This is a genomic window from Amycolatopsis sp. NPDC021455, from assembly GCF_040640995.1.
Lineage (GTDB): Bacteria > Actinomycetota > Actinomycetes > Mycobacteriales > Pseudonocardiaceae > Amycolatopsis.
The window spans coordinates 1-57,671 of the sequence record NZ_JBFACT010000053.1; the positions used below are offsets into that span (position 1 = coordinate 1).

Below are 57,671 nucleotides of genomic sequence, written 5' to 3' on the forward strand. Positions count from 1 at the left end.
ATACACACTCGCCCTACCACTCTTCCCCCACCCCCCTCTCTTCCTATCTCGCGCGCGCGCCCCCGCGGGGCCGTGCCCCCCCCCCCCGCCCCCCACGACCGCGTCGAACGGTTCTTCCAGGCCCCGCAACAGGTCCAGCACCGCCGCCGCCGACAGGAAGCTGTCCAGCCAGCCCTCGGCCGACTCCGGTCCCCAGCGCGGCGTGCGGGCGAGGATCTCCGTGCCGGGGCTCGCGGCCGCGCGGGCCCCGGCTTCGATCTCCTTCGTCATCGCCTCGGTGGTGTTGCAGTTGGTGACGACGATCCTCATCGGTGCTTCCTCGACACCGCGTAGTACAGGGCCGCCGACGACGCCGTGCCGATGAACCACGAGTACGGCGCGGCGGGCGCGAAGTACGGCACCAGCGCGATGACGGCGGAGAGCGCGGCGGTCGGGAAGAACGTCACCAGCGCACGCGGGTTCACCCGCGGGTAGATCCCGCCGTCGACGAACAGCTGCGCGACGTCGACCTTGCCGCGCCGGATCAGGTAGTAGTCGACGATCATGATGCCGAACAGCGGGCCGAGGAACGCGCCGAGGCCGCCGAGGAAGTAGTTGACCACCGCCGGCGAGGAGTACAGCTTCCACGGCAGCACGCACAGCGCCGCGACCGCGCTGATCATCCCGCCGATGGTGAAGGTGATCCGCTTCGGCCAGATGTTCGCCAGGTCGTATGCGGGGGAGACGAAGTTGGCGACGATGTTGACGCCCATGGTGGCGATGGCGAAGGTGAGCGCGCCGACGATGAGCACCGGCGTGTTGTGCACCTTGGCCAGCAGTTCGGCCGGGTCGGTGATCGCCTCGCCGAACACCTGCATGCTGCCCGCGGTGACGATCACCGACAGCAGCGCGAACGCCGTCGAGTTGATCGGCAGGCCCCAGAAGTTGCCGCGCTTCACCGTCTTCTGGTCGGGGGCGAACCGCGAGAAGTCGCAGAAGTTGAGCATGAGCGTGCCGTAGGTGGCCAGGATGAGCCCGGCCGCGCCGAACCACTGCCGGATCTGCTCGCCGGTGGAGAGTTGCTTGGGGCTGCTGGTGAAGGAGATGTTCCAGTGCCCGGCGGCGAGGATCCAGACGGCGAGGGCGATCATCACGACCCAGATCGCCGGGCCGCACCAGTCCTGGAACTTGCGCACCGACTCCATGCCGCGGGTCAGGATCAGCGCCTGGACCGCCCACAGCGCGACGAAGCAGATCCAGCCGAGCGCGTGCAGGCCGAGGAAACCGTGTTCCGTCCACGGTTTCAGGCCCGGGTCGATGGCGAGGACGAGCAGCGTGATGGCCACGCTCGCGAGGTAGGTCTGGATGCCGTACCAGAAGATCGCGATGATCGCGCGGATCAGCGCGGGCAGGTTGGCGCCGAACGTGCCGAAGCTGATCCGCGCCACCACCGGGAACGGCACGCCGGTGCGCTGGCCGATCCGGCCCATCAGGTTCATCCCGGCGTAGATGATGATGAACCCGAACAGCAGCGCGGTGAACACCTGCCAGGCGGACAGGCCGAGCACGAACAGCCCGGCCGCGAAGGTGTAGTTGCCGAGGTTGTGCACGTCGGACATCCACAGCGCGAAGATGTCGTAGACCTTCCAGCGGCGTTCCTTCGCCGGCGCGAGGTCTTCGTTCCACAACCGGGGATCGGGCGAGGTGGTCGTCTCTTGGGAAGGTTCCGTGAGCGGGGCGGCGGTCATGCGGGCCTCCGGTCGACGTGCTGCTACGGCGATTTGGGATACCAAATTTTGGAATCCCAAATATTGCCCCGGCGCCGACCCGAGTCAACCCTCCGGCCGATAAACTCGTGTTACGGCCGGTTACGGCGGTGTTGAAGGAGGGGCGCGGTGAACGAGCGGCAACCCCTCGCGGCCACCCGGCAGCGGGTGCGCGAGGAGCTGCGCGAACGGATCCTGACCGGCCGGCTCCGCCCGGGCGACCGGCTGGTCGAGCGCGAGCTGGCCGAAGACCTCGGCGTCTCCAGGGTGCCGGTCCGCGAGGCCATCCGCAGCCTGGAGGCCGAAGGGTTCGTCGTCGTCCAGTCGCCGCGCCGGGTCGTCGTCCGGCAGCTGGCGCGGGTCGACGTCGAGGAGCTGTTCGACGTCCGGGAGGCCCTCGAAGGACTCGCCGCGGGGCTCGCCGCCGAGCGCGCGGGCGCGGCGGAGCTGAAACGGCTCGAGCGGGTGCTCGCCGACGCCGGCCGCGCGACGGCCCGGGGCGACGCGGCCCGGATCACCGTGCTCAACTCGCGCTTCCACGACGAGATCGTCGCCATCGCGGGCAACGCGCTGCTCACCACGATGCTGCAGCCCCTCGAGGGCAGGCTGCGCTGGCTCACGAGCCAGAACGAGCACTGGGCGGACCTGCTCGACGAGCACCGGCGGCTGTGCGACGCGATCGCGTCGGGGAACGCCGAGCGCGCGAAGGCCTACGCGGCGGAGCATGTCCGGGTGAACCGCGAGGTGACTCTGCGGTCCCTCTTCGGCGACGACGAGCCGGGCGAGCGACCGGCGGGCTGACCGCGCTACGCAGAGTAGAAGCGAAGAGAAATCCGGTTTGGCGGGAAATGCCGTCCGCTGCCCGGATTTTCCGCCATTGAGACCAACCGAAGCCCGACTTTGGTCTGTGTCACACGGCCGAACGGCTGCTTAGGGTCTTCGCTCACCGGTCCCGCCGACCGGGGTCCCCACCTCCCGGAGGTTCACTGTGCGTAGAGCGACAGTTTTCGCCGCAGCCTTCACCCTCACCCTGTCCGCCGCCGGGGTCGCCGAGGCGGCACCCGCCCACGGGCACCTCCAGCGCGTCTGCTCGGCCGCCCCGGCCGGCTACGCGGCCTGCAACGCCTGGATCGACACCGACCACGTCACCGCCGCCGCGGCCGCCGCGACGCCGTCCGGGCTCGGCCCGGCCGATCTGCTCTCCGCGTACAACCTCGGCTCGCTCGCCGGCAGCGCCGGCGCCGGCCGGACGATCGCGATCGTCGACGCCAACGACGACCCGACCGCGTTCGCCGACGTGAACGTCTACCGCGCCCAGTACGGCATCCCCGCGCTCGCCTCGTGCACGCCTTCGTCGGTCGACGCCAGTGCCACGCCGTGCTTCGCCAAGGCCGACCAGAACGGCGGGACGTCCTATCCGCGCAAGGACGGCGGCTGGGCCCAGGAGATCTCCCTCGACCTCGACATGGCGTCGGCGATCTGCCCGAAGTGCAACGTCCTGCTCGTCGAGGCGAGCACCGCGAGCATGGCCAACCTCGGCACGGCCGTGAACACCGCCGTCCGGCTCGGCGCCGAGGTGGTCAGCAACTCCTACGGCGGCGGCGAGTACTCGGGCGAGACCACGGACGAGGGCAAGTACTTCAACCACCCGGGTGTCGCGGTCACGGTCAGTTCCGGTGACTCCGGGTACGGCGTCGAGTTCCCGGCCGCGTCGCGGTACGTCACCGCGGTCGGCGGCACCAGCCTGAAGAAGGCGTCGAACACCCGCGGCTGGAGCGAGACGGCGTGGAGCGGCGCGGGCAGCGGCTGCTCGGCGTACGTCGCCAAGCCGTCGTGGCAGACCGACAGCGGCTGCGGCAAGCGCGCGGTCGCCGACGTCAGCGCCGTCGCCGACCCGGCCACCGGCGTCGCCGTCTACGACAGCACGGCCTACCAGGGCCGCTCCGGCTGGATGGTGTTCGGCGGCACGAGCGTCGCCGCCCCGGTCGTCGGTGCCGTGTACGCGCTGGGCGGTGTCACCGGCGTCACGGGCGCGAACACTGTGTATTCGCACACGTCTTCGCTCTACGACGTGAGCGGCGGGAGCAACGGCTCGTGCGGCGGCAGTTACCTCTGCACCGCCGTGACCGGCTACGACGGCCCGACCGGGCTCGGTACGCCGAACGGCGCAGCCGCCTTCTGAGTCCTTCGCCGTGAGGGCCGCCACGCGGACGTCGTCCGCCCGCGTGGTGGCCCTTCACGCTGAGCACTAACATGATCACGGTAATCGCGCAGCCCCAGGAAAAGTGGCATATCCGACACGCCCCAGGAGCCCCGCCAACAGGCGCTTCCCAGCGGCTTCATGGGAAATTCACAGAATGGGTGGCAAGTCTGACAACGTGAACCACGCCGACGACGGTGCCGGATCGGCGGCACGATGACGACTGCCCAGGCCACCCTCGAGACCCCCGCCCGCGTCACCAGACCGGGTGGGAAAGCGCCCTACCTGCACCAGATCGACCTGTTCCGGTTGGTCACGTTCGCCTGCGTCATCCTCATCCACGTGGTGGGCGCGACGAACTTCGCGCAGGACGTCGGGGCCAACGCCGTCGAGACGCCGCTGCACTTCACGCGTGAGGCGTTCTTCGCGCTGACCGGGTTCGTGCTGGTGTTCCAGAACCGCGGCCGCGAGTTCACCGCCGGGGACTTCTGGCGCCGCCGGCTGCCGCTGGTCGCGACGCCCTACCTGGCGTGGTCGATGTTCTTCTGGGCCTACGGCCTGGTGACCGGCGAGCAGCAGCCGGGCTCGCTCGAGGCGTCGATGCGCCTGCTGCTGACCGACCTGGTCACCGGCGGCGCCTGGTACCACCTGTACTTCCTGCTGGTGACCATGCAGGTGTACCTGCTGTTCCCGGTACTGATGAAGCTGCTGCGGGCGACCGAGGGCAAGCACAAGTGGCTGCTGCTCGGCAGCGGGCTACTGCAGGTCGGCGTCACGCTGTTCATGACCTACCAGCCGTTCGGCGTGAGCTACGGGACGATCACCCACCTCTACGGCACGATCCTGCCTTACCAGTTCTACACGCTGTTCGGCGCCGTCGTGGCCATGCACTTCGAGGCCGTGCACGCCTGGGTGGGCCGGCACCGGCTGCCGCTCGGCGGCGCGCTCGTGGCGGTGCTCGCGGGCACCGAGTGGTGCTATTTCCGGACCGTCCACAATGGAACGTTCCCGCAGGTGGCGAGCGACCCGTTCCAGCCGTACCTGATCCCGTGGTTCCTCACCGTCATCGCGGCGATCTACGCGCTCGCCACACGGTGGGCCGCGCGCCGCCGCGAAGGCAGCCGCGGGGCCCGGGTGGTGTCGTGGGCGGCGAACCGGTCGTTCGGCATCTTCCTGGTGCACCCGCTCGCCCTGGCCCTGCTCGGGCCGGCGATCCCGCACGTCGCGGAGCGGTTCGGCGCGCCGTGGCTGAGCGTGATCATCTACGTGGCGACGATCGTCCTGACGGTCCTGATCGTGGAGGTGCTGCGGCGGCTGCCGGGCAGCCGCGCGCTCACCGGGCGGCCCCGGCTGTCACCCGTGAAGGCCGCGGCCTGATCTCACCCGCGTGGGTGGTGACGGCCGGATCCGGAGGATCGGGCATGTCACAACGCGCGGATCCGCAGCGGTGGGATATGCTGGCGGCCCGTGGGACTTCAGTCACGGGCAACCAAGTACGTCTTTGTCACCGGAGGCGTCGCCTCCTCTCTGGGTAAGGGACTCACGGCTTCCAGCCTGGGTCAGCTCCTTACCGCGCGCGGGCTTCGCGTCACGATGCAGAAGCTCGACCCCTATCTCAACGTCGACCCCGGGACGATGAACCCGTTCCAGCACGGTGAGGTGTTCGTCACCGACGACGGTGCCGAGACCGACCTCGACATCGGCCACTACGAGCGGTTCCTCGACCGCGACCTCGACGGCAAGGCCAACGTCACCACCGGCCAGGTCTACTCCGAGGTGATCGCCAAGGAGCGCCGCGGCGAGTACCTCGGCGACACCGTGCAGGTCATCCCGCACATCACCGACGAGATCAAGGCCCGGATCACCGCCGCGGCCGGGCCGGACGAGAACGGCCAGGCGCCGGACGTCGTCATCACCGAGGTCGGCGGCACGGTCGGCGACATCGAGTCCCTGCCGTTCCTGGAGGCCTGCCGCCAGGTCCGCCACGACGTCGGCCGCGACCACTGCTTCTTCCTGCACGTCTCGCTGGTGCCGTACCTGGCGCCGTCGGGCGAGCTGAAGACGAAGCCGACCCAGCACTCGGTCGCCGCGCTGCGCAACATCGGTATCCAGCCCGACGCGCTGGTCTGCCGGGCCGACCGCGAGATCCCCGAGGACCTCAAGCGCAAGATCGGCCTGATGTGCGACGTCGACACCGAGGCCGTCATCGCCTGCCCGGACGCGCGGTCGATCTACGACATCCCGAAGGTGCTGCACGGCGAGGCCCTCGACGCCTACGTCGTCCGCCGCCTCGGCCTGCCGTTCCGCGACGTCGACTGGACGGTGTGGGGCGACCTGCTCGACCGCGTGCACAACCCCAGCGAGGTCGTGCGGATCGCGGTCGTCGGCAAGTACATCGACCTGCCGGACGCCTACCTGTCGGTCACCGAGGCCCTGCGGGCGGGCGGGTTCGCCCACCGCGCCAAGGTCGAGATCGTCTGGGTCGCCTCGGACGACGCGCAGACCGCGTCCGGCGCCGCGTCCGTGCTGTCCGATGTGGACGGTGTGCTGATCCCGGGCGGGTTCGGCATCCGCGGCATCGAGGGCAAGGTCGGCGCGATCGAGTACGCCCGCACCCGGGGCGTCCCGCTGCTCGGCCTGTGCCTCGGCCTGCAGTGCATGGTCATCGAGGCCGCCCGCCACCTGGCCGGCATCAAGGACGCCGGGTCGTCGGAGTTCGACGAGAACACCAAGCACCCGGTCATCTCGACCATGGCCGACCAGCGCGACGTCGTCGCGGGGGAGCGGGACATGGGCGGCACCATGCGGCTCGGCGCCTACCCCGCGAAGCTCAAGCCGGGCTCGCAGGTCGCGAAGGCGTACGGCAGCACCGAGGTGTCCGAGCGGCACCGGCACCGCTACGAGGTCAACAACGCCTACCGCAAGCAGCTCTCGGACGCGGGTCTCGTGTTCTCCGGCACCTCGCCGGACGACCACCTGGTCGAGTTCGTCGAGCTGCCCGCCGACAAGCACCCGTTCTTCGTCGGCACGCAGGCGCACCCCGAGCTGAAGAGCCGCCCGACCCGGCCGCACCCGCTGTTCAGCGCGTTCGTCAAGGCCGTCGTCGACCGCAAGGTCGCCGAGCGGCTGCCGGTCGAGCTGCCCGAAGCCTCCGTGGCGGCCCGGTGACCGCGCCGGGCGAGCACGAGTTCAGCGTCGCGGCCAGCCGCGACGTCCACATCGGACACGTCGTCGGCCTGCGGATCGACGAGGTCGTGATGCCGGGCGGGAACACCGCGACCCGCGAGGTGATCGAGCACCTGGGCGCGGTGGCGATCGTCGCGCTCGACGAAGAGCAGCAGGTCACGCTCATCCACCAGTACCGGCACCCGATCGGGCACCGGCTGTGGGAGCTGCCCGCGGGCCTGATCGACCACCTCGGCGAGGACCCGGTGGGCACGGCCCGCCGGGAGCTCGTCGAGGAGGTCGGGCTGGCCGCGTCGGACTGGGTGACCCTGGTCGACGTCGCGGCGTCGCCCGGCTTCACCGACGAGGTGGTGCGCGTCTTCCTGGCCCGCGGACTGTCCGATGTGGACCGTGAGGTGCTCGGGGACGAGGAGGCCGACCTGGTCATCCGCAAGTTCCCGCTCGCCGAGGCGGTCCGGATGGCCCTGGCGGGCGAGCTGCTGAACGGCGCCACGGTGTCCGGCGTGCTGGCCACGCACGCGGTGCTCACGGGCGCGGCTTCCCCGCGTCCTGCGGACGCCCCGTGGGACGACCGCCCGACGGCCTTCGCCAAGCGCCGCGAGTCCTGATCTCAAGCGCCCCAATGTGGCGTTGGTTGCGTCCAACGCACCGAACGCCACATTGGGTGCGCTGGACGCACCGAACGCCACATTGGGGCGCTCGGGTCAGGGGCGCAGCGGGCGGCCCTGGGCGTCCAGGCCGCCATCCTTCAGCAGCATGACGCCGTCGATCATCGGCCACAGGAAGCCGATCCCGGTCACCAGCACCACGAAGAGCTGGAGCAGGCCCAGTCCGACCTGGCCGGTGTAGAACCGGCCGACGCCGAACGGCAGCACGATCTGGAGCACCCCGGCCACGGTCTTGGACCGGTAGGAGTAGGGGACCGGCGCGTAGGGCATCGGCGGCGCGTACGGCGTCGGCGGCGGCGCGTACGGGTTGGCCACCGGCGGGGCGTACATCGGCAGCTGCATCGTCGGCTGCGCGTACGGCGGCGCCGGCCCGAAGAACCCCGGATGCGGCGGTGGCAGGTCGCGGAACAGCGGCCGCAGGCCACCCAAGGTCGTCGCCGCGTAGGCGTCCGTCACCCGCGTCTCGTACTCGTCCGGGGTGATCCGGCCCATGCCGAAGTGGTCGGCGAGCAGCCTCGCCGCTTCCTCGCGCTCCGCCGTGCCGATGCGGAGTTCGTCCGCCTCCATGAATCCAAGGTAACCGCGGCGAGCCGGGAACGGGGTTTCTGCCGGGTCACGAGCCCCGGGCGGCCTAAGGTGACCGGCGTGGCCTCCAGCCCGCACAGCACGGCCGACGTGATCGCCGCGTACCTCGACCACCTGGTCGTCGAACGCGGGACCGCACGCAACACCCTGGACAGCTACGCCCGCGACCTGCGCCGGTACCGCGCGTACCTGGACGGCGTGGGCGTCGCGAAGATCGCCGACGTCACGTCCGCGCACGTCACGGCCTTCGGTGCCGCCCTGCGCGAGGGGGACGGCGAACACCGGCCGCTGGCCGCGTCGTCGGCCGCGCGAGCCCTGGTCGCCGTGCGCGGGCTGCACAAGTTCGCCCACGCCGAGGGGCTCACCGAGCACAACCCGGCCCGCGAGGTCCGGCCGCCGGCGCCGGCGAAGCGGCTGCCCAAGGCCTTGCCGGTCGACGACGTGCTGAGGCTGCTCGAGACGCCGCCGGACGGCGAGCGCGCGCTGCGCGACCGGGCGCTGCTCGAGCTGCTCTACTCCACCGGCGCGCGGATCTCCGAGGCGGTCGGCCTGGACATCGACGACGTCGACGAGGCCGAGCGCACGGTGCTGCTCGACGGCAAGGGCGGCAAGCAGCGGCTGGTCCCGATCGGCCGTCCGGCGCTCGCGGCGTTGCACGCCTACACCGTCCGCGCGCGGCCGGCGCTCGCCGCGCACGGACGCGGCACCGCGGCGCTGTTCCTCAACGCCCGCGGCAGCCGGCTTTCGCGGCAGAGCGCGTGGCAGGTGCTCAAGGACACGGCCGAACGGGCAGGGATCAAGGCCGCGGTGTCGCCGCACACCCTCCGCCACTCCTTCGCCACGCATCTGCTCGAAGGCGGCGCCGACGTCCGCGTCGTCCAAGAACTCCTCGGCCACGCCTCGGTGACGACGACCCAGGTGTACACGCTGGTCACGGTCAACACCTTGCGTGAGGTGTACGCGACAGCGCACCCGCGAGCACTGGGCTAGACGGCCCTATAAACGGCGAACAGCCTTGCCGGCCTGCACCGACGGTCGAGTGACATTGCCCCGTCGGGTCCGGCGCGTTGCTTTGCCGGGGCTCCGACTCCGGACATAGGCTGCGGCGGACGCTGACGAACAAGGAGCTTTCGCGCCATGTCGACACCGAACCAGCCGGCCCTCCCGGCCGAGTCCGCCGGGTCGGCGGCGGCGAACCTCAGCCAGGTCACCATCGCGACGCCTGCCGACCACGACGGCGACGAATCACCCGAGCGCAACGGCAAGAAGGTGAAGCTCGAGGGCATCGGGCCGACCGGCCGCCCGATCCGCGAGATCCCCGAACCGCCGCCGCTGGACAAGCACGGCCCGGCCAAGATCATGGCGATGTGCAACCAGAAGGGCGGCGTCGGCAAGACGACGTCGACCATCAACCTGGGGGCCGCGCTCGCCGAGTGCGGGCGCAAGGTGCTGCTCGTCGACTTCGACCCGCAGGGCGCGCTCGCCGTCGGCCTCGGCATCCAGCCGCACGAGCTGGACCAAACGGTCTACAACGCCATCATGGAGCGCTCGGTCAGCGCCACCGACGTGCTGATGAAGACCCGCGTCGACGGCGTTGACCTGCTGCCGAGCAACATCGACCTGTCCGCCGCGGAGGTCCAGCTCGTCGCCGAGGTAGGGCGCGAACACACGTTGTTACGGGTCCTGCGTCCGGTCATGAACGACTACGACTATGTTCTTGTCGACTGCCAGCCCTCGCTCGGCCTGCTCACGGTGAACGCGCTGACCGCCGCGGACGGCGTGATCATCCCGCTGGAGTGCGAGTTCTTCAGTCTGCGAGGCGTCGCCCTCCTGATCGACACCATCGAGAAGGTCCAGGAACGCCTCAACCCCAAACTGGACATAGTCGGGATTCTCGCCACCATGTACGACCCGAGAACCCTGCATTCGAAGGAGGTCATGGCTCGCGTGGTGGAGGCATTCGGCGAGACCGTGTTCGACACGGTCATCAACCGCACCGTGCGGTTCCCCGAGACGACGGTCGCGGGTGAGCCGATCACGACCTGGGCGCCCAAGTCGGCCGGCGCGGCGGCGTACCGCCAGCTGGCCCGCGAGGTGATCGCTCGGTGAGCAGGCGCGCCTCCCTGCCCGGAGCGTCGGAACTCTTCAGGATCACCTCCAGTCCCGCCCTCGATCTCCCTCCCCAGGCACCCTCCGAGCCCGCCGAGAAGCCCAAGCCTTCGGGCAACGGCCGGGCGGACCAGCTCGCCCGCAGCGCGGCCCCGCACGGGTCCGGCCGGACCAAGCACGACGCGAAGATCACCGTGTACGTCTCCGGCGACGAGCTGGTCGCCATGGAGCAGGCCCGGCTGACGCTGCGCGCGAAGCACGACCTGGTCGTCGACCGCGGCCGGCTGGTCCGCGAGGCGGTCGCGGTGCTGCTGGCCGACTTCGACCAGAACGGCGACGAATCGGTGCTGGTCCAGCGGCTGCGGGTGGTCGGCTCAGACGGCGGCGAAACCGAGGGCTGATGGACGAGCCGGAACCGGCTCCGGAGGAACAGGTTCCCGAAGAGCACCAGACAGTGCACGGCGGGATGATCCCCGAAGGCGTCAACACCGAAGAGCTGAGCACGTCGAAGTTCAAGGTGCGGCTGGCCAACTTCGAGGGACCGTTCGACCTGCTGCTGCAGCTGATCTCGCAGCACCAGCTCGACGTCACCGAGGTGGCGTTGCACCAGGTCACCGACGACTTCATCGCGTACACGCGGGCGCTGGGCACGGACTGGAACCTCGACGAGACGACGGAGTTCCTGGTCATCGCGGCCACGCTCCTGGACCTGAAGGCGGCGCGGCTGCTGCCGTCGGCCGAGGTGGAGAGCGAAGACGACCTCGCGCTGCTCGAAGCGCGTGACCTGCTGTTCGCGCGGATCCTGCAGTACCGCGCGTACAAGCAGGTGGCGGCGCTGTTCGGCGAGCTGGAACAGAACGCGCTGCGGCGCTACCCGCGGTCGGTGGCGCTGGAGGAGCGGTTCGTCGGGCTGCTGCCCGAGGTGATGCTGGGCGTCACGCCGCAGAAGTTCGCCGACATCGCGGTGGCGGTGTTCCGGCCGAAGCCGCCGCCGACGGTGTCGATCGCCCACATCCACATGGGCCGCATTTCGGTGCGCGAGCACGCGGCGATCCTGCGGGTGATGCTGGCCGAACGCGGCCAGGCGACGTTCGGCGAGCTGGTCGACGACTGCGAGCACACGGTGGAGATCGTGGCGCGCTTCCTGGCGCTGCTGGAGCTCTACCGCGAGGCGACGGTCCAGTTCGAGCAGAGCGAGGCACTGGCCGAGCTGCACGTCCGCTGGACGGGCGGCACGAAGGAGGAAGCCTCCGCGGCGGCCGAGCTGGACCGCGCGTTCGGAGACGAAGAGGAGTACGGGTGAGCCCGGAGAACAACGAGCAGGCCGAGGCGCCGGAGGTCCCGGTCGACGCGCCTGCCGAGGAGACGCCGGCCGCCGAGGTCGGGGCCCCGGAACCGCCGGTCGACGAGCCGGCCGAAACCGAGGCCCCGCAACCGCCGGCGAGCGAGGCACCGGAGGAAGCCGCGGCCGAGCTGGCCCTGGACGAGGCCCTGTCCGGCGAGCCGGTCACCGAGGACGGCGACCCGGTGGAGCCCCTGGTCGAGGCCGCGCCGCCCGAGCCCGAGGCGGAGCTTTCACGTGAAAGCTCCGCGCTTGCGGAGCCCGAAGCGCCCGCCGAGCCGGCGGCCGAAGCTTCTGCCGAGCCCGGTCCCGAGGATCCCGAGTCCGACCTGGTCGCCGCCGGGGACGCCGACTCCATGCCGGACGTCACCTCCGACGAGGCCCTCGAAGCCGCCCTCGAAGCGCTCCTCCTCATCGTCGACTCCCCGGCCGGCGAAGAACTCCTGGCCGACACCCTCGACCAGCCCAAGTCGCGGATCGTCGTCGCCCTGCGGACCATGGCGCAGAAGTTCACCGACCGGAACTCCGGGATCGACCTGCGGCGCGTCGGCGAAGGGTGGCGGTTCTACACTAGGGACGTCTATGCCCCGTTCGTGGAGAAGCTCCTGCTGGACGGCCAGCGGTCGAAGCTGACCCGGGCCGCGCTGGAGAGCCTCGCCGTGATCGCGTACCGGCAGCCGGTGACCCGTGCGCGGGTCGCCGCGGTGCGCGGCGTGAACGTGGACGGCGTGATCCGGACGCTGCTCGCGCGCGGCCTCATCGAAGAGATGGGGACCGATCCCGAGACGACCGGCACGCTGTACGTGACGACCGAGCTGTTCCTGGAGCGACTGGGGCTGTCGTCACTGAACGACCTGCCGCCGATCGCTCCGTTGCTACCCGAAGTGGACACCATCGATGACATCCAGTGAACACCCCGACGGCGTCCGGCTGCAGAAGGTGCTGTCGCAGGCCGGGGTCGCCTCCCGGCGCGCGGCGGAGGACCTGATCGTCGCCGGCCGGGTCGAGGTGGACGGCGAGGTCGTCACCGAGCTGGGCCGCCGCGTCGACCCGGACAACGCGATCATCCACGTCGACGGCACCCGGGTGAACCTGCGCGACGACCTCATCTACCTCGCCCTGAACAAGCCCAAGGGCGTGCACTCGACGATGTCGGACGACCGCGGCCGCCCCTGTGTCGGCGACTACCTGCGCGGCCGGTACGAGGAGACGCCCGGGGTCGTGCACGTCGGACGGCTCGACGAGAACACCGAGGGCCTGCTGCTGCTGACCAACGACGGCGACCTCGGGCACCGGCTGATGCACCCGTCCTACCGGGTGCTCAAGACCTACCTCGCCGAGGTCGACGGCCTGGTGCCGCGCGGGCTCGGCAAGGAGCTGCGCCGCGGCTGGGAGCTGCCGGACGGCATCGTCAAGGTCGACCAGTTCCGCGTCAAGGACATGCACTCCGGCAAGTCGCTGGTCGAGCTGGTGATCCACGAGGGCAAGAAGCACATCGTGCGCCGCCTGCTCAAGGACACCGGGCACCCGGTGCTCAAGCTGGTCCGCACCGCGGTCGGCGACGTCCAGCTCGGCAACCAGCGCGTCGGCTCGATCCGGCGGCTGACGAAGACCGAGGTCGGGGCGCTCTACCGCAACGTCGAACTCTGACGCACGGCGGTGACGAACCCGTCGGTGGTCGCGTTGTCGTCCGAGGGGCGGCCGAACGCGGCGGCGGCCTCGGCGCGCGTAACCGTCGACGGCTGCCAGCCGTGGGCGGCCAGCCACTCCGGTGCGGAGGTGCCGAGGCCGCCGCGCCACAGTCTGGTGACGGACTCGCCGTCCTCGGTCGCGCGGGCACGGGAGACCAGGCTGTCCGGCACGCCGCCCGTCCCGTGCTCGAAGGACACCCGGCTGCCCGGCGCCGACAGCTCGCCGACGGTGGTCAGCAGCCGCTCGGCGTCTTCGTACGACAGGTAGATCAGCAGCCCTTCGATCAGCCAGGCCGTCGGCACCGCCGGGTCGAACCCGCTCGCGCGCAACGCTGTCGCCCAGTCTTCGCGTAGGTCCGCAGGGACGACGACGCGTTCGCACGAGGGTGACGCGTCCTGGATGGCCAGGACGTCGTCCTTGAACGCCAGCACCTCGGGCAGGTCGATCTCGAACAGCCGCGTGCCGGGCGGCCAGGCCAGCCGGAACGCCCGGGCGTCGAGCCCGGCGGCGAGCAGCACCACCTGCGCGCAGCCGGCTTCGAGGAGGTAGTCGTCGAAGAACCGGGTCCGGACCACGATCTGCGGGTACATCAGCTCGCCCAGCCCGGCCTGGGGCGCGTCCCGGCCGATCTCCGGCAGCACCGATCGCCCGGCTTCGAAGAACGCGGCCGCGTACGGGTCCTCGAACAGCCGGTCCGGCCGGTTGCTTTCGTAGGCGCGCAGGGCGGCGACACCGACGGCGGTCCGGCTCACGGCCGGGAGGGATTCGGTCACGGTGGTCAAGCTACTCCGAACGTGGGGCGGGCGAGGATCCCCGACTTTCCGCAGTAGCAGGGTCGTTTTCGCGGCTCTAGCGTGAGCGCCATGCGAACCGGTGTGGTGTGCGGGATCCTCGCGGTGCTCCTGTCCGGCGCGGTGGCTCCAGCCGCCGCGGCGGCGCCCTCTGCGAGCGAACCGGTCTACGACTACGCGAAGGCGATCCGCGAGACCGTCTGGGTCGACATCGGCCGCGACGGCGACGGCGACGGCCGCTCCGACCGCGTTGCCGCCGACATCGTGCGGCCCGGCGAAACGACCTCGCGCGTCCCGGTGATCATGGATGCCAGTCCGTACTACTCGTGCTGCGGGCGCGGCAACGAAAGCGAGCTGAAGTCGTACGACAGCGCCGGGAAACCGGTGAAGTTCCCGCTCTTCTACGACAACTACTTCGTGCCGCGCGGGTACGCCGTGGTGCTGGTCGACCTGGCCGGGACGAACCGTTCGGCCGGGTGCGCGGACATCGGCGGCGCCTCGGACGTCGACTCGGCCCGCAAGGTGGTCGACTGGCTGAACGGCCGCGCGGCCGGCTACACCGCGAAGACCGGCGGCAGCGCGGTGACCGCCGGCTGGAGCACCGGGAACGTCGGGATGATCGGCAAGTCCTACGACGGCACGATCGCCAACGGCGTCGCCGCGACCGGGGTCGCGGGCCTCAAGACGATCGTCCCGATCTCGGCGATCAGCTCCTGGTACGACTACTACCGCTCGGACGGCGCGACGTTCGGCTTCAACCCGGCCGGCCTCGCGCAGACGGTCGAGGCGCGCAACAGCGGGCAGAACTGCTCGGCGCAGAACCAGGTCCTGACGACCGGGGCCACCGCGAACGGCGACTACGGGCCGCTGTGGGCGGACCGGGACTACGTCGCCCGCGCGGGCAACGTGCGGGCCAGCGTGCTGCTGTCCCACGGTGTCAACGACCTCAACGTCAAGACCATCCACTTCGGACAGTGGTGGAGCGCGCTGAACGTCGAGAAGAAGATCTGGCTGTCGCAGACCGGGCACGTCGACCCGTTCGACTACCGGCGGGCCGACTGGGTCGACCTGCTGCACCGGTGGTTCGACCACTACCTGCTCGGCGTCGACAACGGCGTCCAGAACGGGCCGCAGGCCAGCGTCGAGCGGCAACCGGACCAGTGGGTGGACCAGAGCGCGTACCCGGCGGCCGGTGTGGTGGCGACGACGTTGCGGCCGCACTCTTCCGGGACCCTCGGCACGTCGGCGTCCTCGGGCACGGCGTCGTTCACCGACAACCCGAGTGCCGGCGAGGACACCTGGGTGACGAACCCGGGCAGTGCCGCCTTGACGTACTCCACCGGGACCTTGGCCGCGGACCTGCAGGTCTCCGGCACGACTTCGGTGACCGTGACGGCCACGCCGAGCACGTCGTCGGCGCGGCTTTCGGCCCTGCTCGTCGACCTCGGCCCGGCGACGATCCGCAACTTCGCCGGGAGCGGTGAGGGGATCAAGACGGGGACTGCCGAGAACTGCTGGGGTTCCTCGGCGACGGGCGACGACGCCTGCTACCGGATCACCTCGGCGGACGTGAAGAAGGTGAACTACACGATCCTCAGCCGCGGCTGGGCCGACCTGGCGAACTACGCGTCCCTTTCGCAGGAACGACCCCTGACGCCGGGGACGGCGTACACGATGACGTTCCGGCTGGCTTCCACGGACCACATCGTGCCCCGCGGGCACGCGCTGGCGCTGATCATCGGCGGCACGGACGGCAGCTTCATCCGTGGTCCGGCCCAGCCGGCCCGGGTGACGCTGGACCTGGCCCGGACGTCGGCGTCGGTACCGGTGGCCGGCGTGGTGCCCGCCGCGACGACCCACCCGGCCTTCGGCACGAGCGCGTTCGTGCCGTCGGCGGGCCCGGCTGACCTGCGCTGAGGAGGCTGGGCACTGCGCCCGGCAGCGCAGCCGGCCCCGGCCGGAAGGCTGCTTGCGGTCACGGAACCCGGCAGTAGGGTCGAAAGATCCGCACTTCCACGGAGGGGGTTCGCCGTGCCGAACCGGAAACTGGGCGCGACGCCGGCCGCGCTGGCGGGAATCTGCACTGCCGCGGTGGTCGCCGCACCGGCCGCGCAGGCCACCACCACGACCGCCTGTACGTACGGCTACTCGGTCCGGCTGACCTCGATCCCGTACCCGTCGCCCACGGTCAACCTGGGCACGTGGTGCACCGGGTTCGCCGATGCGGGCGCGCCCTACGTCTTCCACATCGACCGGCTGAACGCCCTCTACTCCCAGTTCCCGATGAACGTGTACTACAGCAACGTCACCGCGACCTGCACGGCCTACTCCTCCAGCGAGACGTCCCTGGTCGCCACGGGCTGCACGTACGTGTTCTGACCCTCACCGCGCCTCGGCCGGAGCGGTCTTCGTCGCCGTTTTCCGTTGCAGGGCGCGGGCGATCGGCTCGACGACCCGGGCGGCCGTCGGACCGAGGATCGCCATCAGCAGGACGTACGCCGTCGCCAGCGCCGCCAGCTCCCCGGTGACCGCGCCCGCCGTCACCGCCAGGCCGGCGATGACGATCGAGAACTCGCCGCGCGCGACCAGCGCCGCCCCGGCGCGGGCCCGGCCCATCTTCCCGATGCCTTGCCGCCGGGCCGCCCACCAGCCCGTGCCGACCTTCGTCAGCGTCGTGACCACCGCGAGGACCACGGCCCAGCCGAGCACCGGCGGGATCGACGCCGGGTTCGTGTTGAGCCCGAAGACCACGAAGAACACCGCCGCGAACAGGTCGCGCAACGGCTCGAGCAGCCGCGTCGCGTTCTCCGCCGTCGAGCCCGAGATCGCGATGCCGAGCAGGAACGCGCCGACCGCGGCCGACACCTGCATGGCCGAGGCGAACCCGGCCACCAGCAAAGCCGCGCCGAGCACCTTGAGCAAGAACACCTCGCGGTCCGGGCTGTCGACCGCCGCCGAGACGTACCGGCCGAACTTCAGCGCGACCACCAGCACCACGGTGATCACCAGCAGCGAGATCCCGACGGCCTCCAAGCCGCCGAGCAGGGTGACGCCGCCGAGGATCGCGGTGAGGATCGGCAGGTAGAGCGCCATCGCGAGGTCCTCGAACACGAGGATCGACAGCACCACCGGTGTCTCGCGGTTGCCGAGCCGGCCCAGGTCGCCGAGGACCTTCGCGACGATCCCGGACGACGAGATGTACGTGACGCCCGCCATCACCATCGCGCCGACCGGGCCCCAGCCCAGCAGCAGCGCGACGCCCGCGCCGGGGGCCGCGTTGAGGACGATGTCGAGCAGGCCCGCCGTCCAGGAGCGGCGCAGCCCGGTGAACAGCTCGGCCGCGGAGTACTCGAGGCCGAGCAGCAGGAGCAGCAGCACGACGCCGATTTCGCCGGCCAGGTGCGTGAAGCCGCCGATGTCGGTCAGCGGGATCAGCCCGCCTTCGCCGAAACACAGGCCGCCGAGCAGGTAGAGCGGGATGGGGGAGAGGCCGACCTTGCCGGCCAGGCGCCCGAGCACGCCCAGCACGAAGAAGACCGCCCCCAGTTCGATCAGGGACAGCGCGGTGTGGTCCATCGGCCGCTCAGCCGTACTTGAGGATCTTGGCGGCGGCTTCGAGGCCCTCGCCCGTGCCGACCGCGACGAGCAGGTCGCCCCCGGTGAACGTGAAGTCCGGCGCCGGCGACGGGTGCACCTGCCCCGCCCGCGCCACCGCGACCACCGAGACGCCGGTGCGGGTGCGCATCGCGGTGTCGCCGAGCGTCCGGCCGTCGAACGGGCCGGACGGCAGGATCGGCAGCTGCCGCGTGCTGATCCCCGGCAGGTCCCGATGCTCCTCCGTCAGCTGTGCGACCAGCTGCGGCGCGCCGAGCAGGTTGGCCAGTGCGCCCGCCTCGTCCGCGGTGAGCGGGATCGAGGCGGCGCAGGCATCGGGATCGTCCGATTTGGACACGATGAGCTCGATGTGACCGTCCCGCTGGGTGACGACGCCGATGCGGCGGCCGGTACGGGTGGCGAAGTCCTTGCGGACCCCGATGCCGGGCAGGGGAGTTACTTCGACGTTCACCCGACCACCGTAACCCAGGTGTCCGATTCGCGGCGTTCAGCCGAGCAGCAGGAGCAGGGCCCCGACGACCATCACCGCGCTCGTGAGGCCGTGGACGCCGAAGGCCATGGCCTTCTTGCCGCGGTGGCGCAGGATGATCAGCATGTCGAAGAGGGGCCAGGCGGCAGCGGCGAGGAAGGCCCAGCCCAGCGCGTGGGTGTCGCCGTAGATCATCAGGGCCAGCGGGACCAGGCCGGCGCCGACGTCGCGGCCGCCCTTGACGTTCAAGAAGGTTTCGGCGTTTTCGGGAACCTCGTTGAAGCCGAAGCCCGCGGCGGTCTTCGCCGGCGCGAAGAGGTAGCTGAGGCCGATGAAGATGATCCCGAGCGAGACGAGTGCGACGAGGATGTAGCCGGTGACGATCATGGTGTTCCCTCCAGTTTTCTAGCACCGCTAGGATTTCTAGCAACGCTAACCTAGCGACGCTATTTTGTCTAGCGGTGCTAGCATGTGACGTATGACCCAGCGACAACGGCGTGTGCGCGACCGGACCGAGCGAGCGCAGCGGATCGTCACCGCGGCCCGGGAGCTCGCCGAGGCGGAGGGCTGGGACGCGGTCACCACCCGGCGGCTCGCCGCGCTGATCGAGTACAGCCAGCCGGTGCTCTACAGCCACTTCCCGGGCGGCAAGGACGCGATCATGGCGGCGGCCGCGCTGGAGGGCTTCGCCGAGCTGGCCACGGCGCTGGCGGCGGCCCGGGACGGCGGTCTCGGCGGGATCGCGGGGGCGTACGTGGCTTTCGCCGAGGCGAAACCGGCCCTCTACGACGCGATGTTCACCCTCGCCTCGGAGCTGCGGTTCGCCGAGGACGACACTCCGGAAGTGATGAAGGCGTGCTTCGCGGAGCTCTTCGCCGTCATCGAACCGGTGGCGGGGAAGCAGGACGCGGGCCCGCTGACCGAGGTGTTCTGGAGCACGCTGCACGGGCTGATCACGCTGGACCGCGGCCACCGGCTGGCGCCGAGCTTCCGCGACGAGCGCCTCGCGCTGGTGGTCGCCCGCTTCGGCGCGCGGGCCGACTGATCTCCTCGTTACCCCGACCGGCAGAATGGACGCCGAGCCGACCGAGACGAGAACGCGAGGAGAGTGCCGGTGACGGGAGCCCTACGTGGTGTGGTCGCGCTGGACGGCCCGTCGGGGACCGGGAAGACCACCGTCGCCCGCAAGCTCGCCCAGGCCCTCGGCGCCGGCTACCTCGACACCGGCGCCATGTACCGGATGGTCACCCTCGCCGTGCTGCGGGCCGGGGCCGACCCGGTCGACGCGGCCGCCGTCGCGGAGATCGCCGACCACGCCGACTTCAGCATCGGCACCAGCCCCGACCGGCCCGAGATCCACCTGGCCGGGGCGGACGTCGCCGCCGACATCCGCGGCCCCGAGGTCACCAAGGCCGTCTCGCCGGTTTCGGCCGTGCCGCACGTGCGTGAGCTGCTCGTCGCGCGGCAGCGGCGGATCATCGGCGAGGTGCTCGGCAGCGTCGGCGGGATCGTCGTCGAAGGCCGGGACATCGGCACGGTCGTCGCGCCGGACTCGCCGCTCAAGGTCTACCTGACCGCGTCGGCCGACGTCCGCGCGTCGCGCCGCAGCACCCAGGACACCGCGGCCGGGCGGAAGTCGTCGGTCGCCGACGCGCTGGCTTCGGTCGAGCGCCGCGACCACCTCGACTCGACCCGCGCGACCTCGCCCCTGCGCGCCGCCGACGACGCCGTGCACGTCGACACGTCGGAGCTGTCGATCGACCAGGTGATCGTCGCGCTGAGCGAGCTGGCCAGCCACCGCGGCCTGCTGGCCGGGTGCAACGCCGAGGTGGCTCGATGACTGATGGCTCTGGGGCCAAGCCCCAGGCCCCGGCCGGGGGGCAAGCCCCCCTGGACCCCCCAAAAGCGAGGTGTGACGGGTTGCCGGAAGGCTCCGTCGGCGCACTCCACGACGCCGGGCGGGTCTTCGCCCGGTACTATCTGCGGTCGGCCTTCCGCATCCGCGTGCACGGCCGCGAGCGCATGCCCGCCACCGGGCCGGTGCTGGTGATCGCCAACCACAGTTCGATGATCGAGCCGCAGCTGATCTTCGGAATGCTGCCGCGGCGTTCGGCGTTCCTGGTCAAGGCCGAGATGTTCGGCGGGATCGTCGGCAAGTTCATGCTGGCGATCGGGCAGATCCCGCTCAAGCGCGGCGAGATCGACCGCAAACCGCTGATGACCGCGGTCGGCGTCCTCAAAGACGGCGGAGTCGTCGGGATCTTCCCCGAGGGCACCCGCGGTGCCGGGGACGTCGGCGCTGCCGAACGCGGCGCGGCCTGGCTGGTCCGGGCCTCCGGCGCGACCGTGCTCCCGGTCGCGACGCGGGGCACGCGCAAGCCTGCCGACGGCAGGCGACGGTTCCGGCCACGGGTGGACATCCTCGTGGGCGAGCCGTTCACGCCGAAGGTCGGCCCCGGGAAGACCGGGCTCGACCAGGGCACCGAGGAGTTGCGCGGCGAGCTCGCGGCGCTCGTGAAGACTTTGGACGACTGGCGTGCCGAACACGGATTCGGCGCGGTATAAGGGAAATTAGGTAGTCATGGAAGAGCTGGACAGCGTCGGCGAAGTCGACGGCACCTGGTCCGACGAGACCGAATTCGCCGCGCTCGACGCGCAGATCGAGGCGGCGGAAGCGGCCGAGGAGGCCGCCCTCGGGCAGCCGGTGCTCGCCGTCGTCGGCCGGCCCAACGTGGGCAAGTCGACGCTGGTCAACCGCATCCTCGGCCGGCGCGAAGCCGTCGTGCAGGATGTCCCCGGCGTGACCCGCGACCGCGTCGCCTACGACGCGTATTGGGGCGGGCGGAAGTTCACCCTGGTCGACACCGGCGGCTGGGAGCCGGACGCGACCGGGCTGCAGGCCTCCGTCGCCGCCCAGGCCGAGCTGGCCATGCAGACCGCGGACGCGGTGCTGCTGGTCATCGACGCCACGGTCGGCGCCACGGCCACCGACGAAGCCGTCTCCAAGGTGCTGCGCCGGTCCAAGAAGCCGGTGCTGCTCGCGGCGAACAAGGTCGACGACGACCGGCTGCTCGCGGACACCGCGTCGCTGTGGTCGCTCGGCCTCGGCGAGCCGTACCCGGTCAGCGCGCTGCACGGCCGCAGCTCCGGTGACCTGCTCGACGCCATCCTCAAGGCCCTGCCCGAGTCGCCGCGCGAAGGCGGCCCGGTGACGTCGGGCCCGCGGCGCGTCGCGCTGGTCGGCAAGCCGAACGTGGGCAAGTCGAGCCTGCTGAACAAGCTGTCGGGGGAGCAGCGTTCGGTCGTCGACTCGGTGGCCGGCACCACCGTCGACCCGGTCGACTCGCTGGTCGAGCTGGACGGCGAAACGTGGCGGTTCGTCGACACGGCGGGCCTGCGCAAACGCGTCAACTTCGCCGCGGGCGCCGAGTACTACGCGTCGCTGCGCACCAAGACCGCGATCGACGCGGCCGAGGTCGCGATCGTGCTGCTGGACGCGGCCGAGCCGCTGTCGGAGCAGGACCTGCGGGTGCTGACCATGGTCGTCGAGGCCGGCCGCGCCTGCGTGCTGGCGTTCAACAAGTGGGACCTGGTCGACGAGGACCGCCGGCACGCGATGGTCCGCGAACTCGACCGCGGCCTGGTCCGCGTGCCGTGGGCGGAGAAGGTCAACATCTCGGCGCTGACCGGCCGTTCGGTGCGCAAGCTCGCGCCGGCCCTGCGGACCGCGTTGAAGTCGTGGGACCAGCGGGTGCCGACCGGCCAGCTCAACGCGTGGCTGTCCGACCTGATCGCGGCCACCCCGCCGCCGGTCCGCTCGGGCAAGCAGCCGAAGGTCCTGTTCGCGACCCAGGCCGGCATCCGCCCGCCGACGCTGGTCCTGTTCACGACGGGCTTCCTCGAGGCGGGCTACCGCCGCTTCATCGAACGCAAGTTCCGTGAGCAGTTCGGCTTCACCGGCAGCCCCGTTCGGGTGAATGTCCGCGTTCGCGAAAAGAAGGCGAAGCCGAAGGTCGGCGGAAAAGCCGCCCGAACCCGGTGATTTCCTGACCCGTTTCGGTCGACACGCGTGATGGGGGAGTCGGCACGCGTGATCAGAGGGTCGACACGGCGGATGTCCGGCCGGACGTCGTGTCGACCTTCCAATCACGCGTCTCGACCCTTCCGTCACGGCGGTTCGTCCGGCGGGGGGTGAGGTCCGACACGCTAGCGTGATCCGGGAGATATCTTTCGTTCATCTTGCGTTAGAGTTGACGGTCGTTGCGGGCGCCTCATTCAGGAGTGCAAGCCCGGTGAGGCTCGCGAAAGGTGAGTGGTGGGCTTGCGCGCCCATGGTTCGTCCCTGCACGTCTGCGTCACGGCCGAGGTGAATGGCCGATGACCGTCACCATCGAACCCACTGGGCCCGCCGCCGAGGTGACCCTCGCGCCGGTCGCCGACCGCGCCCTCTTCTGGTCCGGTCCGGGCGCCGGTGAACGCACCCTCCTCGACGTCCTCGCCGCCACCGCCGAGCGGCACCCCACCGCCGCCGCGATCGACGACGGCACCACCACCCTGACCTACCGGCGGCTGCTGGACGAGATCGACGTCTACGGACGCCGGCTCAAGAGCTACGGCGTCGGTCTCGGCGACCGCGTCGGCATCCGGATCTCCTCCGGTACCGCCGAGCTGTACATCGCCATCCTCGCCACCCTCTCCGTCGGCGCCGCCTACGTGCCGGTCGACGCGGACGACCCGGACGAACGCGCCGAGCTGGTCTTCGAAGAAGCGCAGGTCGCGGCGGTCGCGACCGACGGCAAGATCAACGTCCACAGCACCCCGGGTGGCCGCGAAGGCCGTCCCGGCCCGGCCGACGACGCGTGGATCATCTTCACCTCCGGCTCCACCGGCAAGCCCAAGGGCGTCGCGGTCACCCACGCGAGTGCCGCCGCCTTCGTCGACGCCGAGGCCGAGCTCTTCCTCACCGACGAGCCCATCGGCCCGGGCGACCGCGTCCTGGCCGGGCTGAGCGTCGCCTTCGACGCCTCCTGCGAAGAGATGTGGCTGGCCTGGCGGCACGGCGCCTGCCTGGTCCCGGCGCCGCGCGCGCTGGTCCGCACCGGCGTCGACCTCGGCCCGTGGCTGGTCGCGCAGCGCATCACCGTCGTCTCCACCGTGCCGACGCTGGCCGCGCTGTGGCCCGCCGACGCGCTCGAAGACGTCCGCCTCCTCATCTTCGGCGGCGAGGCCTGCCCGCCGGAGCTGGCCGAGCGCGTCGCCGTCGAAGGCCGCGAAGTCTGGAACACCTACGGCCCGACCGAGGCCACCGTCGTGGCCTGCGCCGCGCAGCTGACCGGCGAGGGCCCGGTGCGGATCGGCCTGCCGCTGGCCGGCTGGCAGCTCGCCGTGGTCAACGACGAGGGTGAGCCGGTCGCCATGGGCGAGACCGGCGAGCTCGTCATCGGCGGCGTCGGCCTGGCCCGCTACCTGGACGCGCAGAAGGACGCCGAGAAGTTCGCGCCGCTGCCGTCCCTGGGCTGGGAGCGCGCCTACCGCTCGGGCGACATGGTCCGCGCGGAAGAAGAAGGCCTGCTGTTCCTCGGCCGCCTCGACGAGCAGGTCAAGCTCGGCGGCCGCCGCATCGAGCTGGGCGAGGTCGACGCCGCGCTGCAGGCCCTGCCGGGCGTGCAAGGCGCGGCCGCCGCGATCCGCCGTACCAAGGCGGGCAACCAGGTCCTCGTCGGGTACGTCGTCCCCGCGGACGAGAACTTCGACCACGACCAGGCCGCGACGCGCCTGCGCGAGCACCTGCCCGCCGCGCTGGTCCCGCTGCTCGCCGTCGTCGACGACCTGCCGACCCGCACCTCCGGCAAGGTCGACCGCGCCGCCCTCCCGTGGCCACTGTCCACGGTGGAGGCTTCCGGGCTGACCCCGACCGAGACGTGGCTCGCCGAAGGCTGGGCCGAAATCCTCGGCGTGTCGGTCGACAGCCCGAAGGCGGACTTCTTCACCCACGGTGGCGGCAGCCTGACCGCCGCCCAGGTGGTCGCGCGCATCCGCACCCGGCACCCGCAGGTGTCGGTCGCCGACATCTACGCCCACCCCAAGCTGGGCGCACTGGCCGCGATGCTGGACGCGCTGAGCGGCCAGGCCACCGAACGCCGGGACATCAAGCCGACGAAACGCCGTGCCGGCGTCATCCAGACGCTGCTGATGGTCCCGCTGATGGGCCTGGTCGGGCTGCGCTGGGCGACCGTGGCCGCCGCGCTGTCGAACGTCCTGGCGTTGCTCGGGTTCGCCTGGGCGCCGACGCTGAGCTGGGCCTGGATCGGCTTGGCCTGGGTGGTGCTGTTCAGCCCGTTCGGCCGGATCGCGATCGCCGCCGGCGGTGCGCGCGTGCTGCTGTCGGGCGTCCGCCCGGGCACGTACCCGCGTGGCGGGAGTGTCCACTTGCGACTGTGGACGGCCGAGAAGCTCGCCGAGTTCAGCGGCGCGGACAGCGTCGCCGCGGCGTCCTGGATGACGACGTACGCGAAGGCGCTCGGCGCGCGGATCGGCAAGGGCGTCGACCTGCACTCGCCGCCGCCGGTCACCGGCTTCCTCAAGCTGGGCCGCGGCGCGGCGATCGAGCCCGAGGTCGACCTGTCCGGCCACTGGGTCGACGGCGACGTCGTGCACATCGGCAAGGTCCGCGTGGGCGCCGAAGCCCGCGTCGGTGCCCGCAGCACGCTGTTCCCGGGTGCCCGCATCGGGAAGGGCGCGGAGATCGCGGCCGGCTCGACCGTCCGCGGTGCCGTCCCGGCCGGGCAGCGCTGGGCCGGTTCGCCCGCCACCCGCGTCGGCAAGGACGAGCGCGACGCGCTGAAGTGGCCGTCGAGCCGTCCGCCGCGCTCGCACTTCTGGGCCGCCGTCTACGGCGCCTCCTCCCTGGCGCTGGGCTTCCTCCCCGGCGTGGCCGCGCTCGCGGGTGTCGCGGTGCTCGGCTACGGGATCGCCGGTGCCCCGACGCTGTTTGATGCCTTCCTGCAAGCGCTGGTCTTCGTGCCGGCTGCCACCGTCGCGTACTTCCTGGCGTACATGCTGCTCGTGCTCGTCGGCGTCCGGGCGCTGAGCATCGGCATGGTCGAGGGCTACCACCCGGTGCACGGCCGCGTCGCGTGGCAGGTCTGGGCCACCGAACGCCTGATGAGCATGGCCCGCGAAGGCCTGTTCCCGCTGTACGCCAGCCTGTTCACGCCGGTGTGGCTGCGGCTGCTCGGCGCGAAGGTCGGCCGCAACGTCGAGGCGTCGACCGTGCTGGCGCTGCCGAAGATGACCAAGGTCGACAGCGGCGCGTTCCTCGCCGACGACACCATGGTCGCCACCTACGAGCTGGGCCACGGCTGGCTGCACGTCGCCCCGGCCCGGATCGGCAAGCAGGCCTTCCTCGGCAACTCCGGCATGACCGCGCCGGGCCGTTCGGTGCCGAAGCGCGGCCTCGTCGGCGTCCTGTCGTCGACGCCGCTGAAGGCGAAGAAGGGCTCGTCGTACCTGGGCATGCCGCCGCTGCCGGTCCGCCGTGCGATCGGCGAAGCCGATACGAGCCGCACCTACACCCCAGCGCTGCACCTCAAGGCGGCGCGGGCGCTGGTCGAGCTGTGCCGGATCATCCCGGTGATGTGCGGTGTCGCGCTGACCGTCGTGGTCGCGTTCGGGCTGCTCTGGATGGCGTCGGCGTTCGGCTTCGGCGTCGCCCTGCTGCTGGCCGGGCCCGCCCTGCTGGCCGCCGGGATCGTCGCGGCGCTGACCGCGACCGTGATGAAGTGGCTGCTGGTCGGGAAGTTCCGCGAGGTCGACCACCCGCTGTGGAGCTCCTTCGTCTGGCGCAACGAGCTGGCCGACACCTTCGTCGAGGCCCTCGCGGTGCCGTGGCTGATCGGCTCGGTCGGCGGCACCCCGCTGCTCACCGCGTGGCTGCGCACGATGGGCGTCAAGATCGGCCGCGGCGTCTGGCTGGAGACGTACTGGCTGCCCGAGGCCGACCTCGTCGAGCTGGGCGACGGCGCGACGATCAACCGCGGCTGCGTCGTGCAGACCCACCTGTTCCACGACCGGATCATGAGCATGTCGAGCGTGACCCTCGGCGAGGGCGCGACGCTCGGCCCGCACGGCATCGTGCTGCCGGGCGCGGGCATCGGCGCGCGCACCACGGTGGGCCCGGGCTCGCTGGTGACCCGCGGCGACGAGGTGCCCGCCGACACCCGATGGCTCGGCAACCCGATCTCCGCGTGGACCGGTAAGTAACGAAAGCAGGGCCAGGCGCGCCGGACTCACCCGTCCGTGCGAGCCTGGTTCCAGCACGCACGACGAAAGGTTCGCCACGGGTGATTTCGAAGGCTCCCGCTCCCGGCGCGGACACCTCCGGCGACCCCTACCTGCCCGCGCACGGCAACGGCGGCTACCGCGTCCGCCACTACGACCTGACCCTCGACTACAAGGTCGCGCCGAACCGGCTGTCGGCCTCGGCGGTGATCACCGCCGAGGCGACGCAGGCGCTTTCCCGCGTCAGCCTCGACTTCGGCGAGTTCCGGATCAACCGCGTGCTGGTCGACGGCAAGCCCGCGAAGTACCTCAAGCGCGGCGCGAAGCTGCACGTCAAGCCGGCGAAGTCGATCCCGCCGGGTGCGGCGTTCACCGTCGAGGTCCACTACGTCGGCAACCCGCGCCCGGTGGGGAGCCGCTGGGGTGACGTCGGCTGGGACGAGCTGACCGACGGCGCGCTGGTGGCGAGCCAGCCGGTCGGGGCGCCGTCGTGGTTCCCGTGCAACGACCACCCGTCGGACAAGGCCGCGTACCGGGTGAGCGTGACGACGGCGTCGCCGTACCTGGTCGCGGTCACCGGCACCCTGGTCGAGCGGTCCACCGCGGCCAGCACCACGAGGTGGATCTTCGAGCGGCCCGAGCCGACGGCGACGTACCTGATGAGCGTGCAGATCGGCCGCTACGACGACGTCGAGCTGACCGGCCGCGGCTGGGGGTCGCCCACCGGCTTGGGCGCGCGCCTGCTGAGCCTCGGCTTCGGGAGTGGCCGCGTCGAATCGGTCGCCCCCACCGTGCCGCAGCACGCGGCCGTGCCGCCGCGGCTGCGCGGCGCGTTCGACCGCGACTTCGGGCGCCAGGGCCGCATGATGGAGTTCCTGCAGCGGCTGTTCGGCCCGTACCCGTTCGCCGAGTACGTCATCGTCGTCACCGACGACGACCTCGACGACCCGATCGAGGCGCAGGGCATGGCGATCTTCGGCGCCAACCACGTCGACGGCCGCCGCACCCACGAGCGGCTCGTCCTGCACGAGCTGGCCCACCAGTGGTTCGGCAACAGCCTCACGGTGGCCGACTGGCGGCACATCTGGCTCAACGAGGGCTTCGCGACCTATGCCGAGTGGCTGTGGTCGGAGGAGACCGGGAGCCAGTCCGCCGCGGCGCTGGCTCGCAGCTGGTACACGCGCGTCAAGGCCAAGCCGGCGGACGTCCGCATCGCCGACCCGGGCGTGGCCCGGATGTTCGACGAGCGCGTCTACAAGCGCGGCGGCCTGACCCTGCACGCGCTGCGTGCGGAGATCGGCGACCCGGCGTTCTTCGCGCTGCTGAAGTCTTGGGTCGAGGAGCACCGGCACGGGCTGGTCACGACGGAAGCGTTCGTGGCCGCGGCGGAGGCACAGGCAGGCCGCTCTCTGAGCGCGTTCTTCACCCGCTGGCTGCACACGCCGGCGTTGCCTCCGCTGCCCTGATTCACCACTGCCCTGATTCACCACTGCCCTGATTCATCGGATGTCTCTGCCGCTTTCCGGGTGAACATCTCTGGCGTTTTGGGCATCCCTCTGTAAGTATGACCGGACGCCGCCGCGTGATCTCGCCGAAAAGTAGGATGAATCCGGAGGATGCTCCATGGATGCAGTGTCCCGGCGGACGGTGCTCCGTTCGGCCTCGGTCGTGGCCGGGGCGGCCGCGTTCGGCGGTCTGTGGTCGCGCGCGGCACCGCCCGCGCTGGCCGCGGCGAACCCGCACTCCGACGTCGCCGCCGACGCCCGGATGATCTGGCGGCGGCTGCCGAAGAACTGGCAGGAAGGCCCGTTCCTCGCCAACGGCTACCTCGGCGTCCAGGTCTACGCCGGGAAGACGCCGGAAACCCTCAAGTTCATGCTGAGCCACACCCAGGTGCAGGACCAGCGCATCCAGTGGGAGGCGGGCATCGGGCTGTCCCGGCTGCCGATCGGCTTCCTCACGCTCACCCTGGCCGGCGCGGTCACCGCCGTCGACTGGACCCTGGACCTCTACAACGCCGAGCTCGGCGGCACCATCACCACCACGCGGGGCTCGGTCGCGTTCTCCGCCGTCGTGCACAACGACCTCGGCGTGCTGCTCGTTTCGCTGACGCCGAGCGCCGGGGAAACGAGCGCCGCGTGGGCGTTCCAGCCCCTCGAATCCGCGACCACCCGGACCGTCCGCAAACCGCCGGAGTACGTGGCGAACCCGGCGCCCGAGCCGGGTGACGGTTACTGCGCCCAGCCGATGCTCGCCGGCGGCGGGTACACCACGGCGTGGCAGGAGCGGGCGATCGGCACCAGACGGCTGTTCGCCGCCACCGTCGCCTACAGCTTCCCGGGCACCACGCACACCGCGGACGCCCGCGCGGCCGTGCGGAAAGCGCTTGCCGCGAACCCGGACTTCCTGCTCGCCCGCCACCGCCGCTGGTGGAACGACTACCACCGGCGCAGCTTCGTTTCGGTGCCCGACAAGCAGGTGCAGCGGTTCTACTGGATCCAGCTGTACAAGATCGCCGCCGCCACCCGCGCGGACGGGCCCGTCGTGTCCGAGTGGGGACCGTGGTTCCCCGAGGTCGGCAACAGCTGGACCGCCGTCTGGTGGAACCTCAACGTCCAGGTCACCTACCCGATCGTCAACAGCAGCAACCACCCCGAACTCGACGCCGTCACCGAGACCTTCCGGCGCGACCACGCGAACCTCGAGGTGTCCGTCCCGCCCGCCTACCGCGACGGCGACACCTACGCCCTCTCGCACCCGGGTGACTGGCGGCTGCGCCCCGGCGGCACGCGCTCGGTGGGCGTCCCCGGGACGACGTCGAAGACCGACCAGACCGGGAACCTGCTGTGGGGCCTGCACAACGTCTGGCTGGCCTACCGGCACCACCAGGACAAGCGCGTGCTGAGCGACGTCCTCTACCCGACGCTGGCGAAGGCGCTCAACTTCTACCGCCACTTCCTGTTCACCGGCCCGGACGGCTTCCTGCACCTGCCGCTGACCCGGTCGCCGGAGTACGCCGACGCGCCGGACTGCACCTACGACCTGTCGCTGATCCGGTGGGCCGCCCGCACCCTCGTCGACTCCGCCCGGATCCTGTGCCTGGACGAACCGCGCGTGCCGATCTGGCGGGAAATCGGCGCGAAACTCGTGCCGTACCACGAAGATCCCGCCAACGGTGTGCTGATCGGCGACGGCGTTCCGCTCGCCGCGTCCCACCGGCACTTCTCGCACCTGCTGTGGCTGTACCCGCTGCGGGAGAAGGTCTGGGACACCCCGGGCGACCGCGGCATCATGACGCGCACCTTCGACCACTGGGCCGCCGACCAATCCGCGTGGCACGGCTACAGCTACGCGGCCGCGTCGTCGATGAAGTCGGTGATGGACGCGCCCGAAGAAGCGTTGCGGTACCTGAAGTTCTTCCTCGACCGGAACGTCGTGGCCGACACCGAGCTGACCGCGAACACGATGTACCGCGAGGGTGCCAACTTCGCGATCGAAAGCCCGATCACCGCGGCACAGTCCGTTGTGGACATGCTGATGCAGGGATCCGGCGGGGTGCTCAAGATCTTCCCGTCGGTGTCGGCGACCTGGCGGGACGCCTCGATCGCGGGCCTGCGCGCGGAAGGCGCGTTCCTCGTGGACGCCTCCCGCCGCGACGGCTCGACGGAGTTCGTCCGCGTCCACAGCGAGGCCGGGGAACCGCTAGTGCTGCAACACGGCGTCACCGGGGACGTCGACGTCCGCGACGAGTACGGCAGGCGGCTGCCGTGGCGCCCGGCGGGACCTGGGCGGATCGCGATCGGGCTGCGCCGCGGCGGCACCGCCGTCGTGACCCCGCGAGGCACGCGGCCGGGCTTCGGGCCGCGGGACGTCCCCGCGCTCGGCCCGGCGCCGGCGTGGGGCCTGCCGAGCTGAACCCGCTCTTCGACAAGGAGGTCGAATGGACATCACCCGCAGGACGATGCTCGGCGGAGCGCTCGCCGGGATCGCCGCCGCCGGCTTGACCCCGGGATTCGCCGAAGCGGCACCCGGCGGTGACGACTTCGGCTGGGCCGGGTTCCTGGGCACCGCGGACCTGTACTGGCGGCGGCTGCCGAAGACCTGGTACGAGGGACCGTTCCTGGGCAACGGGTTCCTCGGCTCGGGCATCTACGCCGAGCCCGGGCAGAACGCGATCCGGTTCAACGTCCAGCACAGCCAGGTGCAGGACCACCGGCCGGAGTTCGGCTCGCTGTTCGGCCTGGCCCGGCTGCCGATCGGCTACTTCACGCTCGAACCGGTCGGCGCGATCACCGCGATCGACTGGCGGATGGACCTTTGGAACGCCGAGCTGACCGGCACGATCACGACTGCGGCAGGCAGCCTGAGCCTGCGTTCGATCGTCCACACCGGACAGTCGTTGCTCGCCGTCGAAGTGCGGCCGTCCGAGGGGGAACGCGGCTTCAAGTGGGTGTTCCACCCGGCGGTCGCGGTCAGCCCGCGTGCCGACCCGGTGTGGAACAAGCCGCCGCCCGCCGGGTACACCGCGAACCCGCCGGTGCAGTTGTCGGCCAGTGGTGACGCCCAGCTGGCCGTGCAGCCGCTGCTGGCCGGCGGCGAGCACGTGACGGCCTGGCGTGAAGTCGCGCGCGGCGGCGCGCGCACGCTGTACACGTCGGTGGCTTGGTCGCACCCGGAAAAGACGTCGGCAGCCCGGGCGTTGGGCACGGTCCGCCGGGCAGGGGAGTTCGCCGCGCTGACCCAGGACCACCGGCGCTGGTGGCACGACTACTACCGGCGGAGCTTCCTGTCCATTCCGGACACCCGCCTCCAGAGCTTCTACTGGATCCAGCTGTACAAGGTCGCGTCGGCGGCCCGGCGGGAGGCGCCGGTGATGGCGACCTCCGGGCCGTGGCTGGAGAACACGCCGTGGCCGGCGACGTGGTGGAACCTCAACGTCCAGCTCGAGTACTGGCTCATCCACGGTTCCAACCACCTGGAGCTGGACGCCGTCAGCTACGCGCTGGACAAGTACCGGGGCAACCTCGTCAGCCAGGTCGCTTCGCCGTACCAGGCCGACTCGGCGGGCATCCCGCGCACGACGGACATGACCCTGCTCAACGGCGTCTCGAACGCCACCAGCGGGTTTCCCGTCGGCATCCCGGGGCAGGACACGCCCACCCCGGAGGTCGGCAACCTGACCTGGGCGCTGCACAACGTCTGGCTGTCCTACCGGCACACGATGGACCGGCGGCTGCTGCGGGACACGCTGGTCCCGTTGCTGCGCCGGGCGATCAACTACTACCTGCACTTCCTCGCGCCCGGCCCGGACGGCAAGCTGCACCTGCCGCCGACGTTCTCGCCCGAGTACGGCGTCAACGCCCCGGACTGCAACTACGACCTCTCGCTGATCCGCTGGGGCTGCAAGACGCTGCTGCGGCACGCGCCCGGCGACCCGCTGGCGTCTCGCTGGCAGAACGTGCTCGCGAACCTCGTCGACTACCCGGCCGACGTCAACGGCTACATGATCGGCGCCGGGGTGCCGTTCGCGAAATCGCACCGGCACTACTCGCACCTGCTGCAGATCTACCCGCTCTACGACGTCACCTGGGAGCAGCCGGAGCACCGGCAGATCATCGAGACGTCGCTGAACCACTGGGTCGGCTTCGAGGGCGCGCTGCAGGGCTACACGTTCACCGGGGCGGCGTCGATCTCGGCGCAGATGCTGCGCGGCGACCAGGCCGCGTTCTACCTCGGCGAACTGCAGCGGCGGTACATCCAGCCGAACACGATGTACAAGGAGTCCGGGCCGGTCATCGAGACGCCGCTTTCGGCGGCGAAGTCGCTGCAGGACATGCTGGTGCAGAGCTGGGACGGCGTGCTCCGGCTGTTCCCCGCGGTGCCGTCGGCGTGGGGTGACGTCGCGCTGCGGGACTTCCGCACCGAAGGAGCGTTCCTGCTCAGCGCGTCCCGGACCGGCGGCAAGACGCGGTGGCTGAAGGTGCACAGCGAGGCCGGGGCGCCGTGCGTGCTGCGGCCGGGCATCGACGGCGACCTCGCGGTGACCGACGCACGCGGCCGGGCGCGCCGCTGGCGACGGCTGGCCAACGGGGACGTCCAGGTCGAGCTCGGGTGCGGGGAGGACGCCTTCGTGTACCGGAAGGGCGACAAACCGGACTTCGGCGTCCGGCCCGTCGCGCCGGGCGGGCCGAGTGCGCCCTGGGGGCTGCCGTAGGCCTCGTTTCCGGATTCCCCTCCCGGGAGGCGGTTCACGCGGCACAATGGGCGGCCGACGAGGGGAGCGTGGATGAGCGAGCCGGGGGAGCAGTGGCCTCCGCAGCACCAGTACCCGCAGTGGCAGCCGCCGGTGCCGCCGAAGAAGGCGTCACCGGCGGCTGTCGTGCTGGTCAGCGGGTCGGTCGTGGTCGTCGTCCTGATGGCGCTGGCGTTCCTGGCCTGGGGCTACCCCGGGTTCCTGCGCGAGCCCGACGGGAAGGCCGAGACCGGCACCGGGATCTGGCCGGGTGGCCAGGCGACGCTCGCGTCACCCACGCCGACGGTCACGCCCCCGAGCACGCCGGTGGCGCTCCCGGGCGGCCGGGCCCCGATGCCGAAGCGGACCAAGCCGCTGGCCAACCCGGTGACCTGCGCGTTCACTCCGGACGCCGGCTCGCCGGCCCCGAAGAAGGTCGCGTTGCCGCCCGACGGCCCGGCACCGTCGTCGGGGAAGCCCCAAGTGCGGCTGGCGACGAGCGCGGGTGACATCGGGCTCACGCTGGACCGCGCGCTGGCGCCGTGCACGGTGGTGAACTTCCTCAGCCTGGCCGCGCAGGGCTTCTACGACGGCACGTCGTGTCACCGGCTGTCGGTGACGGCCGGGCTGCAGATGCTCCAGTGCGGCGACCCGGTGGGCGACGGCACCGGCGGCCCCGGCTACACGATCCGCGACGAGGTGTTCCCCGAGCTGACGTACGGCCGCGGCATCCTGGCCATGGCGAAGACGAACCAGCCGGACTCGGGCGGCTCCCAGTTCTTCCTGGTCTACGGCGACATCAACATCCCACCGGAGTACACGGTGTTCGGCAGCATCGACGACGCCGGCCTCGAGGTCGTCGACAAGGTCGCCCGCGGCGGCGTCGACCAGTCCAAGCCGGGCCTCGGCGACGGCAGCGGCCCCCCGAAGATCCCGGTGAAGCTGACCCACGTCACCACGTCGTGACCCGTGCGGAAAGGGGCATCACCCGTGATCGAGCGGGCATCACGTGTGATGGGCGGGGCATCGCGGCCGATGCCCCGCCCATCACGGGTGATGCCCCTCAGATCACGGGGATGAGGAGGGTAGACACGGAGGGGCGGAGAGTTCGGCGTGTGACGGCTGCAGGAACAAGCCGCCTACCGGCGTCCGCCGGCTGTGCTCGTGCGACCCGAATTTGAGTGTAGGGAGGTTCCGGCTGCTCTTGAGACGTAGGCTTGGCTCCGCCGAAGCCTGTGTTGTTCGCAGCTGGGCGGACCATGGTAGCGCGAGGACGCCGTTGGTGGCGGCCAGCCGCAGTTCGCTCGCGCCTGTCTTCGCGGTATCGAGGCTGTTCGCGATAGTACGTGTATCCCGACGGCCGGCTCGTGTACCGAAGGGTAGGTTCGCGTGCCGGGAGGGTCGGTTCGCGTCGGCTACCATGTTCTGATGGATTTCGGGACCATCGCCGATCGTTATAAGCTCTCGCGGCGCCTCGGTGGCGGCGGGATGGGTGATGTCTGGCTTGCGGATGACAGCGTTCTTGGCAGACAGGTTGCGTTGAAATTTGTCAACGAGCGCGAACTGATGGAAAATCCTGGCGCCCACGATATATTGCGTGATGAAGCAAAAACTGGGGGGAGCCTGATCGGCTTTTCGCAGATTGTCAGCGTACTGGATCTGTTTGATGCGGATAGCCCCCTTCATAGTGGACCAGTATTGGTTATGGAGTATGTCGACGGCTGCAATCTTGCGGAGTGGATGGCTCGCTTTAGGCCGAGTCTGCCGAACGATGAGACTCGATTGTTTCTCGATCTTTATATTGCTGCCGAAATAGTCGAGGCAATAGATATTGCTCACGGGCGAGGAATCCAGCATCGAGATATCAAGCCTCAGAATGTACTCTGCTCGAAGGTTGGGCAGGTAAAGGTTGCCGACTTTGGTTTGGCGCGATTAGTGGAGGCCATGACTCGGACGCATACGGTTTGGGGTCGAAATACCCCACTCTATGCAGCACCTGAGCAGTGGCGAGACGAGAAGCCAACAAAAGAGAGCGATGTTTATCAGGCTTCCGCAACTCTTTACCATCTTTTTTTGTGGAAAGCCTGCGAATCCTGCCTCCAGTCTGCTTGGACTGCTTGAGTGGCATAGATCGGGCGAGCCTAAGAATATTGCCGAACTGGCCCCTCGGCTTAATGCTGAGATAGCTGAATCCATCATGAAAGGACTGTCCAAGTCTCCTTCGGCTCGACCTGGACTTTGGCAATTATTTGACTCGATATCAAGCTCGCTCAGGGTGCAGATAGAAATGAAGGTAGATGCGCATGAATGCGACGATGATATAATTAAGCAGGTTGCAAAATTGACGGAGTTCGACCTGGCTTCCCTAAAGAAAGGGGTTGTAGATTTCAAGTTTCCACACGCTATTGAGCCGATAAAGGAGGCTATGGCGTGCACTCTTCTCGGTGCTAAATGTGATCTCAAATTGGTCGAATAGATTTGGGTGCGTCCGCTGCTGATCTGCGGGGGCGTCGACGTTTGAAGAGGAACCCATTCCTTTGCGCGAACGCGATTTCGGGGCGAGTAGGAAGTCGGCGCAAGCCGTGGTGGCCAGGGCGGGAAACGCACTGATACAGCCTCGCCGATGCGCAGATGTAGTTCCGGTGCTCCAGTTGCTCGAGACGGCGGACAATTCGGAGGGCCGCAGGCGTCTACGAGCAGGTGGCGGCGCCGCGTCGACGAGATTCTGCCCCCGCCACCTGTCAACAAACTTCAGACGCGACGTCAGGCGGGTTGCCAGAGCTCGATGCGGTTGCCTTCCGGGTCGGTGACCCAGCCGAAGCGGCCGACGCCGTCCATCTCCTGGGTCTCCTCGGCGACGTCGGCGTTCGCGGCGCGTAGCTGGGTGAGCATCGCGTCCAGGTCGCGGACCCGGAAGTTGAGCATGGTCCGCTGGGACGGCGAACCGAAGTAGTCCGTCCCCGACTCGAACGGCGCGAAGACGGTCGGGCCCGCCTCCGGGTGCCACAAGCCGTGTTCGTCGGTGTCGAGGCCGAGGCAGTCGCGGTACCAGGCACCCAGGGCCGCCGGGTCCTGCGCGCGGATGAAGTACCCGCCGATTCCAAGCACACGTTCCATGCGGTGAGCTTGCCAGGTCAGCCGGTGAACTGGTACGCGCCCGCGTCGATCCGGGTGCCGACCGGGTTGCCGTCGACGTCGATGTCCGCGTACTTCTTCGTGCCGAGGCCGATCGCCGGGCTGCCGGCGGTGAGGACGAGGTTGGTGGCCGAGGTGAACTTCGGGTCCGCGACCTTGTCCGTGGCGCCCGGGGTGAACTGCCGCTGACCGCCGTAGAAGACGTTGTGGTCGGTCGCGGTCCAGCCCGTGTCGGCGTACCCGACCTTCATGGCGGCCTGGATGACGTTCTGGGTGAGCTTCAGCGTCTGGTTCGTGCAGCCGCCGTAGCAGACGAAGCCCTCGGACTCGGCGTTGCTCAGCCGGATGGAGTTGTTGCGGAAGATCGTGCCGGTCACCGGGCCGTTCTGGTCGCCGGCGTCGCGGGTCACGATGCCGCCGCGGGTCTTGGCGCCGAAGACGGCGTTGTACTCGTAGACGTTGTTGCGGGACACGCCGTCCGGGTCGTCGCGGTAGGTGCCCAGCTCGGTGAAGGACTCGTTGTCCTCGGAAATGTTGTGGTGGATGATGTTGTCCGAGCCGTAGAAGAGCTCGACGGCCGCGCCGTCCAGGCCGCCGAAGTCGTCGCTCACCGCGATGGACCCGCTGATCCGGTTCCAGCCGATGTCGGACCCGTTGCCCTGCACCAGGATGCCGAACGCGCCCGAGTCGTCGCTGCCGCCCGGGGTCACCCTGGTCATGTGGTTGTTGTCGACCAGGTCGTTCTGCGTGACCTCGGTGCCGTCGGCCGTCGGCGCGATGTAGACGCCCGCGCCGGCGCCGGTGATGTAGTTCGAGAGGACCTTGTCGTGGTCGCCGCCGACCTCGACACCGGCCCAGGAGCAGCGCCCGGCGTCGGCCGCGACGCCGACCTGCAGGTCCTGCACCCAGAGGTGGTCGCCGGGCAGGTTGACGCAGGCTTCCTCGTTGCCCTGGACGATCGGGCGGGCGCCGTCACCGTACGCACCGATCTTCACCGGCGCGGACGCGCTGCCCGATCCCTTCACCGACAGCCCGCCGGTCCACGTCCGGCCACGGCGCAGCAGCACGGTATCCCCGGGCTTCAGCTCCGTGGCGGCGACCTTGGCGAGGGACTTCCAGGGCGCGGCCTGGGTCCCGGCCGCGTTGTCGTTGCCGAGGGCCTGGTCGACGTAGTAGGTGTTCGGCAGGGCGGCGGCCTCGGTGGCGGTGACCGTGGTGGCCGCGAGAGCGGCGAACACGCCGAGCGAGAGCAGTTTCCACTGGTTCGACATGGCCCGCGACGCTAACCCGGGCCCGTACACGGGCCGTACAAGTCAGCCGAGCCGGTTCATGATCGCTTCCGCTTCGGCCGGGCTGAGCGCGAGTTCGTCGTCGTAGCTGTGGCCGCGGCTGATGTCGTCCAGCCGGCGCGTGGGTTCCCACCGGCCCCGCCCGGTGTAGCGCTCTCCTCCCCAGATGCTGTCCCGCGAAGTCCGGACGAGGACGCGCGTGGCACCGATGTCGAATGCTTCTTCGAGGTTCTGGTAGATCCCGAAGTACCAGACTCCGCCGTCCCATTCGTGGCGCTGCCGGAATTCGCGCACTCGCCGGGCGAGCTGGTAAGCCTCCATGACTTCCTGTCCCGGGGTGACCTCTTCGACCACCCAGTGCTCGTGCGCGGCGACCTCCGCGAGCAAGCCGGCGGTCGTCCATTCGAGGTCGTGCCCGAAGACCCGCTCGGTTTCGCCGTCGAGGTGGACCACCGCGCGCGGGAGATGCCGTCCGTCGTGGACGAGGAAGCAGCGCGACCGCGGGAGCCCGGCGGTGATCCGGCGGACCTCCTCGGCGCCGAGCGGCAGGCGCCGGTACCACGAGTCGTGGAGCCGGTTCGACCGGACCCACAACCCGTCGCGTACGTACACCTCTTCGATGCCGTTCTCGCGGCGGACCACCGAACAGATGTCGTCGAGGTACACCTGAGGAAGCGGTCTGGGCAGGAACCCGAAGTACTCGGGCCCGCTCGTCCGGCGGGCCAGCCGGACGCCCGTCTCGAGGTCGAACCGGAGGTCCTCCGCGGTCGACTCGGAGGGGAGCTCTTCGAGTTCGAGCCCCGGCGGGACGGGCTCCCACCGGAGGTTCCGCGTGTAGGCCTCGGCCACCGCCGGGATGCGCCGGACCACGGCGACGGGATGGGGCAGCTCGTCCCGGGCCACGAACCACCGCGGCCGCGCGACCTCCCAGCGGAGCCGGTCGTGCTCCGCCTCGCTGATCGGGACGGCCACGGTCCCTTCGGGATCCTCGTCCGCCGGCCGCCAGGTCCCGTCGGGTCCGAGCAGCTCACGGACACCGTCACGACGGCGCACGAGGGCTTCAGGGCGCTTCAGCGTATCGGCGAAGACGGCGGCTTCGAGGTGCACGAAGTACTCGTACTCGCCCTGCCACTGAGTGCGCTGACGCTCCTCCCGGACGTGCCGGGCGATCGCGTACACGTACTGCTTGAAGTCTTCGAAGCCGCATTCTTCGGCGGTCCCGGCCGAAAGGTCGAACGGCACCCATGCCAAGTCGTGGGTGAACGCTTTCGCCGACTTCCGGTATCGCTCGATCACCGCGGCCGGGACGGCCGAGCCGTCGCGGATGACGTAGTAGCTCATGTCCATCCCCCTCGGCCCAGGTTAGCCGATCAAGCGTTCGCCCGGCGCAGTCGTTCGGCCGCCTGGTCGCGGACGGCGTCGCCGCACACCGGGCGGTCGCCGTGGAGGGCCTCCCAGCGGGCGTTGTGCGCCGCCGGCCAGAGGCTGGCCGCCCACGCGATCTCGCGTTCCTCCGCGGTGAACCGGCGTCCGCGCAGGTCTTCGTACGCCGTCAGGAACGCGGCCGAACTCTCGATCGGTGCCGGCGTCGGCGGCGAAACGCCGGCGAACGCCCCGCAGGCCGCTCCCGCCAGCGTCGCCTCCGGCTGCCACGCCAGGCTGTCCCAGTCGTCCACCGACCGGATCTCCCCGTCTCGCCAGCGGAGGTTCTGGGCTTCGAAATCCGCGTGGCCCAGCACGCACGGCAGCTCGGCCGCCAGCAGCCGCTTCCGTGCCCGCGTCGCCGTCTCGACGACGTACGCGGGCACGACGCTCTGGTCCCGTCCGTCGAGAAAGCCGATCGACGGCCACAGTCCCGGATCCGCGTGGTCCCAACGGGCCCAGCGCGGGTTCGGCAGCGGCGGCGGGACGGTCACGCCGGTCAGTTCGGTCATCAGCCGGGCGAAGACCTCCGCGCAGCGCACGGCGACGTCCGGGGTGTCGCCCGCCAGCGGGGCCCCGCCGGGGCGGAACTCCTCGGCGTGCACGGCCACCCCGTCCGCGGCGATGACGGGGGTGAGCGGTCGCGGGCATGGGAACCCCTGCTCCGCCAGCCGGGCTTGGGTGGTGACGCACGCGGAGGCCCGGCCCTCGTCCTCGCGCGCCTTCACCACGACCTCCCGCCCGTCGGCCAGCCGCAGCCCGGTCACCGCCGACAGCGACCGTCGTTCGAACAGCACGGCCGCGGGTTCGGCGCCCAGGTGCTCCGCGCACCACGGCGCGAGCCAGTCCACTCAGCGGTCCCTGGCCACGAGCGCCGCCTGGGTGCGGCTCGTGACGCCGAGCTTGGCCAGCACGTTGCCGACGTGCACCTTCACCGTCCGCTCGGCCAGCCGGAGCCGGGCCGCGATGTCCTTGTTGGACAGTCCTTCGCCGAGCAGCTCCAGCACGTCCCGCTCGCGCGGCGTGAGCGCACCGCCCGCGCTCAGCGCCGATGCCGCCGCGGGGCTCAGCGCGGTGACGCCCTGGTGCGCGGCCCGGACGGCGGCCGCCAGCTCGTCACCGGACGAGTCCTTCAGCACGAACCCGGCCGCGCCCGCGTTGAGGGCTTCGCGGATCTCCCGCGGACGGCCGACCGTGGTCAACATCAGCACCCGCGGCGCCGCAGGCCCGAGCCGGCGCAGGACTTCCAGGCCGTCCATCCCGGGCAGGTAGAGGTCGAGCAGCACGACGTCGGCCTCGACGGACGAGCCGAGCAGCTCCGGCCCGCTCGCGTACTGCGCGACGACGTCGAGGTCCGGCTGCGCGCCCAGGATCAGCGCGATCCCCTCGCGCACCAGCGCGTGGTCGTCGACGACCTGAACCCGGATCATGCCCGGCACTCTACTGTCGGCGCATGCGTCAGTCTCTCGTCACGACGGCGGCGGTGGCCGCGGTGTTCTTCGCCAGCGGGGCGTGGACACCGCACCAGGGCTGGTTCGCGGCCGGGCTCAGCGCGGCGCAGCTCGTCCCGCTGCTGTGGTCGAGGCGCGCCCCGGCCGTCGTGCTCGTCGTGGTCACCCTCGCGACCGCCGGGCACCTGCTGCTCGACCATCCGCGCAACGCGATGTACGTGCCGGTCCTGATCGCCCTCTACAGCACGCCGCAGCGGTGGCTGGCGGCCGCGGCGACCCTCACCGTCGGCGCCGCCGTGTTCCCGGCGAAGGGCCCGCTCGACGGCACGGTTCTCGCGGTGACGATCTGCGCGGTCGCCTGGCTGCTCGGCGCCGAACGCCGTCGCGCGCTCGCCGACCGGGCCGAGCGGGCGGCCCGCCGGCTGCACGACACCCTCGCCCAGACCACCGCCGTGATGCTGGTGCAGGCCGAAACCCTGCGCGCGGTCGGCGACCTGACCGACGCCGACCGCGCGCGGCTCGACACGCTCCTGGCCGCCGGCCGCGGCGCGCTGACGCTGGTCCGCCGCACCCTCGACGACCTGCGGGACGACGCCGACCGAGCGCCGGACCTCACCGAGGTGCTGGCCCGGCTGCGCACCGCGGGCCTGGTCCTCGACCGCGACCCGGTGCTGCCCGCCCTGCCGCGTCCGGTCCGGGAGCTGGCCGAGCGGTTCGTCGCCGAGACCGCCGTGAACGCGTTGCGGCACAACGGTCCCGGCGTCCGGCTGCGCCTGGAGGTGGCGGCCGGCGACCGCGTGACCATCACCGCGCGCAACGCGCTCAAGGGAACTCCGCGCATGCACACCGGCTACGGGCTGGCCGGGCTCGCGGAGCAGGCCGCGGCGGCCGGGGGTGCGCTGACCCACGGCCCGCGGGACGGCGAGTGGGTCGTCAGTGTCGAGCTGCCAGCAGCTGCGACACGGTCACGAACCGGTAGCCGCGCTGCTTGAGCCGGTCGAGGATCGGCCCGAGCGCCTGCCGCGTCGGTTCGCGGGAGGCGTACATGGCGTGCAGCAGGATGATCGAGCCCGGCCGGACCTCGTCGACGGTGGTCCGCTCGACGGTCGCCGCGTCGGGAGTGCCTTCGGAGTCCGGCTCGACGTCCCAGGTGATCGTCGTCCGGTCATGAGAGGCGAGGTAGTGCGGCAGGGCGAAGAGCTTCTTGCCGTTCGGCGGCCGGAAGAGGATCTCGCCGGTGTAGCCGGTGGTCCGGATGAGCGCGTCGGTGGCCTCGACCTCGTCGGCGACCCACGCGGGCGTCACGCCGATCATGCGTTCGTGCGAAAAGCTGTGGTTGCCGATCTCGTGCCCCGCGGCGGCGATGTCGCGGGCGAGGTCCGGGTGGGCGGCGATGTCCCGGCCGATGAGGAAGAAGGTGGCCGGCACCTCACGGCTGCGAAGCGTGTCGAGAATCGCGTGGGTGCCCGCGGGGTCGGGCCCGTCGTCCAGGGTGAGGGCGACGATCTTCTCGCTGGTCTCGACGCGGTTCACGAGGGTGCCGAAGAACTGGAAGGTCCGCGACTTCGACACCTCGAACAGCGTGAACGCGCCGGCGAGGGCGACGACCAGCACGCTCGCCACGACGATGGCCCACTTCCGGGCCCGGCGGGATTTCAAGATCATGACGCCACCCTGGCGGTGGGGGAGGCCCGCGGGAAGCCGCGAAGGTACTAGTACCTTCGCGGCGGCCGCGGCTCAGAGCGGGTTGAAGACGCCCAGGGGAGCGGTGCAGAAGGGGCCGCCGACGTACTCGGCCGCCGCCCCCGTCGGGGCGGGCTTCGAAGCCAGCTGGTCGGCGTACACCTCGGCGTCGTCCAGGGACTTGTAGCCCAGCGCTTCGGCTTCCGCGAGGGAGTAGATCCGCCGGGTGTTGTCGGAGACGCCCCAGATCAGCCGGTACCCCGGGGAAGGCGCGCTGAGACAGGCCTCGAACAGCCGCGCCGCGTCGTCGGGGGAGAGCCATGTCGTCAGGCCGCGCGGGCCCAGCGGCAACGGCGTCTCGAAGCACGAGCCGATCCGGATCACGATGACGTCCATGCCGAAGCGGGAGTGGTACAGGCTGCCCAGCGCCTCGATCGCCGCCTTGCTGACGCCGTAGTAGGTGTCCGGCCGCGGTGACGAATCGGCGGGCAGGTCGGAGTCGATCCGGCGGAAGCCGACCGCGTGGTTGCTCGACGCCAGGATCACCCGCTGGATCCCCGCGGCCCGCGCCGCCTCCAGGACGACCTGCGTCCCGTTGATGTTGACGTCCAGGGTCGCTTCCCACGTGTTCTCGCGGCTGTGCCCGCCCAGGTGGATCAGCGCGTCGACGCCTTCGCACGCCGAGGCCATCGCCGCCGGGTCGGTCACCGACGCCGTCACGATCTCCTCGCTGTCGGAAGACGCCTCCTGCGGGGCCAGGTCGAGCAGGCGCAGCACCCGGCCGTCGCGCTTCAAGCGGGGGCGCATCAGGGTGCCGACGACACCCGCCGACCCGGTGATGAGCACGCGCTGGTCCGTCATGGGATTCCTCTCCGTAAGGGCGGCGGTCAGCGGATTCCGGCCCGGCGCAGCTGCTGCCCGAGCTCGGCGGTGGTCTCGGCGAGCAGCTCGCCGACGCGGCGGGCGTCGTCGTCAGTGACCTGGCCGACCGGCATCGAGCAGCTGATCGCGTCGGTGCCGGGGATGCGGTAGGGGATCACCGCGGCCACGCACCGGACGCCGAGCGTGCCCTCCTCGACCTCGGCGGCGTACCCGCGTTCGCGGGTCGCGGCGAACTCGGCGTGCAGGCCTTCGAGCGTGGTGATGGTGTTCGGGGTCAGCGCGGGCAGCGTCGCCGGCATCAGCGCCTCGATCTCGTCGTGCGTCAGCTCGGCGAGCAGGGCCTTGCCCAGCGCGGTCGCGTGCGCGGGCAGCGTGCGCCCGACGCGGGAGACGAGGTGCGTGGAGCGCTGCGACTCGCGCGTCTCCAAGTAGACGACCTCGGTGCCGTTGCGGCGGGCGAAGTGCGCCGTGAAGCCGGTCTTCTCGCGGATGCGCTCCAGCGCTTCGGTGGCGAACGGGACGACGGCATCACGGTCCAGGTACGCCGTGCCGCAGATCAGCGCGCGGACGCCGAGGCGGTAGCGGGCGGTGTTGGCGTCCGCCTCCAGCCAGCCGGCTTCCAGCAGCGTCCGCAGCAGTCCGTGCAGCGACGAGCGCGGGAACCCGGTGCGGGCGTGCAGGTCCGACAGCGACAGCCAGACGTCGTTCGCCGCGAAGGTCTCGATGAGGTCGACGGCCCGGCGCGCGGACTTCACCCCCGAGGACTCGGCCGGGGCAGTGCCGTCGGCGGCCGCCGCGTTGTCCACCTTTTGCGGCATTTGTGCCCTCCGTCCGGCCATTGACTTGTGACTCCGGCCATATTAGCGTCCCGAACAACGTTCTTATAGATGAACATAATCACTATAACAGACTCCGTTCATGGATGTGAACACAACCGCATCGCCGTGGACGCGGAAGGGAGCCTGCGGTGCACGCACTCGACTGGACGATGATCTGCGCGTACTTCGCGCTGATGATCGTGATCGGCTGGTGGTCGCACAAGAGGGTCAGCGACGTGAAGGACTTCTTCACCGCCGGCGGCCGGATGCCGTGGTGGCTGGCCGGCATCTCGCACCACATGTCCGGCTACAGCGCCGTGCTCTTCGTCGCGTACGCGGGGGTCGCGTACACCAGCGGCGTCACCGTGTACTTCTGGGGTTTCGCCAGCATCGGCATCGGCGTGGGGATCGGCAGCTGGCTGTTCGCCGCCCGCTGGAACCGGTTGCGCTCGAAGCTCGGCGTCGCGTCGCCGCTCGAATACCTGGCCAAGCGGTACAACGTGCCGACGCAGCAGGCGCTCGCCTGGAGCGGCAGCCTGCTGAAGATCTTCGACATCGCGGCCAAGTGGTTCGCCGTCGCGACCCTGCTGCACGTCTTCGCCGGCCTCGACTACAACCTCGGCATCCTCATCACCGGCGCGGTCACCCTGGTTTACTGCACCATCGGCGGCCTGTGGGCCGACGCGCTCACCGACTTCGGCCAGTTCGTCATCCAGGCCATCGCCGCGATCGTGATGATCGTCGTCGTCCTCGGCAAGCTGGGCGGGATCTCGGCGCTCTGGACGATGTGGGACAAGCTGCCCGAAGGGCACGTCAACCCGGTGACGTCCAAGTACACCACCATCTTCCTGCTGGTCTACGTGCTCGTGAAGACGCTGGAGTACAACGGAGGCATGTGGAACCTGGCGCAGCGGTACATGGCCGCGCCGAACACCCACGAGGCCAAGCGCGGCGCCCGGCTGTCCTCGGCGCTGTACCTGTTGTGGCCACTGGTGCTGATGTTCCCGATGTTCGCGGCGCCGCTGCTCATCCCCGGCGTCAAGGACCCGACGCAGTCGTACGCGATCATGACGACGACGTTCCTGCCGCCGGGCCTGATCGGCCTGGTGCTGGCCGGCATCTTCTCGCACACCATGGCGATGGTCTCCTCCGACGCCAACGCGATCTCGGCGGTGATCACCCGGGACATGATCCCGGCGATGTTCCGCCGCGCCCGGCGGTGGACCGACGTCCAGGGCCTCAAGGCGGCGCGGGTCACCACGGTGATCTTCGTCGCGCTGACCATGCTCGTGGCCACCCAGGCGCAGAACCTCGGCGGCGTGCTGCAGATCGTCGTCAACTGGGTCGCCGCGCTGATGGGCCCGATCTCGATCCCGCTGCTGCTGGGCATGCTGCCGTGGTTCCGCAAGTGCGGCCCGCGGGCGGCGCTGATCTCCTGGGCGGGCGGCCTGATCGACTACGCGCTGGTGTACTACGTCTTCAAGGCGAACCAGACGGTGCTGGTCGCGACGCCGATCCTGGTCTCCCTCGCCTTGTACGTCGGTCTCGGCCTGCTCGCCCCCGAGCGCAGCGCGGCCGCCGATGAGATCGTCGACACCGTGAACACCGCCGACGACGACGTCGACCGCAAGCGGGAGGGCACGACCGTGCCCGCCTGAGGCAGGCCACACCCGGCCGAAACCGAAAAAGGACAGAGAGCGGAAACTGATGGCACAGAACGAGATCGAGCTGGACGGCCTGCTGGCGTTCCCCCTCACCCCGTTCACCGAAGACCTCGAGGTCAACCTCGACGCGCTCGCGGAGAACGTGGAGAGCCACATCGCGGCGGGCGCCGGTGCGCTGTTCGTCGCGTGCGGCACCGGCGAGTTCAGCTCGCTCTCGCCCGCCGAGGTCGCCTCGGTGCTCACCCGGTCCCGGGAGGTAGCCGCCGGCCGCGTCCCGGTCTGGGTGGGCGCCGGGGGCGGCGCGGCGTCGGCGCGGGCCGGCATCGCGGCGGCCCAGGCGGCCGGCGCGGACGGGGTCCTGCTGCTGCCGCCGTACCTCGTCACCGGCCCGTCGTCGGGCTTGGTCGACTTCGTGCGGTACGCCGTCGCCGACTCGTCCGTGCCGGTCATCGTCTACCACCGCGGCACCGGTGTGTTCACCCCGCCGGCGGCGGCTTCGCTGCTGGACATCCCGTCGGTCGTCGGGCTCAAGGACGGCTACGGCGACGTCGAGTGCATGACCCGGATCGTCACCACGATCCGGTCGCTGGACACCGAACGGGCCCGGAAGTTCCTGTTCTTCAACGGGTTGCCGACCGCGGAGGTCTCCGCCAGGGCGTACGCCGCGATCAGTGTCGCCCGCTACTCCTCGGCGGTGCACTGCTTCGCGCCGGAGATCGCGCACCGCTTCCACCGCGCGCTCGGCGAGGGCGACACGCGCGTGATGGACGCCCTGCTGACCGGGTTCTACCTGCCGCTGGTGGCACTGCGGGACGAGACGCCCGGGTTCGCCGTGTCGCTCGTCAAGGCCGCCGCCCGGCTGCGCGGCGACAAGGTCGGCCCGGTCCGGCCGCCGCTTGTCGAGCCGACGCCGGAGCAGGTCCGCCGGCTCGAGAAGGTCGTGGAGGACGGTTTCGTGACGCTGAAGGGGCTCGGCTGATGCGGATCCTCGACGTGGTGCTGACCCCGGTCGCGTTCGCCGACCCGCCGCTGCTCAACGTCATGGGCGTGCACGAGCCGTTCGCGCTGCGCAGCGTCGTCCAGGTCAAGTGCGAAGACGGTGTGGTCGGGCTCGGTGAGTCCTATGGGGACGAAGCGTTCCTCGGCGAGGTGCGCAAGGTGCTGCCGCGGCTGCGCGGGCACGACGTGTTCGACCTGCCCGGCCTGCAGCGGCTGATCGCCGAAGCGCTGTCGGACACGGTGCTGACCGACGCGCACGGCCTGATCGGCGGCTTCTCCATCCGCAAGACCATCGCGAGCGTGTACTCGCTGTTCGAGGTCGCCTGCCTGGACGCGCAGGGTCACTTCCTGGGCCGTCCGGTGACCGACCTGCTCGGCGGCAAGGCCCGGGACGCCGTCGAGTTCTCGGCGTATCTCTTTTACAAGTACGGCAAGCACGTCGACGGCCGCGAGGACTCCTGGGGCGAGATCACCACGCCCGAGACCCTGGTCGGGTCGGCGAAGCGGATGTTCGACGAGTACGGCTTCCGCTCGATCAAGCTCAAGGGCGGGGTCTTCGAGCCCGCACAGGAGATCGAAGGGGTCCGCGCGCTGGCCGAAGCGTTCCCCGGGAGCCCGCTGCGGATCGACCCGAACGGCGCTTGGACGGTCGAGACGAGCATCCGCGTAGCTGGTGAGCTCGACGGTGTCCTGGAGTACCTCGAAGACCCGACGCCGGGCATCGAGGGCATGGCGCAGGTCGCCGCCGAGGCGTCGATGCCCCTGGCCACCAACATGTGCGTGGTCAACTTCGGGGACGTCGAGCCGGGCTTCCGCGCGCGGGCGATCGGCGTCCTGCTGTCGGACCACCACTTCTGGGGCGGGCTGCGGGCCACGCAGGCGTTGTCGGTGACGTGCGAGAGCTTCGGCGTCGGCCTGTCGATGCACTCCAACAGCCACCTCGGGATCAGCCTGGCCGCGATGGTGCAGGTCGCCGCGGCGACGCCGCACCTGACCTACGCCTGCGACACGCACTGGCCGTGGAAGGTCGAGGACGTCATCGAGCCGGGCGTGCTGGAGTTCACCGAGGGTGCCGTCACGGTGCCCACGACCCCGGGTCTCGGGATCACCCTCGACGAGGACGCGCTGGCCCGCCTGCACGAGAACTATGTCCGATGTGGGCTGAAGAAGCGGGACGACGTGACGTACATGCGGAACTTCGTCGCCGGGTTCGAGCCGAACACGGCGAGGTGGTGAGCCGGTGAAGGTGACGGGATACGCCTATCCCTGGGACGTCCTGGAACCCGGGTTCGTTTCGCGGGTTCAGGCTCTCGGCGTCGACGAAGTGGCTGTGGCGCTGTCGTACCACAGCGCCCGCGCGGCGACGCCGTGGTCGGCGTCCACCACGGCCGTGGTCGCGCGGCACGCGGCGTTCTACCGGCCGGTGTCCGAGGGGTGGGGGAGGCTGCGTCCGTCCACTCCGGACTGGGTGCCGTCCGCGGATTCCGGGGGCGATGCCGTCCGGCTGCTCACCGAGGCCGGGATCCCGGCCGCCGCCTGGATCGTCCTGACCCACAACTCCCAGCTCGGCTACGAGCACCCGGACGTCGTGGTGCGGAACTGCTTCGGCGAGAGCTACCCGTGGGCGTTGTGTCCTTCGCAGCCCGCCGTGCGCGAGTACGCAGTGAAGGTGACCGCGGAGGCCGTCGCCGGGCTGGAGCTGTCTTCGGTGATCCTGGAAGCCTGCGGTCCGCTCGGCGCGGTGCACCAGCACCAGCACGAGAAGACCGACGGCGTGTGGGCGCCCGCGGTGGCCCGGCTGCTGTCGATCTGCTGCTGCGACGCCTGCGCGTCTTCCTGGGACACCGACGCCGACGCCGTGCGGGCGCAGCTCGTCGAGGAGGTCCGGCGGCTGATGGCCACCGGTGATCTGGGGATCACCGGCGACCGGTTGCCGCCATCGTTGACCCAGACGCTGCTGCGGGGCCGGCAGAAGGCCACCGACGAGCTGCGGGCCGCCGTTTTGGCCACGCTGCCGCCGGGCACCCGGATCGTGCTGCACGGCGCGCTCGACCCGTGGGTCACCGGCGCGCTGCCCGGGCTGACGCCGTCGGCGCCCGACGACGTCGACACGGTCGTCTTGTTCGGATGGGCCCCCGCCACGGGTGCCGAGGCCGTCGCGGCGGCCCGGGAGGCCCTGCCCGAACGCGTGGCGATCGCGAGCTACATCACGGCGGTCGCCGCCGCGCCGGTGCCGGACATCGCCGCGTACGTCGGCGAGCTGGCCAAGGCGGGTGCCGCCGAACTGCACCTGTACCACCTCGGCTTGGCCGGACCGGGTCGCTGGCCCGACCTGGAAACCGCCACCGCCGCCGCCCATGAGAACTGAGGAGCTGCTGCACCCATGAGCCAGGCCACCGACGCCGCCACGCTCGAGAAGATCCTGGCGGGAGCCGCCGAAGCCGCCCGCCCCGCCGCCGAGGCCACCCCGGCCGAACGCGGCCGCTGGCTGACCGCCGTCGCCGACGCCCTCGACGCCGCCGCGGGCGAGCTGGTCCCGCTGGCGCACGCCGAGACGCACCTGCCCGAGTCGCCGCGGCTGCAGGGCGAGCTGAAGCGCACGACGTTCCAGCTGCGCCTGTTCGCCGAGGTCCTCGCGGACGGCGAGTACCTCGGCGCCACTGTCGACCACGCCGACCCGGAGTGGCCGATGGGTCCCCGCCCGGACATCCGCCGCGTCAAGACCGCGCTCGGCCCGGTGCTGGTGTTCGCGGCCAGCAACTTCCCGTTCGCGTTCAGCGTCGCCGGGGGTGACACGGCGTCCGCGCTGGCCGCGGGCTGCCCGGTGGTCCTCAAGGCCCACTCCGGGCACCCGGAGCTGTCCGCGCGGACCGGCTCGATCGTGCGGGAGGCGCTGATCAAGGCCGGTGCGCCCGCCGCCCTGTTCAACGTGATCTTCGGCCAGGAGCAGGGCGCCACCGCGCTGAAGGACCCGCGGATCGCCGCGGGGTCGTTCACCGGTTCGATCCCGGGCGGGCGCGCCCTGTTCGACATCGCGAACGCGCGGCCGCGGCCGATCCCGTTCTACGGCGAGCTCGGCAGCGTCAACCCGGTCGTCGTCACCCAGGCCGCGATCGCCGCGCGCGGGGAAGCCGTCGCGAAGGGCTACGCCGGGTCGTTCACCCTCGGCGCCGGCCAGTTCTGCACCAAGCCGGGCCTGCTGTTCCTGCCGGACGACCACGGGCTGACCGACGCGCTGCGGGCGGCGCTTTCCGGGGCGGCCGCCCAGCCGATGCTGAACGACCGGATCGCTTCCGGGTTCTCCGCGCAGCTTTCGAAGCTGCGGGAGGTTCCGGGCGTCGAGGTCGTGTCTTCGTCGGAATCCACGTCACCGTCGTTCACCCCGACGCTGCTGGCGACGACCGGCAAGCAGTTCCTCGAGGGCGGCGCCACCGTGCACGAGGAGTGCTTCGGCCCGGCGTCGCTGATCGTCACCTACGCCGACCAGGCGGAGCTGCTGCGCCTGCTCGACGTCATCGAACCGGGGCTCACCGCCACGATCCACGGCGAGGAGTCCGATGTGGACTGGGTCCGGCCGGTGCTGCCGGCCCTGGCCCGCATCGCCGGCCGGCTGCTGTGGAACGACTGGCCCACCGGGGTGACGGTGAGCTGGGCCCAGCAGCACGGCGGCCCGTACCCGGCCACGACCGCCCCGACCACGACGTCCGTGGGCACCGCCGCGATCGAGCGTTTCCTGCGCCCGGTCGCGTGGCAGGGCTTCCCGGACGCCCTGCTGCCCGAACCCCTGCAGGAGGCCAACCCCTGGCAGCTGCCCCGCCGCACCGACGGCTCCCGCTGACGCCGCGTAGGTGAACCCGCGGGGGCGCCCCCCGTTTTCCACGCTACCGCCTGACACCGACAGTTTCCGGCGCCACCGACCCGGCGCCATCGAACAGGCGCCACCGACCCGGCGTCACCGGACAAGCGCCACTGACCCGGCGTCACCAACCCGGCCCCACCGAGCCCGCGGGGGCGCCCCCCGTTTTCCACTCTATCGCTCGGCACCGACAGTTTCCGGCGCCGAGTCCGCCGAGAACCGGCGCTCCCGAGCGCCGGCCCGGCGCCTTCGGTGCGAAAGCGCCGGGAGCGCCACCGACCCGCTGAAAGCGGTGCTCCCCGGGGAGCACCGACCCGGCCCCGGCGCCTTTCCCGCAAGGCGCCGGGGCCGGGACCCCTCCGCCGCCGCACAACTGAATCCCCGTTCCCCGTAAGCCAAGGATGTCTTCCTGGGAGGCATTGTCATGCCCGTGAACCGGAGAAATGCCCTGCGCGGCGGTGCCCTGGCGGCCGCTTCCACCGTGCTCCTGACCCGCCCGGCCTCCGCCGCGCCCGCGGCGACTCCCGTGAAAGCCGCCAGTCCCGTGCCCGCCGCGACCGCGCCGATCGTCGCCGCCTACCGGCAGCTGCAGACCGGTATCAACCGGCCGTCGCCGGAACGCGCCGAGGCGCTGGCCAACCTCGGCCGCGTCGCCAAGGCCTACAACGCGAGCATGTCCGTCGCCGGGGGCGGCGCTCCACTGTGGACAGACTTGCCGCTCGGTCCGGGCAGCGACTACACGACGTCGATGTACGCCCGGCTGCGCGCGATCGCCGTCGACTGGGGCACGCCCGGCGGCTCGCTGTCCGGCGACCCGGTGGTGCTCGACCGCATCAAGTCGGCGCTGGAGCTGATCTACGCGAGCCAGTACCACGAAAACGTCGGCGAGATCGGCAACTGGTACACCTACGAGATCGGCATCCCCTACTACCTACTGCACACGCTGTCGGTGGTCGTCGACCAGCTGACCGCGGACCAGCTCGCGCGCTACCTGCGGCCGGTCAAACGGTTCGTCGGAGACCCGAACCGGCGCGCGAACAACGCGTCGATCGTCGAAACCGGCGCCAACCGCGCGGACAAGGCGCTCATCTCGATCGTGTCCGGCGCGCTGCTCGGCGACACCGCGTGGATCAGGACCGGCATCGACGCGCTCACCGACGTCGCGGGCGGCGGCGCCGCGAGCGTCGTCGCGAAGCTGGATCGTGCCGCGGGCGACGGCTTCCACGTCGACGGCTCGTTCATCCAGCACGACACCATCCCGTACCCCGGGCACTACGGCATCGTGCTGCTGACCGCGCTCGCCGGGGCCATCCACGTCACCCAGGGCACCGAGTACGCGCTCCCGCAGGCGCTGAAGGACAAGATCTACGCCCTGGTCGCCGACAGCTACGCGCCGTTCGTCTACGCGGGCGCGCTGATGGAACCGGTGCGCGGGCGGATGCTCTCGCGGCAGGGCGAGACCGGCCACGACATCGGCCACCAGCTCACCGTCGCGACGCTCGTGCTGGCCCGGACGGCGTCCGGCAAGACGAAGACCGACCTGAACTCCCTGGCCGCGAAGTGGATCAAGGAAGGCACGTACGCGCCGCTGGTGAAGATCCCGGACCCCGAGCGGTTCGCGCCCGGCCCGGACCTGGTGGCCACCCCGGGCATCGAGTTCGCGCAGGAGATGCTGGCGTCGGGGGCGCGCCCGGCGCGGGCCGAGGCCACGCACCGGGTCTTCGGCCAGCAGGACCGGATGGTCCACGTCACCGACGACTGGTCGGCGTCCCTGGGCGTCAGCTCGACGCGGATTTCGCGCTACGAAGCCATCAACGGCCAGAACATGAAGGGCTACTACGTCGGGGACGGCGTGCTCTACACGTTCCTGCCGAACGCCAAGGGCCACTACACCGACGCCTACTGGCCGACGGTCGACCCGCTGCTGCTGCCGGGCACGACCGAGAACGACGGACCGACCGACCCGAAGTTCGGCGGGGTGCCGGTCGCGCCGAACGCGCATACCGGCGGCGTCCGCTGGGACGCGCGGCACGGCGCGTACGCGTTCGACTTCAAGTCCTGGGACGGGTCCCTGGCCGCGAAGAAGTCGTGGTTCTTCACACCGTCGGGGATCGTGTGCCTCGGCGCCGGGATCACCAGCACGTCCGGGTACGCCGTGCGCACGACGATCGAAAACCGCAACCTCGGCGAAGGCGGCCGCGGCGCGCTGCTCGCGGACGGCCGGCGGGTGGCCACCGACCTCGGCAAGGCGACGGCGCTGCGTCGTTCGCGCTGGCTGCACCTGGAGAACGTCGGCGGTTACGTGGTCCTGGACGGCGACGCGGTGACCGCGCTGCGCGAGGACCGGACGGGCGCGTGGCGCGACATCGACACCGGCGCCAACACCAAGGGCACCACGACGCCGAACACACGCCGGTACCAGAAGCTGATCCTGGAACACGGTGTCAAGCCGACCGGCGCGACGTACGCCTACGCGGTGCTGCCGGGCGCTTCGGTGATCGACACGCTCACGGCGTCGTGGACCTGGCGGGTGCTGGCGAACACCCCGGTGGTGCAGGCGCTGCGGGTGGCCGACGGCACGGTCCTGGCGAACTTCTTCGCGGCGGGCTCGGTCGGCGACGTCGCGGTGTCCGGGCCGGCGTCGGTGGCGATCGGGCGGTGCGGCAGCCGGCGCCAGCTGGCGGTTTCGGACCCGACCCAGCTGCAGGACAGCGTGACGGTGACGGTCCGCGGCAAGTCCGTGGAGGTGCCGCTGAAGGGCACGTTCGGCGCGACGAAGGTCGTCCCGCTGTAGCAAGGCTCCCCGCCGGGCCGGTGCCCCGACCCGGTCCGGCGGGGTCCCCACCTCGGTTAGGCTCCGGGGCATGACCGTTGCCGAGCACGTGGACGTCCTCATCGTGGGCGCCGGGCTGTCCGGCGTCGGCGCGGCCTGCCGGCTGCGGGAACGCCTGCCGGGCAAGAGCTTCGCCGTACTGGAGGCGCGTGACACGATCGGCGGAACGTGGGACCTCTTCCGCTATCCGGGCATCCGGTCCGACTCGGACATGTTCACCCTCGGTTACCCGTTCCGGCCGTGGAAGGACCCGAAGGCGATCGCCGACGGGCCGTCGATCCTGGCCTACATCCGCTCGACGGCCGAGGCGTTCGGGGTGACCGGCCACATCCGCTTCGGCCACCGCGTCACTCAGGCGTCCTGGTCGTCGCCGGACGCGCGGTGGACGGTCTCGACGGCGCACGGCGCTACGTTCACCTGCCGGTTCCTGTACCTGTGCAGTGGCTACTACTCCTACGAGTCCGGGCACGTCGTCGACTTCCCGGGGCGGCCGGAGTTCCGGGGCGAGGTCGTGCACCCGCAGCACTGGCCCGCTTCGCTGGACTACTCGGGCCGCCGGGTGGTCGTGATCGGCAGCGGCGCGACGGCGGTGACGCTGGTCCCGGCGCTCGCTTCGCGTGCTTCGCACGTGACGATGCTGCAGCGGTCGCCGTCGTACATCGTGGCGCGGCCCGGACATGACGCGCTGGCCGACCGGATCCGCGCGCTGCTGCCGGAGAAGCTCGCCCACCGGCTGGTCCGCGGCAAGAACGTCGTCATGGGGCAGTTCTACTTCCAGCTGATGCGCCGGCTGCCGGGCCGGGCGGCGCAGGCGCTGCGCAAGCGCGTCGCGGCCCAGCTGCCGGCGTCGATCCCGGTGGACCCGCACTTCGTGCCGTCGTACGACCCGTGGGACCAGCGGCTGTGCCTGGTCCCGGACGCGGATCTGTTCCGGGCGCTGCGGTCGGGCAAGGCGGACGTCGTGACGGACCGGATCTCGCGGTTCACCGAGTCCGGCGTGGCGTTGGAATCGGGACGCGCGCTGGAAGCGGACATCATCGTGACGGCGACCGGGCTGCAGCTGGTGGCGTTCGGCGGGATCGCGCTGAGCGTGGACGGGCGGGAAGTTTCGCCGGGCGAGCTGCGGGCGTACAAGGGCATGATGTTCGGCGGCGTGCCGAACCTCGCCTGGTGCGTCGGCTACACGAACAGCTCGTGGACGCTGCGCGCGGACCTGACGTCCCAGTACGTGTGCCGCCTGGTGGAGTACCTGGACCGCCGCGGCTTCGCGTCGTGCACGCCGGACGTCGCTGCGGCTTCGACGGCGGGCACGCCGCGTCCGATCGTGGACCTGGCGTCCGGGTACATCAAGCGGGCCGCCGCGGGCCTGCCGAAGCAGGGCGGGCGGCGGCCCTGGATGATGCGCCAGAACTACCTGCTGGACCTGGCGGACATGCGCTTCAACCGCCTCGACGACGGCGTGATGCGTTTCGGCCACGCGCGGGACCGGGCACCCGCGGCACCCTGAGAGCCCAGGTTCAGCCTTCGTGTTCGCGCAGTAGCCGTCGGACGGCGTCCCGGTCGCCCTCGATCGTCAGCCGGCCGTCGTGGATGGCCTCATCGAGGTGGGAAGGCTGTTCCAGCAGGGCGTTCAGCGTCGGCGGGTCGGTCCGGATCGTGGCGTCCGGGGCGCCGGGCTCGCCCGGCTCGACGGTCAGGCGGCCCGGCTCGGTGCGGACCGTCCACACGCGGGAGTCGAGTTCGACGCGGTAGCACGCGGTGCCGCGCGGGCGGGCCGACCCGCGGAGGAACAGCAGCACGGAGGTGACGCCGAGCGACGCGGGGTTGGGGCGCGGGACTCGCGAGCCCCAGGCACCCAGCGCCAGCACGACCGGCTCCAGCTCGCGGCCCCATTCGGTGAGCTCGTAGACGGTGGACGCGGCCGGGGGCGGCAGCTTCCGGCGCGCGACGACGCCGTGGCCCTCGAGCTCGCGGAGCCGGTCGGTGACCAGGTTCGAGCTGGCGCCTGGCAGCGCGCGGCGGACGTCGGAGAACCGCTGCGGCCCGAGCAGCAGCTCGCGCACCACGAGCAGAGCCCAGCGTTCCCCGACGACGTCCAGCGCGCGGGCGATCGTGCAGGCGTCTCCGTAGCTGCGGCTCGTCGGCATGGTCTGAATGTACAACCGTGTGGTTGTTTTTAACAACTTCCGGTGGGTACGGTGGGGCGGGTCCGAATGTCGACGGGAAGGAACGGTCATGGGCCGACCGGTCGTGCACTTCGAAATCATCGGCACCGACCCGGCGCGGCTGCGCGGGTACTACGGCGAGCTGTTCGGCTGGCGCTTCGACACGTCCGGCCCGGTGTCGGACCAGGTGTCGGAGCCGGGCGAGTACGGGTTCGTGGAAACGGACGGCATCCCGGGCGGCGTCGGCGGCGGTGCGGGCCACGAGAGTCACGTGGTGTTCTACGTGGGCGTCCCGGACGTCGCGGCGGCGCTGGCGGAGGCCGAACGCCTCGGTGGCACCCGCCGGATGGGCCCGGACCGTGCCCCGGGGCGGGACCTGGTGGTCGCCCACTTCACCGACCCGGAGGGCAATCTCGTCGGCCTCGCGGGCCCGGCTTGACCGCCCAGCTGCGCCTGGAGCACCGCCACCGAGGGTGCACCAAGAGGCATCACTCGTGATCAGGAAGGCATCACCCGTGATTGGAGGGGCATCGGGCGTGATTGGAGGGGCATCACGGTGATGCCCGCTCAATCACGCGTGATGCCCGTTGGATCACGGGTGATGCCCGGCCAATCACGGGTGATGGCCCCTTGGCGCACAGCGAGGCCCCGGAACCGTCGGGTTCCGGGGCTCGGTTGCGTCGTGTTCGCGTCAGCCTTGGCGGGCCTTCGAGCGCGGGTTGTCCTTGTTGATCACGAAGACGCGGTTGCCGCGCCGGATGACCTGGGCGCCGGGCTGGCGGGCGAGTGAACGGATCGAGCTGCGGACCTTCATGGTGAGCCGTCCTTCCCGTGGGAACCGTCCCACATCCCGGTCAACAGTGCTCGGGTCGGTTTGATTCCCCAACTCAGGTGTTCTCGCGGGCTACCCATCCCTGAAGGTCGTCGCCGCGGATGGCGGCGGCCATCAGGTCCGGGAACTGGTCCGGGGTGCACGCGAATGCCGGGATGCCCAGCTGGGCCAGGGCCGCCGCGTTCTCGTGGTCGTACGACGGCGCGCCCGAGTCCGACAGCGCCAGCAGCGCGACCACCTGGACGCCCGCGCCGGCCAGCTCGCCGATCCGGTGCAGCAGTTCGTCCTCGTCGCCGCCCTCGTAGAGGTCGCTGATCAGCACCAGCAGCGTCCGCTCGGGGCGCTCCACCAGGCCCTGGCAGTAGGCGATCGCCCGGTTGATGTCGGTGCCGCCGCCCAGCTGGGTGCCGAACAGGACGTCGACCGGGTCGGCGAGGTGCTCGGTGAGGTCCGCGACCTCGGTGTCGAATGCGACGAACGACGTCTTCAGCGCCCGCATCGAGGCCAGGACCGCGCCGAACAGCCCCGAGTACACCACCGACTCCGCCATCGAGCCCGACTGGTCGACGGCCAGGATCACGTCCCGCTGCACCGCCTGCTGGCGCCGGCCGAAGCCGATCAGCTTCTCCGGCACGATCGTGCGCAGCTCGGGGGAGTAGTGCTTGAGGTTGGCGTGGATGGTGCGGGACCAGTCGACGTCGCCGGGTCGCGGCCGGTGCGTGCGCGACGCCTTGTCCAGCGCGCCCCGGATCGCCGCGCGGGTGCGTTCGGCGAGCCGTTCCTCCAACTCGGTGACGACTTTGCGGACGACCTCGCGCGCGGTCTCCTTGGTCTCCTCCGGCAGCACACCGTTCAGCGACAGCAGCGTGCCGACCAGGTGGACGTCCGGCTCGACCGCTGACAGCAGCTCCTTCTCCAGCAGCATCCGGGTGAGCCCTAGCCGGTCGACCGCGTCGCGCTGCATCACCTGCACGACGGTGCTCGGGAAGTACCGCCGGATGTCGCCCAGCCAGCGCGCGACCCGCGGCGCCGACGCGCCCAGGTTCGCACTGCGCGGCCCGCCCGCGGACTCCTCGTCCGGCTTGTCGTAGAGGGCGGCGAGCACCGCGTCCACTCCACTGTCCTCTTCGGACAGTGGCGCGTCGGCCAGGCCCGAGCCGGGCCCGGCGCCTTCCCCGCCGAGCACCAGCCGCCAGCGCCGCACACGGTCGGTGTCGTTCATACCCCCACCCCCAGCAGGGTCGCCAGGACCGGCAGCACGTGCTCGGCCCGGTCCTCGTCCAGTTCGTCGACCACCGCCACGACCCGCGCGGTGCCGGTCAGGCCGGCCGCTCGTTGCCCGATCGCCCGCTTCTCCGGCCCGCTGAACGCGCCGAAAGTGCGGCGCAGCAACGGAAGTACTTCGGTGAAGACGTCGGCGGGGATCGCCGACAGCCAGGCGTCGATCACCCGCAGCAGGCTCTCGTCGTGCACCAGCAGCAACGCGCCGCCGTCGAAAAAGCCCTCGACGTACGCCGCGCCGGCCGTGGGCGCGACGCCGGGGGTGAGCGCCCGGCCCAGCCGCAGTTCGACGTCGAGCGCGTCGAACAGCCCGGCGTCGTGCAGGATGCGGGTGAGGCGGCCGGCCAGCAGCGGGGGCAGCGACGGCCGTTCGGCCAGCCGGGCCAGCGCCGCCAGCCAGCGTTCCTTCGCGTCGTCGCCCAGCAGGGACGTCGCGTCGTGCACCCC

Annotated in this window: 51 protein-coding genes (1 of these 51 running past the window's edge); 32 read left to right on the forward strand and 19 right to left on the reverse strand. The window is 70.9% G+C overall.

What is annotated here, in order from left to right; translation table 11 throughout:
• Both AB0G28_RS36780 and AB0G28_RS36785 read right to left on the reverse strand, forming a co-directional pair.
• A partial coding sequence (locus AB0G28_RS36780; protein ID WP_361100271.1) for an aspartate/glutamate racemase family protein occupies nt 1–309 on the reverse strand: 309 nt, incomplete at its 3' end.
• Complete coding sequence (locus tag AB0G28_RS36785; RefSeq protein ID WP_361100274.1) at nt 306–1,727, reverse strand: NCS1 family nucleobase:cation symporter-1; 1,422 nt, start codon at nt 1,725–1,727, stop codon at nt 306–308. The genes AB0G28_RS36785 and AB0G28_RS36780, both read right to left, overlap by 4 nt.
• Nucleotides 1,728–1,874: 147 nt before the next feature.
• On the opposite strand from AB0G28_RS36785, the gene AB0G28_RS36790 reads away from it, so the two are divergent.
• The 5 genes from AB0G28_RS36790 (at nt 1,875) to AB0G28_RS36810 (ending at nt 7,739) form a co-directional block, all read left to right on the forward strand.
• A complete protein-coding gene (locus AB0G28_RS36790) occupies nt 1,875–2,546 on the forward strand; it encodes a GntR family transcriptional regulator (protein WP_361100277.1) in 672 nt (223 codons plus the stop codon).
• 187 nt (nt 2,547–2,733) lie between these two features.
• Nucleotides 2,734–3,927 carry a peptidase S8 gene (locus tag AB0G28_RS36795; RefSeq protein ID WP_361100280.1) on the forward strand — a complete coding sequence of 398 codons (1,194 nt, stop codon included), beginning with the start codon at nt 2,734–2,736 and terminating at the stop codon, nt 3,925–3,927.
• Between the two features lie 234 nt (nt 3,928–4,161).
• Nucleotides 4,162–5,322 (forward strand): acyltransferase, encoded by a 1,161-nt coding sequence (locus AB0G28_RS36800; protein WP_361100283.1) that lies wholly within the window; start codon nt 4,162–4,164, stop codon nt 5,320–5,322.
• Between the two features lie 90 nt (nt 5,323–5,412).
• On the forward strand, nt 5,413–7,113 hold the full coding sequence (locus tag AB0G28_RS36805; RefSeq protein ID WP_361100286.1) for a CTP synthase: 1,701 nt from the start codon (nt 5,413–5,415) through the stop codon (nt 7,111–7,113).
• Nucleotides 7,110–7,739 (forward strand): NUDIX hydrolase, encoded by a 630-nt coding sequence (locus AB0G28_RS36810; RefSeq protein WP_361100289.1) that lies wholly within the window; start codon nt 7,110–7,112, stop codon nt 7,737–7,739. The genes AB0G28_RS36805 and AB0G28_RS36810 overlap by 4 nt, the downstream gene beginning before the upstream one ends.
• A gap of 96 nt (nt 7,740–7,835) precedes the next feature.
• Here AB0G28_RS36810 and AB0G28_RS36815 read toward each other — a convergent pair whose 3' ends face one another.
• Complete coding sequence (locus tag AB0G28_RS36815; RefSeq protein WP_361100292.1) at nt 7,836–8,366, reverse strand: DUF1707 domain-containing protein; 531 nt, start codon at nt 8,364–8,366, stop codon at nt 7,836–7,838.
• A 108-nt stretch (nt 8,367–8,474) separates the two neighbouring features.
• Here AB0G28_RS36815 and xerD point away from each other — a divergent pair, with 108 nt between their 5' ends.
• The 6 genes from xerD to AB0G28_RS36845 all read left to right on the forward strand — a co-directional run bounded on the left by xerD (nt 8,475) and on the right by AB0G28_RS36845 (nt 13,485).
• Nucleotides 8,475–9,374 (forward strand): site-specific tyrosine recombinase XerD, encoded by a 900-nt coding sequence (gene xerD / locus AB0G28_RS36820; RefSeq protein WP_361100424.1) that lies wholly within the window; start codon nt 8,475–8,477, stop codon nt 9,372–9,374.
• A gap of 147 nt (nt 9,375–9,521) precedes the next feature.
• Nucleotides 9,522–10,493 (forward strand): ParA family protein, encoded by a 972-nt coding sequence (locus tag AB0G28_RS36825; protein WP_361100295.1) that lies wholly within the window; start codon nt 9,522–9,524, stop codon nt 10,491–10,493.
• The gene (locus AB0G28_RS36830) at nt 10,490–10,894 is read left to right on the forward strand and encodes a cobyrinic acid a,c-diamide synthase (RefSeq protein WP_361100298.1); all 405 of its coding nucleotides are present in this window, start codon (nt 10,490–10,492) and stop codon (nt 10,892–10,894) included. Before AB0G28_RS36825 ends, AB0G28_RS36830 begins: the two co-directional genes overlap by 4 nt.
• On the forward strand, nt 10,894–11,796 hold the full coding sequence (locus AB0G28_RS36835; protein ID WP_361100301.1) for a segregation/condensation protein A: 903 nt from the start codon (nt 10,894–10,896) through the stop codon (nt 11,794–11,796). Before AB0G28_RS36830 ends, AB0G28_RS36835 begins: the two co-directional genes overlap by 1 nt.
• The gene (gene scpB / locus AB0G28_RS36840) at nt 11,793–12,746 is read left to right on the forward strand and encodes an SMC-Scp complex subunit ScpB (protein WP_361100304.1); all 954 of its coding nucleotides are present in this window, start codon (nt 11,793–11,795) and stop codon (nt 12,744–12,746) included. Before AB0G28_RS36835 ends, scpB begins: the two co-directional genes overlap by 4 nt.
• Nucleotides 12,733–13,485, forward strand: a complete 753-nt coding sequence (locus AB0G28_RS36845) for a pseudouridine synthase (RefSeq protein WP_310971402.1) — start codon at nt 12,733–12,735, stop codon at nt 13,483–13,485. The genes scpB and AB0G28_RS36845 overlap by 14 nt, the downstream gene beginning before the upstream one ends.
• Here AB0G28_RS36845 and AB0G28_RS36850 read toward each other — a convergent pair.
• Nucleotides 13,464–14,300 carry an SAM-dependent methyltransferase gene (locus AB0G28_RS36850; protein ID WP_361100307.1) on the reverse strand — a complete coding sequence of 279 codons (837 nt, stop codon included), beginning with the start codon at nt 14,298–14,300 and terminating at the stop codon, nt 13,464–13,466. The genes AB0G28_RS36845 and AB0G28_RS36850 overlap by 22 nt on opposite strands.
• 90 nt (nt 14,301–14,390) lie before the next feature.
• Between AB0G28_RS36850 and AB0G28_RS36855 the strand changes: the two genes are divergently transcribed.
• On the forward strand, nt 14,391–16,235 hold the full coding sequence (locus AB0G28_RS36855; protein ID WP_361100310.1) for a Xaa-Pro dipeptidyl-peptidase: 1,845 nt from the start codon (nt 14,391–14,393) through the stop codon (nt 16,233–16,235).
• 114 nt (nt 16,236–16,349) lie between these two features.
• Entirely contained in the window at nt 16,350–16,697 is a 348-nt protein-coding gene (locus AB0G28_RS36860; RefSeq protein ID WP_361100313.1) for a hypothetical protein, read from the forward strand.
• A gap of 3 nt (nt 16,698–16,700) precedes the next feature.
• Here AB0G28_RS36860 and AB0G28_RS36865 read toward each other — a convergent pair whose 3' ends face one another.
• Genes AB0G28_RS36865 through AB0G28_RS36875 form a run of 3 tightly spaced genes read right to left on the reverse strand, consistent with a single transcriptional unit; the run spans nt 16,701 to nt 18,789 of the window.
• Nucleotides 16,701–17,894: a cation:proton antiporter gene (locus tag AB0G28_RS36865; protein WP_361100316.1), complete on the reverse strand. Its 1,194-nt coding sequence runs from the start codon at nt 17,892–17,894 to the stop codon at nt 16,701–16,703.
• Between the two features lie 7 nt (nt 17,895–17,901).
• On the reverse strand, nt 17,902–18,384 hold the full coding sequence (locus tag AB0G28_RS36870; RefSeq protein ID WP_361100319.1) for a cation:proton antiporter regulatory subunit: 483 nt from the start codon (nt 18,382–18,384) through the stop codon (nt 17,902–17,904).
• Nucleotides 18,385–18,420: 36 nt separating this feature from the next.
• On the reverse strand, nt 18,421–18,789 hold the full coding sequence (locus AB0G28_RS36875) for a DUF4267 domain-containing protein (RefSeq protein ID WP_361100322.1): 369 nt from the start codon (nt 18,787–18,789) through the stop codon (nt 18,421–18,423).
• A 112-nt stretch (nt 18,790–18,901) separates the two neighbouring features.
• Here AB0G28_RS36875 and AB0G28_RS36880 point away from each other — a divergent pair, with 112 nt between their 5' ends.
• The 10 genes from AB0G28_RS36880 (at nt 18,902) to AB0G28_RS36925 (ending at nt 35,035) form a co-directional block, all read left to right on the forward strand.
• Nucleotides 18,902–19,447: a TetR/AcrR family transcriptional regulator gene (locus AB0G28_RS36880; RefSeq protein ID WP_361100427.1), complete on the forward strand. Its 546-nt coding sequence runs from the start codon at nt 18,902–18,904 to the stop codon at nt 19,445–19,447.
• A 90-nt stretch (nt 19,448–19,537) separates the two neighbouring features.
• The gene (gene cmk, locus AB0G28_RS36885) at nt 19,538–20,242 is read left to right on the forward strand and encodes a (d)CMP kinase (protein ID WP_361100430.1); all 705 of its coding nucleotides are present in this window, start codon (nt 19,538–19,540) and stop codon (nt 20,240–20,242) included.
• Between the two features lie 80 nt (nt 20,243–20,322).
• On the forward strand, nt 20,323–20,967 hold the full coding sequence (locus AB0G28_RS36890; protein ID WP_361100325.1) for a lysophospholipid acyltransferase family protein: 645 nt from the start codon (nt 20,323–20,325) through the stop codon (nt 20,965–20,967).
• 16 nt (nt 20,968–20,983) lie between these two features.
• Nucleotides 20,984–22,444, forward strand: coding sequence for a ribosome biogenesis GTPase Der (der, locus tag AB0G28_RS36895; RefSeq protein ID WP_361100328.1), 1,461 nt, complete (start codon nt 20,984–20,986; stop codon nt 22,442–22,444).
• Nucleotides 22,445–22,779: 335 nt separating this feature from the next.
• Nucleotides 22,780–26,664, forward strand: a complete 3,885-nt coding sequence (locus AB0G28_RS36900) for a Pls/PosA family non-ribosomal peptide synthetase (RefSeq protein ID WP_361100331.1) — start codon at nt 22,780–22,782, stop codon at nt 26,662–26,664.
• An 80-nt stretch (nt 26,665–26,744) separates the two neighbouring features.
• Nucleotides 26,745–28,148 carry a M1 family metallopeptidase gene (locus tag AB0G28_RS36905; RefSeq protein ID WP_361100335.1) on the forward strand — a complete coding sequence of 468 codons (1,404 nt, stop codon included), beginning with the start codon at nt 26,745–26,747 and terminating at the stop codon, nt 28,146–28,148.
• Nucleotides 28,149–28,305: 157 nt separating this feature from the next.
• On the forward strand, nt 28,306–30,597 hold the full coding sequence (locus AB0G28_RS36910) for a glycoside hydrolase family 95-like protein (RefSeq protein WP_361100338.1): 2,292 nt from the start codon (nt 28,306–28,308) through the stop codon (nt 30,595–30,597).
• A gap of 25 nt (nt 30,598–30,622) precedes the next feature.
• On the forward strand, nt 30,623–32,896 hold the full coding sequence (locus tag AB0G28_RS36915; protein ID WP_361100341.1) for a Tat pathway signal sequence domain protein: 2,274 nt from the start codon (nt 30,623–30,625) through the stop codon (nt 32,894–32,896).
• Between the two features lie 72 nt (nt 32,897–32,968).
• Entirely contained in the window at nt 32,969–33,880 is a 912-nt protein-coding gene (locus AB0G28_RS36920; RefSeq protein ID WP_361100344.1) for a peptidylprolyl isomerase, read from the forward strand.
• A gap of 462 nt (nt 33,881–34,342) precedes the next feature.
• A complete protein-coding gene (locus AB0G28_RS36925) occupies nt 34,343–35,035 on the forward strand; it encodes a serine/threonine-protein kinase (RefSeq protein WP_361100347.1) in 693 nt (230 codons plus the stop codon).
• Nucleotides 35,036–35,677: 642 nt separating this feature from the next.
• On the opposite strand, the gene AB0G28_RS36930 is transcribed toward AB0G28_RS36925, so the two are convergent.
• Genes AB0G28_RS36930 through AB0G28_RS36950 form a run of 5 tightly spaced genes read right to left on the reverse strand, consistent with a single transcriptional unit; the run spans nt 35,678 to nt 40,190 of the window.
• Nucleotides 35,678–36,031: a VOC family protein gene (locus AB0G28_RS36930; protein ID WP_361100350.1), complete on the reverse strand. Its 354-nt coding sequence runs from the start codon at nt 36,029–36,031 to the stop codon at nt 35,678–35,680.
• 17 nt (nt 36,032–36,048) lie between these two features.
• Nucleotides 36,049–37,320 carry a right-handed parallel beta-helix repeat-containing protein gene (locus AB0G28_RS36935; protein WP_361100353.1) on the reverse strand — a complete coding sequence of 424 codons (1,272 nt, stop codon included), beginning with the start codon at nt 37,318–37,320 and terminating at the stop codon, nt 36,049–36,051.
• A gap of 42 nt (nt 37,321–37,362) precedes the next feature.
• On the reverse strand, nt 37,363–38,679 hold the full coding sequence (locus tag AB0G28_RS36940; protein ID WP_361100356.1) for a hypothetical protein: 1,317 nt from the start codon (nt 38,677–38,679) through the stop codon (nt 37,363–37,365).
• A gap of 29 nt (nt 38,680–38,708) precedes the next feature.
• Complete coding sequence (locus AB0G28_RS36945) at nt 38,709–39,611, reverse strand: phosphotransferase (RefSeq protein WP_361100359.1); 903 nt, start codon at nt 39,609–39,611, stop codon at nt 38,709–38,711.
• Nucleotides 39,612–40,190, reverse strand: coding sequence for a response regulator transcription factor (locus tag AB0G28_RS36950; RefSeq protein WP_361100362.1), 579 nt, complete (start codon nt 40,188–40,190; stop codon nt 39,612–39,614).
• A gap of 23 nt (nt 40,191–40,213) precedes the next feature.
• On the opposite strand from AB0G28_RS36950, the gene AB0G28_RS36955 reads away from it, so the two are divergent.
• On the forward strand, nt 40,214–41,203 hold the full coding sequence (locus AB0G28_RS36955) for a histidine kinase (RefSeq protein ID WP_361100365.1): 990 nt from the start codon (nt 40,214–40,216) through the stop codon (nt 41,201–41,203).
• Here AB0G28_RS36955 and AB0G28_RS36960 read toward each other — a convergent pair.
• The 3 genes from AB0G28_RS36960 to AB0G28_RS36970 all read right to left on the reverse strand — a co-directional run bounded on the left by AB0G28_RS36960 (nt 41,145) and on the right by AB0G28_RS36970 (nt 43,594).
• A complete protein-coding gene (locus AB0G28_RS36960; protein WP_361100368.1) occupies nt 41,145–41,876 on the reverse strand; it encodes a polysaccharide deacetylase family protein in 732 nt (243 codons plus the stop codon). The two genes, AB0G28_RS36955 and AB0G28_RS36960, sit on opposite strands and share 59 nt — an antisense overlap.
• Nucleotides 41,877–41,948: 72 nt before the next feature.
• A complete protein-coding gene (locus AB0G28_RS36965) occupies nt 41,949–42,755 on the reverse strand; it encodes an NAD(P)-dependent oxidoreductase (RefSeq protein WP_361100371.1) in 807 nt (268 codons plus the stop codon).
• 26 nt (nt 42,756–42,781) lie between these two features.
• Nucleotides 42,782–43,594, reverse strand: coding sequence for an IclR family transcriptional regulator (locus AB0G28_RS36970; RefSeq protein ID WP_361100374.1), 813 nt, complete (start codon nt 43,592–43,594; stop codon nt 42,782–42,784).
• Nucleotides 43,595–43,743: 149 nt separating this feature from the next.
• Between AB0G28_RS36970 and AB0G28_RS36975 the strand changes: the two genes are divergently transcribed.
• From AB0G28_RS36975 to AB0G28_RS37005, 7 genes are all read left to right on the forward strand, one after another.
• Complete coding sequence (locus AB0G28_RS36975) at nt 43,744–45,252, forward strand: sodium:solute symporter family protein (protein ID WP_361100377.1); 1,509 nt, start codon at nt 43,744–43,746, stop codon at nt 45,250–45,252.
• Between the two features lie 49 nt (nt 45,253–45,301).
• Entirely contained in the window at nt 45,302–46,237 is a 936-nt protein-coding gene (locus AB0G28_RS36980) for a 5-dehydro-4-deoxyglucarate dehydratase (RefSeq protein ID WP_361100380.1), read from the forward strand.
• Nucleotides 46,237–47,493 (forward strand): glucarate dehydratase family protein, encoded by a 1,257-nt coding sequence (locus AB0G28_RS36985; protein ID WP_361100383.1) that lies wholly within the window; start codon nt 46,237–46,239, stop codon nt 47,491–47,493. Before AB0G28_RS36980 ends, AB0G28_RS36985 begins: the two co-directional genes overlap by 1 nt.
• Nucleotides 47,494–47,497: 4 nt before the next feature.
• Complete coding sequence (locus AB0G28_RS36990; RefSeq protein WP_361100386.1) at nt 47,498–48,625, forward strand: hypothetical protein; 1,128 nt, start codon at nt 47,498–47,500, stop codon at nt 48,623–48,625.
• 15 nt (nt 48,626–48,640) lie between these two features.
• Entirely contained in the window at nt 48,641–50,095 is a 1,455-nt protein-coding gene (locus AB0G28_RS36995) for an aldehyde dehydrogenase (NADP(+)) (protein ID WP_361100389.1), read from the forward strand.
• 442 nt (nt 50,096–50,537) lie between these two features.
• Complete coding sequence (locus AB0G28_RS37000) at nt 50,538–52,907, forward strand: polysaccharide lyase 8 family protein (protein ID WP_361100392.1); 2,370 nt, start codon at nt 50,538–50,540, stop codon at nt 52,905–52,907.
• 70 nt (nt 52,908–52,977) lie between these two features.
• Complete coding sequence (locus AB0G28_RS37005) at nt 52,978–54,453, forward strand: NAD(P)/FAD-dependent oxidoreductase (RefSeq protein ID WP_361100395.1); 1,476 nt, start codon at nt 52,978–52,980, stop codon at nt 54,451–54,453.
• Nucleotides 54,454–54,463: 10 nt separating this feature from the next.
• On the opposite strand, the gene AB0G28_RS37010 is transcribed toward AB0G28_RS37005, so the two are convergent.
• Nucleotides 54,464–55,093: a winged helix-turn-helix transcriptional regulator gene (locus tag AB0G28_RS37010; protein WP_361100398.1), complete on the reverse strand. Its 630-nt coding sequence runs from the start codon at nt 55,091–55,093 to the stop codon at nt 54,464–54,466.
• 88 nt (nt 55,094–55,181) lie between these two features.
• Between AB0G28_RS37010 and AB0G28_RS37015 the strand changes: the two genes are divergently transcribed.
• Entirely contained in the window at nt 55,182–55,550 is a 369-nt protein-coding gene (locus tag AB0G28_RS37015; RefSeq protein ID WP_361100401.1) for a VOC family protein, read from the forward strand.
• Nucleotides 55,551–55,802: 252 nt separating this feature from the next.
• Here AB0G28_RS37015 and rpmJ read toward each other — a convergent pair whose 3' ends face one another.
• From rpmJ to AB0G28_RS37030, 3 genes are all read right to left on the reverse strand, one after another.
• On the reverse strand, nt 55,803–55,925 hold the full coding sequence (rpmJ, locus tag AB0G28_RS37020; RefSeq protein ID WP_043775060.1) for a 50S ribosomal protein L36: 123 nt from the start codon (nt 55,923–55,925) through the stop codon (nt 55,803–55,805).
• 73 nt (nt 55,926–55,998) lie between these two features.
• Entirely contained in the window at nt 55,999–57,165 is a 1,167-nt protein-coding gene (locus tag AB0G28_RS37025; protein WP_361100405.1) for a VWA domain-containing protein, read from the reverse strand.
• Nucleotides 57,162–57,671: the final stretch of a DUF5682 family protein gene (locus AB0G28_RS37030; RefSeq protein WP_361100408.1), read on the reverse strand. 1,671 nt of this gene lie beyond the right edge of the window; only the last 510 of its 2,181 coding nucleotides appear in the window; its start codon lies off the right edge, out of view; it ends in the stop codon at nt 57,162–57,164. Before AB0G28_RS37030 ends, AB0G28_RS37025 begins: the two co-directional genes overlap by 4 nt.

Coding starts and splice junctions, on each gene's coding strand:
- der (WP_361100328.1), top strand. CDS start 20,984: ATGGAAGAGCTGGACAGCGTCGGCGAAGTCGACGGCACCTGGTCCGAC.
- rpmJ (WP_043775060.1), bottom strand. CDS start 55,925: ATGAAGGTCCGCAGCTCGATCCGTTCACTCGCCCGCCAGCCCGGCGCC.
- AB0G28_RS36980 (WP_361100380.1), top strand. CDS start 45,302: ATGGCACAGAACGAGATCGAGCTGGACGGCCTGCTGGCGTTCCCCCTC.
- AB0G28_RS37010 (WP_361100398.1), bottom strand. CDS start 55,093: ATGCCGACGAGCCGCAGCTACGGAGACGCCTGCACGATCGCCCGCGCG.
- AB0G28_RS37005 (WP_361100395.1), top strand. CDS start 52,978: ATGACCGTTGCCGAGCACGTGGACGTCCTCATCGTGGGCGCCGGGCTG.
- AB0G28_RS36855 (WP_361100310.1), top strand. CDS start 14,391: ATGCGAACCGGTGTGGTGTGCGGGATCCTCGCGGTGCTCCTGTCCGGC.
- AB0G28_RS36800 (WP_361100283.1), top strand. CDS start 4,162: ATGACGACTGCCCAGGCCACCCTCGAGACCCCCGCCCGCGTCACCAGA.
- AB0G28_RS36845 (WP_310971402.1), top strand. CDS start 12,733: ATGACATCCAGTGAACACCCCGACGGCGTCCGGCTGCAGAAGGTGCTG.
- AB0G28_RS37025 (WP_361100405.1), bottom strand. CDS start 57,165: ATGAACGACACCGACCGTGTGCGGCGCTGGCGGCTGGTGCTCGGCGGG.
- AB0G28_RS36835 (WP_361100301.1), top strand. CDS start 10,894: ATGGACGAGCCGGAACCGGCTCCGGAGGAACAGGTTCCCGAAGAGCAC.
- AB0G28_RS36965 (WP_361100371.1), bottom strand. CDS start 42,755: ATGACGGACCAGCGCGTGCTCATCACCGGGTCGGCGGGTGTCGTCGGC.
- AB0G28_RS36950 (WP_361100362.1), bottom strand. CDS start 40,190: ATGATCCGGGTTCAGGTCGTCGACGACCACGCGCTGGTGCGCGAGGGG.
- AB0G28_RS36995 (WP_361100389.1), top strand. CDS start 48,641: ATGAGCCAGGCCACCGACGCCGCCACGCTCGAGAAGATCCTGGCGGGA.
- AB0G28_RS36815 (WP_361100292.1), bottom strand. CDS start 8,366: ATGGAGGCGGACGAACTCCGCATCGGCACGGCGGAGCGCGAGGAAGCG.
- AB0G28_RS36960 (WP_361100368.1), bottom strand. CDS start 41,876: ATGATCTTGAAATCCCGCCGGGCCCGGAAGTGGGCCATCGTCGTGGCG.
- AB0G28_RS36875 (WP_361100322.1), bottom strand. CDS start 18,789: ATGATCGTCACCGGCTACATCCTCGTCGCACTCGTCTCGCTCGGGATC.
- AB0G28_RS37000 (WP_361100392.1), top strand. CDS start 50,538: ATGCCCGTGAACCGGAGAAATGCCCTGCGCGGCGGTGCCCTGGCGGCC.
- AB0G28_RS37015 (WP_361100401.1), top strand. CDS start 55,182: ATGGGCCGACCGGTCGTGCACTTCGAAATCATCGGCACCGACCCGGCG.
- AB0G28_RS36970 (WP_361100374.1), bottom strand. CDS start 43,594: ATGCCGCAAAAGGTGGACAACGCGGCGGCCGCCGACGGCACTGCCCCG.
- AB0G28_RS36955 (WP_361100365.1), top strand. CDS start 40,214: ATGCGTCAGTCTCTCGTCACGACGGCGGCGGTGGCCGCGGTGTTCTTC.
- AB0G28_RS36785 (WP_361100274.1), bottom strand. CDS start 1,727: ATGACCGCCGCCCCGCTCACGGAACCTTCCCAAGAGACGACCACCTCG.
- AB0G28_RS36920 (WP_361100344.1), top strand. CDS start 32,969: ATGAGCGAGCCGGGGGAGCAGTGGCCTCCGCAGCACCAGTACCCGCAG.
- AB0G28_RS36865 (WP_361100316.1), bottom strand. CDS start 17,894: ATGGACCACACCGCGCTGTCCCTGATCGAACTGGGGGCGGTCTTCTTC.
- AB0G28_RS36985 (WP_361100383.1), top strand. CDS start 46,237: ATGCGGATCCTCGACGTGGTGCTGACCCCGGTCGCGTTCGCCGACCCG.
- AB0G28_RS36900 (WP_361100331.1), top strand. CDS start 22,780: ATGACCGTCACCATCGAACCCACTGGGCCCGCCGCCGAGGTGACCCTC.
- AB0G28_RS36935 (WP_361100353.1), bottom strand. CDS start 37,320: ATGTCGAACCAGTGGAAACTGCTCTCGCTCGGCGTGTTCGCCGCTCTC.
- AB0G28_RS36825 (WP_361100295.1), top strand. CDS start 9,522: ATGTCGACACCGAACCAGCCGGCCCTCCCGGCCGAGTCCGCCGGGTCG.
- AB0G28_RS36925 (WP_361100347.1), top strand. CDS start 34,343: ATGGATTTCGGGACCATCGCCGATCGTTATAAGCTCTCGCGGCGCCTC.
- AB0G28_RS36930 (WP_361100350.1), bottom strand. CDS start 36,031: ATGGAACGTGTGCTTGGAATCGGCGGGTACTTCATCCGCGCGCAGGAC.
- AB0G28_RS36940 (WP_361100356.1), bottom strand. CDS start 38,679: ATGAGCTACTACGTCATCCGCGACGGCTCGGCCGTCCCGGCCGCGGTG.
- AB0G28_RS36915 (WP_361100341.1), top strand. CDS start 30,623: ATGGACATCACCCGCAGGACGATGCTCGGCGGAGCGCTCGCCGGGATC.
- AB0G28_RS36910 (WP_361100338.1), top strand. CDS start 28,306: ATGGATGCAGTGTCCCGGCGGACGGTGCTCCGTTCGGCCTCGGTCGTG.